We start from the raw sequence: 55,059 nt of genomic DNA, 5'->3' as shown, positions 1-55,059 counted from the left end.
GTCCGCCTGCCGCGCTATGCCAGCAAGATCGAATATAGCGATGATATCGATTATGCAGGTGCCTCCGATGCTACCGATGCCGGCGACGGCGGCGGCGACAGCGAGGCCCCGGAGGGCGAAGGCGAGGAAGACGGCGATAACGGGCATGGCAGTGATGCCGACGGCAATGATGACGGCAACTCTGGCAATGGCAACGGAAATGGCAACGGCAATGGCAACGGTAACGGCAACGGAAACGGCAACGGTAACGGCGGCGGGAACGGCAATGGCGGCGGCAATGGCAACGGCAACGGTAACGGCGGCGGTAACGGCGGCGGGAACGGCAATGGCGGAGGTAATGGCGGAGGTAACGGTGGCGGCAGCTGTGGTTTCTTCGCTTGGCTGTTCGGTCTTTGCTGATCGGATTGTCTGACGACCGGACATTTCTGGGCAGCCACAGCTTTTGAGAGAGGGAAATATTAAATTTCCCTCTTTTACGTTTACGTTAATGACTCCCTAGAAATTACCCTGCATCCTTGCGCGATAAACAACGCCCGGACAAACACGGGCGAGACAAGAATCAGGGAGGCATGCTTGAGCGACAAGCCGGAATTCGACGCTCTCGTCGTCGAGATCACGCGCGGCGTAACCCGCTTCGCGATGGGGATCGGCATGGATGAGGCGGGCAACAAGCCCGTCCTTGGCCATTATCTCAAGATTCAGACCAGTGATTTCGATAACATTATCTGCCTATTGCGCCATTACATCGACCAGCATGGCGGGATGGGCGCGATGCCGTCGGTTCTGGCGCTGTCCCATGCCGGACCGCGGATCGGCGATAGGATCATCATTCCGGGCAGCGATTTGACCTTCACGCTTGACGAGATCCGGGACGCCTTTGCCTTCACTCGAATTGTTAACGCTAACGATTGCGTCGCCATGGGCTCGGCCCTGCCATGGCTTGACCCGAAGGACGTCGCCAGCATCGCCGGCCAGGAACAGCCGGTCTATGCCCATCGCAAGGGGCGCTACGGCCTGACCGTGCCGACCTATGGTCTCGGTGTTGCCAGCGTCATTCATACCGGCAAGACCGTGCAGGTGATCGATTCCGAGGGCGGCCACGCCAATTTCGCCCCATGCGACAGGTGGCAGGCGGATTTCATGATGCATTATCTGGACCGCGGCGTCCGGCTCACCTTCGACGATGTCGTCAGCTATCCCGGGCTGGAAACCCTCTATAGCTATATTGCGGCGAAGGCCGGTAGCAAGACCGTCGACCTGCGTGCCCAGGAAATCCTGCTCTACGCCCGCAACGAGGCCGATCCGCACTGCCTCGAGGCGATCCACTGTTTCGCCAATGCGCTGGGCGCCATGGCCGGCGATGTCGCGCTGATGCTGGGGGCGATCGACGGGATGTTCCTCGTCAGCCCGTTCGTCAACGAGGTCATGGATATTGGCGACGATATCGCGGCGATCATCCGCCGCCGGTTCGAGGACAAGGTCAATTTCGAGCTCTACATGCAGCGTATCCCGCTCTACACGATCACCCATCGGCGGGTGTCCATGATCGGCGTCCTGCGCATTGCCTGCGAGCATATCGAACTGGCCGAATAGGGCATGTTTCGCCAACGGGCCCGTCTTGCTTGACCTTGCGGGCTTCAGCCTGTAAGGCTCGCATCGCTTTTACGGAAATTCCATGAGATTTCCGCGTCTGCCGGCACGACCCCTCTGACTTTGCGCGATCGCGCACCTACATGGAGGACGGGGCCGGGGATGTCCCTCCGTCGGCGTAATGCGCTCACGGGGGCTTTTGGTGCATGGTTTCCCGCCGCGGCGGGCCCGGGCGCCCGGGCGCAGTAATCTTGAGAGGATCGATATGTTTGAAACCCTGAGCGACAGGCTATCCGGCGTCTTTGACAAGCTGCGTGGCCGCGGCTCCCTGAGCGAGGCTGATGTCAGCGAGGCGATGCGCGAGGTGCGTGTCGCCCTGCTCGAGGCTGACGTCGCCCTGCCGGTGGCGCGCGAGTTCATCGCCAAGGTCAAGGAGCGCGCCATCGGCCAGGATGTGCTGCGCTCGGTCACGCCGGGACAGCAGGTCATCAAGATCGTCCACGACGCCCTCGTCGACATGCTCGGCGGGGCCGAAGACGAGCACGCGCTCGATCTCAATGTCGCGCCGCCGGCTGCCATCCTCATGATCGGTCTGCAGGGCTCGGGCAAGACGACATCGACCGCCAAGATCGCCCTGCGCCTTCAGAAGAAGGAGAAGAAAAAGGTCCTCATGGCCTCGCTCGACACGCGCCGCCCGGCCGCGCAGGAGCAACTGAAAATTCTCGGCGAACAGGCGCAGGTCAAGACCCTCCCGATCATCGCCGGCCAGCAGCCGGTCGACATTGCCAGGCGCGCGATGGAAGCGGCCCGTCTCGGCGGTTACGATGTCGTCATGCTCGACACGGCCGGCCGCCTGTCGATCGACGAGCAGCTGATGGCCGAGATCGCCGAGGTCCACAGGATCGCCAACCCGGCGGAAACGCTGCTGGTCGTCGACTCCCTGACCGGCCAGGACGCGGTTCAGACGGCGGAGAAGTTCAAGGCGCGCGTGCCGGTCTCCGGTGTCGTCATGACACGGATCGATGGCGATGGCCGCGGCGGTGCCGCCCTGTCCATGCGGGCTGTCACCGGTGCGCCGATCAAGCTGATCGGTATCGGTGAGAAGCTCGATGCGCTCGATGTGTTCGATCCCCGGCGCATGGCCGGCCGCATTCTTGGCATGGGCGACATCGTCTCCCTGGTCGAAAAGGCATCCGAAGAGGTCGACCAGGAAAAAGCCGAGGCGATGGCGAAGAAACTGTCCAAGGGGCAGTTCGATCTCGATGATCTCGCCGACCAGTTCAGGCAGATGCGTCGCATGGGCGGCATGGGCGCGATCATGGGCATGATGCCCGGCATGGGCAAGATGAAGAAACAGCTCGACGCCGCTGGCGGTTTCGAGGGCAAGGAAATCGCCCGTCAGGAGGCGATCATCAGCTCCATGACGAAAAAGGAACGCAAGAACCCGAAAGTGCTCAATGCGTCCCGCAAGAAGCGTATCGCCGCCGGTTCCGGCACCAGCGTGCAGGAGATCAACCGCCTGCTGAAAGCCTATCAGGGCATGTCCACCATGATGAAGAAGATGGGCAAGAAGGGCGGCATGAAAGGCCTCGCCGGCATGATGGGTGGTGGCGGCATGCCCGGCATGGCTGGCGGCGGCATGGGCGGTGGCAAGATGCCTCCCGGCTTTGGCGGGGCTATGGGCGGCGGCCTGCCCGGCCTTGGCGGTGGCCCCGGTGGAATGGGCGGTGGCAAGATGCCGTCCGAAGACGAATTGTCGAAACTCGGCCTGCCGGGCCTTCCCGGTTCCAAGAAGAAATAGTCGGAGACCTGACCATGAGCGAACGCGCATCCAATTTTCTCGCCGACTGGATCGGCAAGCATGTCCATCAAGTGCCCGAAGGCGAGCGCGAGCAGAAAGCCGAACAGCTGACCGAGCAATGTCTCGAGGATGCCCGGGCGCAGGGCATCCATGCAGACGAGCTTAACAACGCGACCCAGACCGGGTTGCACCATTACATCCTCGCCGAGCTTGGCGGGATCGAACTACCACCTCACTAGCTTCAGACCGTTTGAAAGGAAAAAGATCATGGCACTGAAAATGAGACTGTCCCGCGGGGGCTCCAAGAAGCGTCCGTATTACCACATCGTCGTTGCCGACGCCCGCGCGCCGCGCGATGGCCGGTTCATCGAGCGTATCGGCTCCTATAACCCGCTGCTCGGCAAGGATGACGAGAAGCGCGTACAGCTCGACACCGAGAAAGCCGGCGAGTGGCTGAAAAAAGGCGCCCAGCCGACCGAGCGCGTTGCCCGCTTCCTTGGCACTGCCGGGCTCGTCAAATGGGAACATGGCGACAACCCCAACAAGGCGAAACCTGGCAAGAAAGCCCAGGAGCGCATTGCCGAGAAGGAAGCCGCTGCCGAAGCTGCCCGCGAAGCGGAAGAAGCTGCCAAGGCCGCTGCCGCAGAAGCCGCTGCTGCCCCTGCTGAAGAAGCACCGGCAGAAGACGCCACTGAAGAAAAGGCCGAATAGGTTTTTGCAACGCCCTCGTCCTTCGAGGGCCAGCAAGCTGGCCTCCTCAGGATGAGGGCTTTGATCCTGGTATCAATGCCTGCATCAGTATCCTCATCCCGAGGTGCTGCACCGCAGCCTCGAAGGACGAGGATACTGAGTGTCCGACACGCCGAAAATGATCTGTATCGGTACTTTCGCTGGCGCCCACGGCGTGCGCGGCGAGGCGAAGCTGCGTTCCTTTACCGAGGTGCCGGCCGATGCAGCCGGCTATGGTCCGGTCTCTACGGAAGACGGCCGCAGCTTCACGCTGAAACTGGTGCGGGAAGCAAAGCCCGGCCTGCTGATCGTCCGCTCGCCCGAGATCGCAACCCGAGAGGAGGCTCAAGGCTTGGCCGGCACGAAGCTTTTCGTGCCGCGCGACCGCCTGCCGCCGCCCGATGATGAGGAATTCTACTACGAGGATCTTGTCGGCCTCGCCGCAATCACGCCGGACGGTGCCCCGTTCGGCACGGTCAAGGCGGTGGTCAATTACGGCGCCGGCGACCTGCTGGAACTGACCGGTGTGCCGGGCGAAAAGGGTGTGCTGCTGATCCCGTTCACGAAAGACGCGGTGCCCGAAATCGATTTTGACACTGGCAAGGTCACCATCGACCCGCCGGTCTATGAAGAGGTCGAAAGTGAAGACGACGAGACCGCCCCATGAACTGGCACGCCACAATCCTGACCCTGTTTCCCGAAGCCTTTCCCGGCATGCTCGATGTCTCGATCATCGGCCGGGCGCGGGCAGAGGGGCTGTGGTCACTCGACACGGTCCAGATCCGCGATCATGCCCATAACAAGCACCGCAATGTCGATGATACGCCTGCTGGTGGCGGGCCGGGCATGGTCATGCGCGCGGATGTGCTCGCAGCTGCTGCCGACAGCGTCGACCGTGCCGGACGACCGTTTATATACCTCTCGCCGCGCGGCAAATCGCTGAAGCAGGCGCGCGTACGCGAACTGGCGACGGGGCCGGGCGTCATCCTGCTATGCGGCCGGTTCGAGGGCGTCGACCAGCGCTTTCTCGACGCGCGGGACGTGGAGGAGGTCTCCATCGGCGATTTCGTGCTGGCCGGAGGCGAGGTCGCCGCGCAAACGCTGATAGAGGCTTGCGTCCGGCTCATTCCCGGTGTATTGGGCGCGTCTCAATCGAGCGAGGAAGAGAGTTTCGAGAGCGGCCTGCTGGAATATCCCCAGTATACCAGGCCCCGGGACTTTGAGGGCCGGGAAATCCCGCCCGTGCTTCTGTCGGGAGATCATGAGGCTGTTGCCGGCTGGCGCCGGAAGCAGGCATTGGACATAACGCGCGCGCGACGACCCGACTTGCTGCCTGAAAACAGGAATGAAGCGGGGTCCAATCCGGCACCAGACAAGAAAGAAGACGACCAATGAATATCATCGAACAGCTCGAAAAAGAGCACATGGCAGAATTGAACAAGACGGTACCGGAATTCGGTGCCGGCGATACGCTGCGCGTGAACGTGAAAGTGCGCGAAGGCGACCGCGTCCGCCTGCAGGCCTATGAAGGCGTCTGCATCGCCCGTGGCGGTTCCGGCCTGAACGAGAGCTTTACCGTTCGCAAGATTTCCTTCGGCGAAGGTGTCGAGCGCGTCTTCCCGATCTACTCCCCGCTGGTCGATTCCATCGACGTCGTGCGCCGCGGCAAGGTCCGCCGGGCCAAGCTGTACTATCTGCGTGGTCGTCGCGGCAAATCCGCCCGCATCACCGAAAAGGTCGATCGCCGTGGCAAGAACGCCTGAGCGACCCTCACGGAATTCACGGAAAAAAGCGGCCCCGGAGGCCGCTTTTTTTATGGCCTCATACTGTCTTCATCAGCTTTTTGAGGAACTGGCGAAACGGAATGCGGCTGTTGCGGACCCGGCACAGGACGAGGGCGCCCTGCAGGAGGGTGATGTTCTTTTCCGCGCGCTTTTGCGCCCAGAGATCCGGATTTCCCTGTTCGATGTAAAAGGCCGCGAAGGCATCGATGAGTTCCTCGACCAGACGCGACGTGGTTTCGCCATACAACCGTCCCGCCTCGCCGAAGGTGAACAACTCGATCATGCAGGGCCGCATGCCGCCATCGTAAAACTCTTCCAGCGCGTCGGCGACCTGTTGCATCCGGTCGTGGGGCGGGCCCGGCGTTCGCAAGGGCAGGACGAGATGATAGCAGACCCAGTACACGACGTTGTGAAGGGCGGTCTCGCCAATCTGCTGCTTTCCGCGCGGGTACTGACGATACAAGCTGGTGCGGCTGAGCCCGGTCGCCTCGGACAGCTGGCGGATGCTGACGCCGTCATAACCGTGATGGCGGAACACGGCTTCAAGACTATTCCTGATCTCGTCAGGCGATTTGGGATCGGCCATACTGGGTCCTCGCTACTGATACGCACTTAATGCGCTTTGCGAATTCCCGCAATAGGGGTATACGGCACATCGCTTTTGGCTTGCGCATCGGCCCGGGTTCAGATCAGCATGAGCAAAAAGGAAGATGATCGATGGAATTCCTCCTGCTGACCCTGCTGGTGCTCGTCGTCCTGGTTCTCGGCGTCTACGCGCTCGGCTTTTTCCTGCCCGATCATGTCGCCATGCGCCGCGACATCACCATCAATGCGCCGCGCGAAACCGTCTTCGCCCTGATTGGCGACTTCAACCGCTGGCCGGTCTGGTCGCCCTGGACCGAGCGCGACCCGGAAGCGAAATACACGATTGAGGGGGCCGGTGTCGGCCACCTCATGGCATGGACCAGCGAGGTCAGGAGCGTCGGCAATGGCTCCCAGCGCATCACCGCCTTTGACCCGCCGCGCGGCATCGAAAGCGACCTGAATTTCGGGGCCATGGGCGGCGCCCATGCGGTCTTCCAGCTGGAGGAAAAGGGCCCGTCCTCGACCCATGTGACATGGGCGTTCGAGTCGAGCATGCGCCGCGGCGTGCCGGTGCTGATGCAGCCCGTCGCGACCTATATGGGCTTCATGATGGAGAAATTCCTCGGCCCCGACTACGAAAAGGGTCTGGCAGGCCTGAAACGCGCGGCCGAGGAAGAGGCAGGCGACGCCCCCGCCCCGGCGCAGTTCACGCCGCGCCAGACAAGTGGTTCTGCTAAATGACCGAGTATAAGATAACTCAGTATACGGGCCGCAGGTCTGACAGGCTCACATCCTCGCGGGTAATGATCGCGCCATCGGCACCGCGCAGTTCCAGCGACAGAGCCTCAAACTCCCAGTCGATGTCGATAATGCCGAAATTGGCGTCATAGACCATGCCACCCAGCCGGTTCGGCCCCGGCTCGACATAGGTCTCGCCGCTTTCCTCCCGCCAGATCGAGGCGGGCAGGTTGAGCGAGGAGGAGGTAACCTCGTAGAGCGGATAGGTCAGGGCGAGGTCCTTGCGATAGATCGCACCGGCATGGCGGTCGCCGGACAACAGAACGACATTCTCCGCCCCCGCTGCATTGATCATGTTGTACAGCCGCTCGCGCTCCGAAGGCAGCATCTTCCACGCTTCCCAGCCGTGGCCGTCAGCGATCACCTGAATCGAGGAAACGATCACCCGCAGATCGGCGGTTTTGCGCAATTCACCGCTCAGCCAGCGCCACTGTTCCGCGCCCAGCATCGTCTTGGCTGCGGTCGGGTCAGGCACATAGCGCTCCTTGCCCGGGGCGCCGCGCTCATCGGATGGCGTGAAGGCCGACCGGAAAAACCGGGTGTCGAGCAGGATGACCTGCACGCGGCGGCCGTGTTCCTCGCCCAGCATCCAGCTCTGATAGATGCCAGGCCGCTGGCGGCGCTCGTCCGTTGCCGGAATGTCCCAGACATCCTCAAACAGGGCTTCCGCCTGTTGCTTGTGCACATAATCCGCGCCGCCGTCATTGACGCCATAATCGTGATCGTCCCAGACCGCCAGCACCGGCGTCGATTGCCGCAACGCCTCGAACGGCTTGCTCTTGCCCAAATCGGCATAGGATTGGCGCAGCTTCGGCAGGTCCGGATCGTTGAAGCCGGGCTCGTCGGGCTTGGCATCGCCATAGACATTATCGCCCATGAACAGGAAGACGTCCGGCTGCGTCGCGGCGATTTCCGTCCAGATCGACTGGTCCTCGCTCTCGTCAGCGCAGGAGCCGAAGGCGATCCGCGTCACCGTCGCACTGGTATCGAGCGGCGCGGAGGAGAGAACCGGGACGGCGACGGGTTCAGACGGGCCGGCCAGACCGCCGGCCGGATTGAGCGTCAGGTCCGGGTCCTGGCCGGTGCTGGCGCAGGCAGCGAGCGCCGACAGGCACGCGGCGGCCAACAGTCGTTTCAGCGTCTTCATCTTCATACCCCTCAAATTTAACCCGTCATCCCGCGCGCGCTTGCCGCCGGAAGGGTCATGGCGCCATCCATAGCCCGGCGGCGTGACCCTTATATGACTGGGCTTGTCCCTACTGGCTCGCTTCCCCAGTCACTGGCAGTGTCACCGGATCGCGGAAATCGCCGTCCATATTCGCCGCCATCCAGACAAAACCGGCATAGGCGGCGACATTCTGGGCGATGTTGTCCGGGTCGATCTTGTCGAGCGTGTCGTCATGGGTGTGGTGCAGGTCAAAATAATCCCACCCGTTCTGCTTCAGCGTCACCACCGGCACGCCCGCGCCGCGAAGCCCGATCATGTCCGGTCCGCCGGTGGCCTCATTGTTGCCGGGCCCGATCCCCAGCGGCGCGAGCACGCGCTGGAATTCCTTGGCGCGGTCGAGCTTCGTTTCGCCAAATCGGGTCTGGAACTGATAGATCTGGCCGGCGCCGAAATCCGACTCCGCCCCGACGATATGCTTGTCGAGATCGGCGGCATATTTCTCGGCGTAATAGATGCCGCCATAAAGGCCGATTTCCTCGGCCCCGAAGGCGACGATGCGGATCGTGCGCTCCGGCGTCAGGCCGGACTCGAGAATGATCTTCGCCGCGCCCATGGTGATGCCGATGCCGGCGCCATCATCGACCGCGCCGGTGCCGAGATCCCATGAATCGAGATGCCCGCCGATGACGACGATCTCGTCCGTACGGCCGGGGATCTCGCCGATCACATTGCCCGAGGGGCGCGTGCCCGGCGACACTGTGTCGAGCCGTACACGCACGGTCACCGGCTCGCCGCGGGTCAGCGCCCGCTGCAGCTGGTCGGCGTCAGGGGCGGACAGGGCAGCGATCGGTACCTTGCGGTCGACATCGCCATAGCGCATCTGGCCGGTATGGGGGAAGCGGTGGCTGTCAGTGCCGACCGAGCGGATCAGCGCCGCGACAGCGCCGCGCTTGCCCGCCTCGACCGCCGCGCCGGAGCGCTTGGCGACGGCTACGCCATAGCCCGAGCCGTCCTGTGTCCGGGTCATGTATTCGTCGACGAAGACGATCTTGCCCTCAAAGCCCGTCATCGGCGCATCCTGCAGATCGGCGAGCGTCTCGAAGCGCACGATCTCGCCGGTAACGCCTTCCACAGGCGTCGCGACCGACCCGCCAAGCGCGGTCAGTTCAAGGGTCTGCGGATAGGGCGAAACGATCGCCGCCTCCTCGATGCCGCGCTCCCAATAGGGCACGTCGAAAGGCTCGATACGGACATTCGCCAGCCCCAGCGCCGTCATCTTGGCGACTGCCCAGTCGCGGGCGCGGGCTTCTGCTTCGGAGCCGGCGAGCCGCGCGCCGATCTCGGTCGTCAGGCTCTCCACGATTTCATAGCCGATGGTGGAGTCGAGCCCCGCATCCATCAGCCTCTCCGCCTGCTCGATAGTGTCTTCGTCAAGGGCAGGGTCCTGCGCCATCGCTTCCCAAACGGAAAGCGGCGCAGCAAGCATAATCGCGGCGGCAACGGCCGTGGCGGCAAATTTCATCAACTATCTCCTGTTCGCTCCGGCGACTATACCGCCGGATATTGCGCCCCGTCAAAGAACGAAAGACGTCACTTGGCTTGCGGTGTGGCCGTCGCCATGCGCAGGACTTCGGCATAGGAGCGGGCCAGGGGGATGCGGTCGCCATAGCCCTTGTCCTGCATCATCGCGTGTGCCCTCGGCAAGCGATAGCAGGGCAGGTGCATGAAGGCGTGGTGCTCTGAATGGTAATGCACCCAATAGGGCGCGATCAGCAGCCGCTCCCACCAGGCCGGCAGGGTGGTGCGGGCATGGCCGAGGGGGTCGCCGGTCGTCTCGACACAGGCATGCTCGGCAATGTTGCGGATGCGGGTCACGAACGGAAACCACGTCGCCATGGCAACGAGCCAAAGCGCATAGGCCCACCACAGGCCGCTGACGATGGCGATGGCCAGCAAGACGCCATTGGTGATCAGGAAATCCGTGACCCCCTTGCGCCCGGACAGGACTTCGGCCTGCTTCTCCGCCGCGCTGTCGCCTTTCAACTGCACGAACAGCCCGAGGATGCGCTGGCGGAAGAAGGTCTGGCCGGTCAGGTCACGGATGAACTTGCGCCGCAGGGAGGCCTTGGTCACCGGGAACGGCGCCGACAGGATCAGGTCCGGGTCCTCATCGCTCTGCACATATCTGTGGTGGGCGAGGTGATAGGCGCGATAGCCGGGCAGCGCCGCGCCGACCGGCGCCGCGCTCAGCCAGTGGCCGAGAAAGTCGTTGACCGTGCGGTTCGGATGCAGCGCGCCATGGGCCGCCTCATGCATCAATATGGCAAGGCCGAGCTGGCGCGCGCCGATCAGCATGATCGCGAGGGTGACGGTCACCGGATTGGGCCAGATCGCGACCAGCGCGATCGCCGCGGCGATGATGCCCCAGGCATGAACCACCAGCAGCGGCCCGCGCCAGGGCTGGCGGCGGGACAGCCCGGCCCATTCTTCCGCTGTAAAGATGTCGGTCGGGCGCAGACGATTTGCAGCTGTCATGCCGCCACTATACCAATTATCGGGCGGCCCTGCCATCGCCCCATGCAGCGCGGCTGATCTCCCAGATCTCGGTCTTGTAGCCGAAAACCTCGAAAATTTCCTGCGTATTGGTCATGCGGAGGCGTTCGGCGACCTTCTGCGACGGGCGGTTGGCCGGGTCGATCACGCTGATGAATTTCGTTAGCCCGGGCTGTGTCTCGAACAGCCAGTCGGCGCTCGCTGCAGCGGCCTCGACCGCATAGCCCTTGCCTTGCGCCGCCGCGACCAGCGTCCAGCCGATCTCCAGATGCGGCCAGCCGACCGGAAAATGCGGCCCGATCCGCCCCATGAACGCGCGCGTCGCCTTCTCCTCGACGACGAAAAAGCCATAGCCATGCAGCGCCCAGTGCCCCGCGAGCCCGGCAAATTGCCGCCACGCCATATCCGGCCGGACCGTGCCGCCGATGAACCGGCAGACATCCTCATCGGCCATCATCTGCGTATAGGCGGGCAGGTCGCGCATCTCCCAGCCGCGCAGGATCAGCCGCTCCGTCTCGATGATCGGGGTCGGATGATAGAGGGTCTTGTCGGTCATGGCGCTGTCCTCCTTGCGCCGATGCCATAGCACCGGGAAAGGCAGGCGACCAGCAGCCTTGGCTCGTTTTTAGCGTGCCTTGAGAGTGTCGAGACAGATGCGCTCAAAGACTTCCGCAACGCTCTTCTGGCTGGCGTTCGCTTCGACGAAAGCCCGCGCCGCGCCGGACAGGGCCCGGCGGGTGTCGGCCTCGGCCAGCAGGCGCAGGGTCGCGGCGGCGAAGGCCTCTGGCGTGTCCGCCGAAAAAAAATGCTCACCGGGTGTCAGCGGGAGGCCCTCGACGCCAAGCGTGGTGGAGACGACGGGCATCCCCATTGCCATCGCCTCATAGGCCTTGATCCGTGTCCCCCCGCCGACGCGCAGCGGGATGACATAGGCAGAGCCCCCCGCCGCATGGGGGCGGATATCGTCGACGAACCCGGTAAAGGTCCAGTTGGCGCAGGCCTTCCCGGCGGCATCGATAAGGTGCTGCGGCGGATTCTTGCCGATCACCTTGAGGCTGGTCTGCGGCCGTGCCGCCGCGATCAGCGGCCAAACGTCGTGCAGGAACCAGGTGAGCCCATCCTGATTGGCGCGCCAGTCCATCGAGCCGGTGAAAATCAGCGGCCCGGTTTCGTTTGCGGGCGGCGTATAGGCAAAGAAGTCAAGATCGACGCCTGTCGGGATCGCTGCAGTGGTGGCGGCGCCGAACGTTTCCTTCAGCGTCATGGCATCGCGCCCGGAGACGCCGATTACCGTGTCGAAGCGCGAACAGGCGGTGCGCTCGAACCGCGCCATCTTGGCATGTTCCACCCGCCAGACCAGCGACATGGGGAAGGCGGCGGTCTTCGCATGGCGGGCGAAGATCTCGGTCTCGACATTGTGGGTGAACAAAACCGTCCGTACCCCGCTCTTTGTCATGAAAGTGTCCGACGGCATCAGTGCGGCAGAGTGAGTAAAGTCGAACACGGCGACAGCGGGCCGGGCCTTCAGCGCGGTCTCCACAGCCTGCCGGCTCTCGTGCAGCGCGTCCGACCAGACGGAGACGGGCAGGGGCGAGAGCAGCCCGGCAAGCCGGTGCAGCCGGTCGCGCGGAGCAATGCGCCACGTTGTGTAGTCGTCACAGATCGCGGCGATCTCGTCGCTCCAGCGCGTCTCCTCGTCCGGGGTCGCCGGCGAGATCAGGTGGATGCGGAACGCGCCGCCTTTCATGTTGAGCAGAATATTCGTCGTACGGATCTTGCCACCGGCATCGAGCGGAAACAGGAACTGCGGCGAGATGAACAGCAGTGTCGGCCGCGTGTCGTCCTGCGCCGCCATCACCAGCACACGCCTTCATAATCGATGTCGCCGCGTTCGCGCAGGGCCGCGATATTGGCGAGGTCGACCACGGTCTTGCCCGCCGCATGCTCGCCGATCAGGGCGAGATGCTCCGCAGAGGCATGGCCGATGATCAGGATATCGTTCTGGGCAAGCGTCGTCTCCAGGTCGCGGTTCAGCAGCGCCTCGAAATGCGGGATTTCCTGCTCGATGAAGGCCTTGTTCTTGCCGAGCAGCCGGCTGGTCTTGACCCACGGGTCGATGATCGACAGATCGAACCCCTTGCCGATCAATTTCTCCGCCAGCGCCACATAGGGGCTTTCGCGCAGATCGTCCGTGCCCGGCTTGAACGACAGGCCGAACAGCGCCGCCTTGCGCGGCTTGCCCTCGGCGATGCGCGCCATGATCATGCCCAGCACGGTGTCGATATGGGCGCGGTTGGAGCCCATCACGGCGGAGAGCACCGGCAGGTCGGTGCGGCTCGCCGACGCCATCGACAGGATCGCCCGGATATCCTTGGGCAGGCACGACCCGCCAAAGGCAAAGCCGGGACGCAGATAGGCGCCCGACGCATTCAGCACCGTGTCCTGAACGAAAATGCGCATCGCCTCGGTCGCGTCGATGCCGGAGGATTTCAGCAGCCGGCCCGCCTCGTTGGCAAAGGAAATCTTCAGGGCGTGAAAGGCGTTGGACAGTATCTTGATCGATTCCGCGACACCCGGATCGGTGCGGATCAGCGGCGCGTCGATACCGTCATAGAGCCGCGCCGCGATGTCTGCGCCCTCATCGGTCATCGAGCCGAGAATGGTGAAGGGCGGTTCGCGGAAGTCGCGTACGGACGATCCCTCGCGCAGGAATTCCGGGTTGAAGACCAGATGCAGCCCGTCGCCGATCCGTCGGCCTGCGGCTGCTTCCAGCACCGGGGCGAGGGTGCCGGCGCAATAGCCGGGCGTGACGGTGGAGCGCACGACCACCGTATGCGCCTTGCCGCTCTCGCGCACCGTCTCGCCGATCATGCGGGTCACGGCTTCGACGGCGTCCATCATCGGGCTGCCATCGGCGGCGGTCGGTGTGCCGACGGAGATGATCGAGAGTTCGGTGTCGCGCACCGCGGCATTCTGGTCGGCCGTTGCGGAAAACCGGCCCTGCGAAACGACGCGCTCGGTCAGTTCGCCGATCAGCGCTTCATAGATCGGCGCTTCGCCGGCATTGATACGCGCGACTTTTTCCGGGTTGAGGTCGACGCCGGTCACCTGGTGGCCGAGATCGGCAAGGCACGCGCCCGACACCGCGCCGACATAGCCGAGGCCGAAAATGGACAGTTTCATCGGGCGCATCCCATGGTTAAGACAGGTTCTCTTGCCTTATAGCGCGCCCCGCTTAACGGGCGGTTAGTCGCGGGCCTTGGGCACTTCGCAGATCATGCTGCGGAAATCCTTCATATCGAGCGCTTTTCGATGCTACACTGCAACCGGAAGGAAGAGCCGGACTGGTATTGCAGGGGGTTGCGTGCCGGGCCGGGAGTGAAAGCGACCAACATGGTCCTACCTGATGACACGAGCGAGTTTTCGGGTCCGCTTGAGCGGTATCTCGATGCTCTCGGCGGCGTTGACGACGCCTCCGAGCTCATGGGCCTGTTTGAAGACCTTCATCAGGTCTATGGCTTTGCCAGCTGCGTCTATGCGATCCTGCGCAAGGAAATGCAGGCCATGGAGTTCGACAAGGCTCTCATCTTTCACAATTTCCCGCCGGAATGGCTGCAACAATACTCCCAGCAAAATTATTTCGATATCGATCCGATCGTCAACCAGAGCCCGTTACAGTCCAAACCCTTCTACTGGAGCGAGATCGGCAAGCTGACGACCCTGACCGAGGAGCAAAAGACCTATATCCGCGATTTTTCGAGGTACGGATACAAGGAAGGGCTGGCCGTGCCCGTCTTCAACGCCAAGGGGACGATCGCCTATTTCGGGCTCGGCGCGACCCTGGAGAATTTCCGGCTGACCGAGGGCAAGGTGCTCGAAATCCAGGTCGCCTGCCAGCAGACCCACCTGAAATATCTCGAGATCGGCGGCGCGCTGCAGCCGGAATTCATTGTTCTCTCGCCGCGCGAGAAGCAGGTCCTGTACTGGATCGCCCAGGGCAAGAGCAATTCGGTTATCGCCGGCATCCTCGAGATTTCGGACCATACCGTGGACACGTTGGTCCGGCGCTGTTTCGCGAAACTCGGCGTCACAAACCGGGTCAGCGCCGCCCTCCGGGGCGTGGGTGCCGGGCTGATCAAGACCTGACGCACCGTTTGCGCTCTGCTCGGCTGGCGGCTATCTGAATTCGATTAATGGAATGAGCTGTCCCGTAACTCCGGGACATTGCAAATGTCATCATCTTGCATTATGTGACCGGTAACAGCGCGGCGGAGCACTCTCCTCCTCCTTCCCTCGTTTCCGCCTTGCTGGTTGCATTTCTCGTTCAGATATCTCTCTCTCCCCCCTTTCTGGCACGGGAAATGCCAGGGGCCGCGGCGCAACCGCCCGCGGCCCCTACTTTTTGAGAGTGTGGCAATTGTAAGATTTTGCAGAACGATTTTTTGCTGCCACAGGACTTGCGAACAAGTCTGAATACAAAAAGAAAATCTAGAATGTCCCCCATGTGCGTGACATGTAACCGACCGGTCGAGCACCTAACTGATAGATTGTACTCGATGATCGTGTCTCCCTCGGACACCGAGATTCCGTCCTCGTTCACTTTCTCTCTCCCCCCCCCTGAACGAGCAACGGACGGGGCCGCAGGCAACTGCGGCCCCACTTTTTTTGTGGCTTGCGCTTCTGGGGAGTCCCACAATCTCAACACCCGCTGTTGCGCGCCTTCGCCCCGCCCTGATGCAGGCTGCTCTACTCGCTGACAGCCTTGGCCGCCGCTTCCAGGACGATGTCGATCGCCGGGCGGTCCTGATAGCTTTTCGCGTTGGTCAGGTACTCTTCCTCATAAAGCCTCGCCGCAACCGTGCCGTCGGCATCCAGGATGAAGATGGCCGGGAACGGGATCCCATGGCCGAACTCGCCGGGCTTGTGATTCGTGTTCAACAGGCCGAAGGCCGTGATGATCTCGGACTGCGGATCGGAGATGAAGCTGCCCGCAATATCCCGCTGGGCAGCGAAAGCGGTCTGCTTTTCTGCGGTGTCATAGCTGAGATAGACCGGCTCCAGCCCGAGCGCGGTGAAATCGTCATAGGCAGCGGAGGCTTCGATCACCTGCGCCTTGCAATAGGGGCACCAGTCGACCGAGCGCACGAAAAACAGCACCATGCCGTTCTCGCCTGTCAGCGCGTCGAACCCAGGGGCATCGCCGAGCGCCAGGTCATGCGGAATGGTCTCGCCGATGGCCGGGCCGAGGCCCGTACCGCTCGTCATCTCCGGCGTGTCCTGCTGGGCGAGCGTGGCGGTGAAGGGGGTAGTCGCAACGGCGATCGCGAGGCAAAGAATGAAGGTGACCGGTTTTGCCACAAGGGAAAGAATGGACGACATGGCCTTGGCTCCTGTTGTTGATGGAGCCACGGTACAGCGTCCGGTAATCCTGTCCTCTCACAACCGTGTCAGCCGGTCCGCGAGCCGGGGCGCTTGTCCGGTCCCGGCAACCCGTCAGTCGGCCGTGCGCGTTTCCATCTCGTCGAAAACCCCGACAGAATAAAGAATTTCCGGCGTTGCATAGGCGCGATACATGCCCTGGGTACTATGAGGATAGGTAACGGCGCCGTCAGCGCCGATGGCAACGATGCCGCCCGTGCCATCGCCTTCCGCCCCTGCTGACGCCATCTCCTCGATCGAGGCAGCGACCGCGTCCTCGAGGTTCATCGCACCATATTCCATGCGCGCGGCGGCTGAGCGGGTCGCGGTGAAGCGGATGAAATACTCGCCATGGCCAGTGGCCGAAGCGGCGAGAACGCCATTGCGGGCATAGGTGCCGGCGCCGATGACGGGAGAATCGCCGACCCGGCCGGGGATCTTGGCATCATAGCCGCCGGTCGACGTGCCTGCGGCGAGATTGCCGCACCGGTCGAGAACGGCGGCGCCGACGGTGCCGTGTTCATCCGGCTCGTCTGTCTGCCGATTGTTCCTGAAATATCCCGGCTCGACGGTCTCGGCGCCGCGCTCGGTCACGGCAGTCTCGCCGCGATCGCCGACCATCATCACGTGCCGGGTCTCGTCCATGACCAGCCTTGCCGCGCGGATCGGGTTCCTGATCAGTCGCATCGAGGCAACGGCACCGGCGTCCATGGTCGCCCCGTCCATGATCGACGCATCGGTCTCGACAAAGCCGCCGGCATTGTTGATCGCCGCCTTGCCGGCATTGAACAGGCCCGAATCCTCCATCGCCACGATCGCCTTCTCGACGGTGTCGAGGGCGCTGGCCCCGGCGGCAAGGTCGGCGCGCAGCTCTGGCAGCATAACCTTGAACAGGGCGAGGCGTTCTTCACTCTCGCTGCCATAACGGGCCGTGCCGCCATGAACGATGACGCCGTAAATCCCGCTGTCGGCGCAAGGCTGCGCATCCTGTGCTGACGCAACACTTGTCAAACTACTGATGGAAAGAAGGGTGGCGGCGATGCTGGCGGTCAGGCCGGACTTAATCCCGGGACGCGATGGCGCGGGCTGGCAGCGGGACAGATCTGTCATTGGAATCGGACGCTCTTTCGGTGGCTTGATCCTCGAGAGTGTCGTCGCGATAGGCGCCCTCGTCAACGGCGACGGGCGGCAGGTATACAACCTCATCAACCGGGCGGGGCGTCGGCGATACATAGATATCGAATTCTTCAATGGCCCTGTCTGCGGCCCTGTCTGCGGCTTGCTTCTTGCCGATGCGGCGCTCGTCGCGCGCAAGCGTATTGCTGGCGGTCACCGTCGCATCGGACGGTTTCGTGGACGGCACCGGCGTTTCGCAGGTATTCCGGTGGATATAGCCGTGCAGATAGGCCCGGCGGATCTGGCCACGGAAAAAGGCTGCGGCGACCTTCTTCTCGTGCTTCGACGCGCCGGAAACATATTTGATGACACTCTCGAAGGGAATGAAATCGCTGATCGTCGACTCGATCGCATCCGAGGCATCGAGGCTGATCATGCCATATTCCTCGGCTTCCATGGTCGCCTCGTCGATGCCGAGCAGCTTGTTCAGAGTGTCGTATTCGACCTTGGCGATGAGACAGGATGTCGGTTCGGTATAGGTTTCATCAGGTCCCGGAAGATGATCGGGAATGTCTTCCTTCTTGATATTGAGGATATAGAGGGGGGACTGGAACGACTTCGTGATGCTGTCACGGTCCATTTCTACGTCGATCCGGTCCGGATCGAAGCGACTCGTCACCTCATCGTCCGTTTTCATGGACGCACAGCCTGCGCTCAGCAGGATAATCGAAGCCAGAAGCCCAATGCGTAGCATATCTACCCGTTGCCTCACCATTGCGTGATATCACACGCCAGAACCCTGCGAAAAGCAAGTTAAAGCGTATGATATCTTGGTAACCTCAACCGGGCGTATTTAGTTCACTCTTGCGACCTCTATTCTTCAAATCGCAACAAATATAACTAAAAGTACCTCTTTGTTGCGGTCGGCGCATCATTTCAATGGCTTGCCCGGGGCGTCCTTGTTGTTGGCAATGGTCAGCACTGTGCCGGACAGCAACAGGATGGCGAGCAGGTTCGGGAAAGCCATCGACGCGTTGGCGATATCGCCGAGACGCCAGAGGCTGTCGACGTCGGTTATGATCGTCCCGAGGAAGACGACGACCACCCACACAAACCGGACTGGCATTGCCGCTTTCTCGCCGAACAGGTAGGTAATCGCCGTTTCGGCATAATAGGACCAGCCCAGTATTGTGGTGAAGGCGAACAGGAAGAGCGCGACGGTGACGAAATAATTGCCGAACGGGATCGCCTGCGCATAGGCGGCCGTGGTCTTGGCGGAGGCATCGAGCTCCGTCGACATCCAGACGAATTCGACGACACCCTCGGCACTCGGATAGGCCCCTGGCACCACGAGCAGGACGAGGGCCGTCATGGTGCAGATGATGATCGTGTCGATGAAGACGCCGATCATCGCGATCTCACCCTGCATTGCAGGGCCCGAGGTCATCGCGGTGGAGTGAGCGATCGGCGCGGAGCCCTGGCCGGCCTCGTTGGAGAACAGACCGCGGGCGACGCCATACCGGATCGCCTGCAGCACGCCGTAACCGGCGGCGCCACCGGCCGCCTGCTCGAGGCCGAAGGCGTGGGAGAAGATGAGCCCGAATGCCGCCGGGATCTGCGGCGCGTTCATGATCAGGACGACCAGCGCCAGAAGCACATAAGCGCCGGCCATGAACGGCACGACCTTGCCGGCGATCGAGCCGATCGACTTGATGCCGCCGATGATAACGCTGAAGACGAGGACGGACAGGATGATGCCGATCAGCCATGCCGGTATGTCGATCGACATCTGGCGTCCGGTTTCCAACGCCGACTGGGCGATCGAGTTGGACTGGATCATCCCGCCGGTCGCAAGCGCCGACAGGAGCGTGCCGAAGACGAACAGGACGGCAAGCCAGCCGAACGCACCCTTGGCGCCGCCCTTGCCCTTGTTCAGGCCGTGCTTGATGTAATACATCGGTCCGCCGCGCAGGCGGCCACCGGGGTCACTTTCGCGATATTTCACCGCGAGCGAGGATTCGGCGAAGGCGCAGGCCATGCCCAGCAGGGCGGTGACCCACATCCAGAAGATGGCACCCGGACCGCCAAAGGTGATCGCCGTCGCGACCCCTGCCAGGTTACCGGTACCGACCTGTCCGGACAGGGCGGTTGAGAGTGCCTGCCAGGGCGTGATGGCGCCGTCTACGCCCTGGGCCTTGCGGCCCGCCCAGACTTCCCCCAAAGCCGGTAAGAAACGCGTGATCGGGCGCCCCTTGAGGACGATCATGAACCAGGCGCCGGTTCCAAGCAGCATGACCGCAAGCATGCCGACCGGCAGGATCTGGGCACCGTTCCACGTGCCGCCCCAGATGAAGCCGCTCACATTGTCTACGCCATCAAAAAAACCCTGCATTTTGCCTCACCCTCATGCTTTCGGTCCGAAATAAGCCGCCGACTGTAAGCACAGCCAGTCGGCCTGTCCAGTTGAGTTGGCGCAACACTGAGCAATATTCTGCTACTCCGTTGCAGCTTGCGCATTGGCCTGCGTCGCACGGGAGGGGGAAGTGGCCAATTACGGTCAATCGGCCCCGGCTTTGCTTGCATTGCCTCGCCCGTTTCGGCAATCGGGATAGATCAATTGAGGAACAAGGGGAGACCCCGACACGTTGGTGCGGGTTCTGTCGACACGATCTGATGAAGGATATTCATGGCCAGAGACTCCGCTTACCCGCCGTTTGAAGCCGATTACGCACCCGATGATCGCGAGCTGATCCTGAAAATGCTGGATGAAAACCGGCACGATCCGGATATGGCCAAGCGCATCCGCGACCGGGCGACCCGCTTCATCGACGGGATGAAGAACACCAAGCACACGACCGGGCTTGAGGAGTTCATGCAGGAATATTCCCTGTCGACCAAGGAAGGCCTGGCGCTGATGGTGCTGGCCGAGGCGCTGCTGCGCGTGCCCGACGCCAAGACCCAGGACCGGCTGATCGAGGAAAAGCTCTCCGCCGGCGACTGGGACGATGAGGACGAGGAAGAGGACGACCACGATGACAGCTGGCTGTTGATGGCGGCCAGCTGGGGTATCGGCATGTCGGCCAATATCGTGCGCCCGCGCGAAAAGCCGGGCGCTGTGCTGCATGGCATGGTCAAGCGTCTCGGCGTGCCGGTGATCCGCCAGGGCACGCGCCAGGCGATGCATTATCTCGGCCGTCACTTCGTGCTCGGACAAACCATCAAGGAAGCGCTGAAACGGGCCGAGAAACAACGCCGCGAGGGCTTCTGGTTCTCCTTCGACATGCTGGGCGAGGGCGCCCGCACCCAGAAGGACGCCGAGCGCTATCTTGAATCCTATTCCAATGCGCTCGACGCCATCGGTGAGCAGTCGAAGAGCTTCGATTCCGAGCTTCCCTCCCGCCCCGGCCTGTCGGTCAAGCTGTCGGCACTGCATCCGCGCTATGAGGCGCGCAATCGCGATGAGGTGATGCGCGACCTGGTGCCCAAGGTGATCGAGCTCGCCAAGCGGGCCAAGGAGTATCAGCTCAACCTGACCATCGACGCCGAGGAGGCCGACCGGCTCGAACTGTCCCTCGATGTGTTCCGCGCCGTCGCCGAAGATCCGGGCTTCGATGACTGGATGGGCCTCGGCCTCGCCGTGCAGGCCTATCAGAAGCGTGCGCCGGAGGTTGTCGACTGGGTCGCCGGCCTGGCGAAAGCCCTCGACCGCAAATTCATGGTCCGCCTCGTCAAGGGCGCCTATTGGGATACCGAGATCAAGCGTGCCCAGGAGCGCGGCCTCGAAGATTTCCCCGTCTTCACCCGCAAGGCCGCGACCGACCTTTGCTATCTCGACTGCGCCCGGCGCCTGCTCGATGCGCGGCCGCACATCTTCCCGCAATTCGCGACCCATAACGCCGTCACCCTCGCCGCGATCTTCGAGATCGCCGGCGACAAGAAGGGCTACGAGTTCCAGCGCCTCCATGGCATGGGCGAGTCCCTTTATGATCTGGAGATCAAGCTGGAAGGCGTCCCCGCCCGCATCTATGCCCCGGTCGGGGGGTATAAGGACCTTCTCGCCTATCTCGTCCGGCGGATGCTGGAAAACACGGCGAACTCCTCCTTCGTGTCGCAGATCGCCGACCCGCACATCACGCGCGAGGCGCTGCTCGTCTCGCCGCAGGAGCATGTCGCGGCGACCATTGCGGGTGCCGGCGATGGCCGCCACCCGCTGATCCGCCGCCCGCTCAATCTGTACTCCGACCGCCAGAATTCCGCCGGCATGGAGTTCGGCCACAAGCCGGTGCTTGACCATGTCGCAAAGGTCACGGCGGATTTCACCCCGCCGAGCCAGCCCATTGCCGCGATCATCAACGGCAGGCAGGAGCGCGGCGACGACAAGACCGCGCCGCTCGTCAACCCGACAACCGGCGAGGAATTCGGCAGCATGCTGATCTCGTCGCCCGAGACGGTCGACAAGGCGGTCAAGGCCGCCCGCGCCGCGTTCCAGACCTGGGGGCGGACCGAGGCCGAGGATCGTGCGCTCTATCTCAACCGCTATGCCGATATCCTTGAGCAGAACATGGACCGCTTCTTCTCGCTCTGTGCGGTCGAGGCGGGAAAGACCATCGACGACGCCGTCGCCGAGGTTCGCGAGGCGGCCGATTTCTGTCGCTACTACGCTCTGCAGGCGGAAAAACAGATGGGCGGGCGCATTGAGCTGGAAGGCCCGACCGGCCAGCGCGATGGCTGGCAGCTGGAGCCGCGCGGCATCTTCGCCTGTATCTCGCCGTGGAATTTCCCGCTGGCGATCTTCGTCGGCCAGGTCACCGCGGCGCTCGCTGCCGGCAATACCGTCGTCGCCAAGCCAGCGGAACAAACCCCATACATCGCCCATGTCGCGGTGGAGCTGATGAAACAGGCCGGCTTCCCCGATGGGGTCTGCAACCTCGTCCTCGGCGAGGGCGAGACCGGCAAGGCGCTGGTCGAGCATGAAGACATCAACGGCGTCTGCTTCACCGGCTCGACGGCCACTGCGCGTGCCATCAACCGCGCGCTCGCCGCCAAGGACGGGCCGATCATCCCGCTGATCGCCGAGACCGGCGGCATCAACGCCCTCGTCGTCGATTCCACCGCCCTGCCGGAACAGGTCGCCGACGATGTCGTCACCTCCGCTTTCCAGTCATCCGGGCAAAGATGTTCCGCCCTGCGCATTCTCTACCTGCAGGACGATGTCGCCGACGGCATGCTGGAGATGATCATCGGTGCTGCCGAGGCGCGCCGCTTCGGCGATCCGGCCGACCCGAAGACCGATATCGGCCCGGTGATCGACCAGGAGGCGCTGGACAATCTGCAGGCCCATGCCGAGAAGATGGAAAAACAGGGCAGGCTGGTCTGGAAGGGCAAGACGCCGGCGGGCCTGAACGGCACCTTCATGGCGCCGCATATCTTCGAGCTCGACGCCCTTGACGGGCTCAAGACCGAGGCCTTCGGCCCGATCCTGCATGTGGTGCGCTGGAAGAACGACCAGCTCGACAAGGTGCTCGATGCGGTCAACGCCACCGGCTACGGCCTGACCTTCGGCATCCATTCGCGCATTGACGGCATTGCCGACTATGTGCTGCCGCGCGTGAAGGCGGGCAACATCTATGTCAACCGTAACATCATCGGCGCGATCGTCGGTGTACAGCCTTTCGGGGGCGCCGGCCTTTCCGGCACCGGGCCAAAGGCCGGCGGGCCGAACTATCTCCAGCGCTTCTGCGAGGAAAAGGCGGTCTCCGTCAATACGGCAGCCGCCGGCGGCAACGCGTCGCTCATTGCGCTGGCGAACTAGACCGCGCCGTCAAAACCCCTTGCCCGTTCCATTGTTTGTGATAATATCACATCCATGGAACGGGACGAGATAGTTGATATATTCGATGGCGAGAGGGCGGCATCCTACGATGCCCAGCTCGCCAATGTGGAAGCCATGCACGAGGCCCTGATCCTCGGCATCCGGGTCGTGCTGGCGCAATTGCCTGATGATGCACGCATTCTCTGCGTCGGGGCGGGCACGGGCACGGAGATCGTCGCCCTCGCGCGCCACTTCCCGGGATGGCACTTCACGGCGCTCGACCCCGCCGGGGCCATGCTGGATGTCTGCCGCGACAAGATTGCAAAAGCCGGTCTGTCGGCTCGCTGCCAGTTTCATCACGGCTTTCTCGAAACTCTGCCGCAAACCGCGCCTTATCATGCCGCAACCTGTCTGCTCGTCTCCCATTTCTTTGTCGATCGCCCTGCGCGGCGGGATTTCCTGTCCGGCATTCGCGACCGTCTCGGGCCGGGCGGGGTGCTGGTCACCTCCGACCTGAGCGCCGACGCAAGCGCTCCCGGCTATGATCCCCTCATGGACGCCTGGATCCGCTTCATGCAGCTCTCGGGCAAGGGGCCTGACCGCGAAACCTATCAGCAAAATATCGGCAAGGCCGTTGGCCTTCTGCCCGCGCGCGACATCGAGGATCTGCTCATCGAGGCAGGCATGGAAATGCCGTTCGAGTTCTTTCGCATGCTGATGATCGCCGGCTTTATCTCTTGCCGGCCGGGCTTATAGCCACCGCCGCGTGCGCTTCAGATAGGCGGCGTATTCAGCGCCGAACTTCTTTGCCAGCACCCGCTCTTCCGGCGCGATCTGGATGATTGTCATCACCACGACGAAGCCGATGATTGTCAGCGCCCCGAGCGGATTACCCAGCAGGGTGACCCAGCCGGTCAGCACCAGCGCCAGGCCGAGATACATCGGGTTTCGGCTATAGCGATAGACGCCGTCCGTGACGATGGCGCTCGCCCGTTCCAGCGCGACCGGGTTGACCGTCGTCCTGTGGCGGCGGAACTGGACGATGCCCGCCACGGCGACCCCGATCCCGGCCAGCGCCAGAACGGCGGCGGTCACATCCTGCCCGCCCCAGTCCCAAGCCAGGCCGGGAAACAGCCGCGCGAGCCCCCAGGCGATGACGGCCCAGAACAGGAGTTGCAGGACAGGGGGTATGTGCATTGTTCAGTACCCCTCCTAGTGCTTCTCGGCCCAGTCGCGGTGGGCGCGGTCGAGGTCATAGGCCGACATGGCGGCGAGCGTGACCACGTCGACGACCTTGCCGCCGGTCTGCACGATCTGCACCGGCTTTTCCATGCCGATGAGAAGCGGCCCGATCACGATCGCGCCGCCCGCTTCGCCCATCAGCTTGGTCGCGACCGAGCCTGAGTGGATGCCCGGCGCGATCAGCACGTTTGCCGCGCCGGTCAGGCGCGAGAACGGATAGATCCGACGGTGGCTCTCGTTCAGGGCCATGCGCGGCGTCATCTCGCCCTCATACTCGAAGTCGATATCCGCCCGGCCATCCAGCTCCTTCACCGCGAGTGAGACCCGTTCTGAATATTCCGTCAGCGGATTGCCAAAATTTGAATAGGACAGGAAGGCCACGCGCGGGTTGAAGCCGAGCTGGCGCACTGCGTGGGCCGCCTGCACGGCGATGTCGGCGAGTTGGTGCGAGGTCGGCATTTCGGTGATCGTCGTGTCGGACATGAAGATCGCGCGGCCGCGGGCGAGAATCGCCGACAGGCCGATGACGCGCTCGCCGGGCTTCGCGTCGATCGCCAGCTTCACATTGTCGAAGGCGACATTGTAGTGGCGGGTCACGCCGGTCACCATGCCGTCGGCATGATCCATCGCCAGCATGCAGGCGCCGAACACGTTGCGGTCATTATTGACGAGGCGCTCGCAGTCGCGATACAGCATCCCGCGCCGCTGGTGCCGGGTATAGAGATATTCCGTATACTCCTTGTTGTGGGAGGAGGCGCGGGCATTCCAGATCTCGATATCCGGGTTGGCCACAATGCCGAGATGGTCGAGCTGGCGCTGTACCCGGTCCTCGCGCCCGATCAGGATCGCCTGGCCCAGCCCCTGGCTCTGGAACGCATAGGCCGCGCGGATCACCGTCTCGTCCTCGCCCTCGGCAAACACGATCCGTTTCATCGGGTTGGCGCGTACCGAGCCATAGACCTTCTGCAGGAAGGCCGCCGACGGATCGAGGCGGGTCTGCAGCGTCGCCTTGTAGGCGTCCATGTCCTGGATTGGCCGGCGGGCGACGCCGGTATCCATCGCGGCCTGCGCCACGGCGGGCGGAATATGGGTGATCAGGCGCGGGTCGAACGGCGTCGGGATGATGTAATTGCGCCCGAATTGCAGCCGCGTGCCATAGGCGGCGGCGACCTCGTCGGGCACGTCCTCGCGGGCAAGGGCGGCCAGCGCGTTGGCGCAGGCGATCTTCATTTCCTCGTTGATGGTCCGGGCCCGGGCATCGAGCGCGCCGCGGAAGATATAGGGAAAGCCGAGGACATTGTTGACCTGGTTGGGATAGTCCGACCGGCCCGTCGCCATGATCGCATCGTCGCGCACGGCGTGGACTTCCTCCGGCGAGATTTCCGGCGTCGGATTGGCCATCGCGAAGATGATCGGGTCTTTCGCCATCGACCGGATCATGTCCTGGGTGAATGCGCCCGCGACCGACAGCCCGATGGCGACATCGGCGCCATCCATCGCCTCGGCCAGGGTGCGCTTGTCCGTGTTGACCGCATGGGCCGAGCGCCACTGGTCCATCTTTTCGTCGCGGCCCTGATAGATGACACCCTCGCGGTCGCACAGGATCGCGTTTTCATGGGGCAGGCCCATCGCCTTGATCAGGCCGATCACGGCAAGCGCCGACGATCCCGCGCCGGACACGGCGACCTTCACGTCCTTGATCGACTTGCCGGCGATCTCCAGCGCATTGATCAGCCCGGCCGTGGCGATGATCGCGGTGCCATGCTGGTCGTCATGGAACACCGGAATGTCCATCAGCTCCTTCAACTGCTGCTCGATGATGAACGAATCCGGCGCCTTGATGTCTTCCAGGTTGATGCCGCCGAATGCCGGCCCGAGATATTTCACGCAATTGATGAAAGCTTCCGGGTCCGACGTGTCGACCTCGATATCGACCGAGTCGATATCGGCGAAGCGCTTGAACAGCACCGACTTGCCTTCCATCACCGGTTTTGACGCCAGCGCGCCGAGATCGCCAAGGCCGAGAATCGCGGTCCCGTTGGAAATGACCGCGACCATATTGCCCTTGGACGTATAGTCATAGGCCTTGTCCGGATCGGCGGCGATGGCGCGCACCGGCGCGGCGACGCCGGGGGAATAGGCCAGTGACAGGTCGCGCTGCGTCGCCATCGGCTTGGTCGCGTTGATCTCCAGCTTGCCGGGCTTGCCGCGGGCGTGAAACTCCAGCGCTTCCTCGTCGGTTACCTTGGCGCGATCATCGGTCTGTGATGGCATAGTGTGTGGCTTTCCTCTTCATTATTATGGCGCGATGGCCGGCGGCGGCCTTGTCGGTCCGTTCAAGCCCAATGCGCCCCTTCCCGCAAGAGGCCCGCAAGAGCCTGCAAGCGCCGCCCCATCGTCAGTGGTTGTTTTTCACGCTATCAGGCCGCATATGTGGCGCAAGCTGAAAGGTCACATTGCCCATGTTTATCCAGACCGAAGACACCCCGAACCCCGCCTCGATGAAATTCCTGCCCGGTCAGCCGGTGCTGGGCGAGGGCAAGATGGGCATGGATTTCCCCTCGCGCGACTCTGCCGCCATGGCGCCGATGGCCGAGGCGCTGTTCGACATTGACGGTGTCGACAGCATCTTTCTCGGCGCTGACTTCGTCACCGTCACCAAGACCGACGGCACCGAGTGGCACCACATCAAGCCGGCGATCCTCGGCACCATTGCCGACTATCTCACCGCCGGCCTGCCGGTCCTCAGCGAAGGGGCTGAGACGAAGGACCTGACCGCGGGCTCGCCCGACCAGTATGAAGGCGAGACGAAAGAGATCGTCGAACAGATCATCGAGTTGATCAACACACGCGTCCGCCCGGCCGTCGCCAATGATGGCGGCGACATCATCTTCCATCGCTTCGAGGAGGATACCGGGCTGGTCTATCTGACCATGCGCGGTGCCTGCGCCGGTTGCCCGTCCTCGACCATCACGCTGAAGAACGGCATCGAAAACCTGCTCAAGCACTACGTGCCCGAGGTGAATGCCGTGGAAGCGGTGATGTAGGCTAGAGAGACTTGTCGGAGCCAGCGTCCTTCAAGATGGCATTGGCTGTAAACCGGCTTTTCGTTGAACGCGGCACGACCAGCTTCTGACCGGTGTCCGGATGCACCCAGATTTCATGCGATCCTTTGGCATTGCGCTCATACTCGTAGCCGAGCTGTCTCAAGATTTTGATGATATCCTTGTAGTACCCGCTAGGCACTGACCGCCTCTGGTTTTTCCCAAAGGATGGTAGGCAGCAATTCTCGCAAAGGTTTTGAGGCCAGTTCTGCAGGGGTAAAATGATTGGCCAGAACCAGATCGACGGCAGTGTCGAAAATCAGGGCCTCGAATTCTTCCAGGGTCTCTGCCTCTATATGCAAGCCGTTGATGTTACTGTCGGAATAAAAGACCTTCGCCTCGTCATCCCATCTGGCAGTCACGCGGAAAGATTTCTTGTCTGGCATCATCGGTCTCGCAGCGTTACGGCATCATCCCAGAAGATAGGTATTTTGGTGTCGAAATGCATTATAGCGGTTTGAAGCGGCATCTGCACCTTTTCCTTACTGCCGAACGGACTAAATTCTCGATCAAGCAACCAGAGGAGAACCCCATGTCTGATGACAAGGTCTATGCCGTATCGAAGATTGTCGGCACGTCGAAGAATTCCATCGAGGACGCGATCCAGAACGCCATCGGCACCGCCGCGCAATCGCTGAAGAACCTCGACTGGTTCACCGTCTGCGAGACCCGCGGCTATATCCAGGAAGGCAAGGTCGCCTGGTACCAGGTCACCATCGAACTTGGCTTCCGCTACCAGAAATAATCGCCGACACCGCACATGAAGACCGCGAAAAGGAATACGATATCATGGCCGACCAGCCCGAGAGCCTGAGCGAAAAACCGACCGACAACAAGCCGATCGGCGACCATGCGCTCGACCAGATCCTGCGCGAGGCGCGCACCTATAATGATTTCTCCGAGGAGCCCGTCTCCGACGCGATGATCAAGGCGCTCTACGAGCTGACCAAATGGGGCGCGACATCGGCCAATTCCTCGCCCGCCCGGTTCGTGTTCATCACTTCGCAGGAGGCCAAGGAGCGGCTCGCCCCGCACCTGACCGAGCAGAACCGCGCCAAGACGATGAAATGTCCGCTCAATGTCATCATCGCCCATGACATGGAATTCCACGAGAAACTCCCGAAGCTGTTCCCGCACACCGATGCGAAGAGCTGGTTCGAGGGTGACGCTGCCAAGATCGAGGAAACCGCCTTCCGCAACGGCACGCTGCAGGGCGCCTATCTGATGATCGCCGCCCGCGCGCTGGGCCTCGATTGCGGGCCGATGTCCGGCTTCGACAAGGACGGGGTCGACAAGGAATTCTTCCACGGCACGCCGCTCAAGTCGAACTGGCTGTGCAATATCGGCTATGGCACGACGAAGAACCTGTTCCCGCGCTCCCCGCGCCTGTCCTTCGACGAGGCCTGCGAGATCCTCTGACGAACGGCGACGACACGGTTTGACATTGTCAGGTTTTGTCCCGATGAGAGCGCCATGATCGTTCTGTCCATCGACACCTGCCTGCAGGCCTGCTCCGCCGCCATCGTGCGCGATGGCGCGCCGCTGGCCGTGCGCTCTGAGGGCCGCGAAAAAGGCCATGCCGAGCGTCTTGCACCGCTGGTCGCCGAGGCGCTGGACGTCGCCGGCATCAGCCCGGCAGACATCAACCGCATCGGCGTGACCACCGGTCCCGGTTCCTTTACCGGGGTGCGCGTCGGGCTTGCCTTTGCCCGCGGCCTTGCCGTCGCTCGGCCGGTCGAGCTCGTCGGCATCACCACGCTGGAAGCCATCGCCGCCGCAGTCAGCGTCCATGACGGCGCGGTGCGGGGCGTGCTCATTGATGGCCGTCGCGGGCAGGTCTATGGCCAGCTGTTCGATGGTGCCGCCCTGGTGCCGCTGGCCGGGCCCTTTGTCGAAAATCCCGATATCGCCGCCACCCTGCTGCTGGATCAGGCCGCCGGACGCGATCTCGTGCTTGCCGGCACCGGCGTGCCGCTCGCCTTTCCCGATCGCAAGGACGATTTCGACTGGGCCGCGCAACAGCCCGACCCGGTGGTGATCGCGTCGCTCGCCGCGTCGAGAGCGGCTGACAGGGAGCCGCCTGCGGCCGTCTATCTGCGCCCGCCGGACGCAAAGCCCGCCCGGCCCATGCTATGAGCGCCCGGCCCGTCTCCTGCGCCCTGGCGGGGCCGACCCACGCAGACCTGCTGGCTCGTCTCCATGCCGAAATATTTTCCGAAGAGCCATGGGATGCCGCCTGGTTCGCTCAAATGCTCGCCAATCCCGCGGTCTCCGGCCTGATCCTGTCGCACCCTGCCGCTGACGGTGACCAGCCTGCCGGTCTGGCCCTGACCAGCGCGGTCGCGGAGGAGGCGGAGATCCTCACCATCGGCATCATGCCCGCCGCCCGGCGCCAGGGCCTGGGCGCGGCGCTGCTCGAAGCGGTCATCGGCGATGCCGCCGGGCGCGGTGTGACCCGCCTCCATCTGGAGGTTTCGGCCCGCAACGAGGCGGCGATCTCCCTTTATGAAAAAGCGGGCTTTGCCCGCACGGGGTTACGCCGTAAATACTACAGGAACGGCGCCGACGCCGTGATGATGGCGCATCAGCTCTGACCCCGGAGCATGGAAAAGGCAGGACATCTATGAACCGCATCGAAAATCTCTGCCTCGAAAAAGGCCTGCGCATGACTGACCAACGCCGTGTGATTGCGCGGGTCATTTCGGAAGCGGAAGATCATCCTGACGTTGAGGAAATCCACCATCGGTCCAATGCCATCGACGAGCGCATCTCGATTGCCACCGTCTATCGCACCATGCGCCTGTTCGAGGAATACGGCATTGTCGAGCGCCACGACTTCAACGATGGCCGCTCGCGCTATGAAGAGGCGACGGAAGACCATCACGACCACCTCATCAACCTCAAGAGCGGGGAAGTGATCGAGTTCGTCAATGACGAGATCGAAAAGCTGCAGGAAAAGATCGCCCGCGACCATGGCTTCCGCCTCGTCGATCACCGGCTCGAGCTGTACGGCGTGCCGCTCAAGGACGACGAGAAATAAGCGCGGCTACTGTACCGACACGCATTTGCGCACCCATTCGGCATAGCCTTTCGTCGCGGCGACGACCGGCAGGGCGATGATCTCCGGCACGTCATAGGTATGGTGTTCCATCACGAGCCGGGCCAGCGGGTCGAACGCCCCGCCCATTGTCTTCATCACCAGCAGAAATTCGGTATCCTCCTCGATCTTGCCCTGCCAGCGATACTGGCTGGTGATTTCACTGATATGGACACAGGCGGCGAGGCGGGCATTCAGCACTGCGCGGGCAATCTTTTCTGCGCCGTCCTCGCTCGAGGTCGTCACGTGGACGGCGATCAGGTCGCGCACGCCGCCCGTGATCTGGCCTGTGATCTGGTCGGTAATCTGGGTCTCGTCACTCATGCTTGAAATACTCCTCTAATATGCGTACATGCCGGGTCTCCATTTCCCTGACACACTCCGCGATGAAAAGGCTAGTCGATGAGCGACCGTAACGATCTTGAAAATGATGACCTGGAAAATGAGCCGGGCCTTCTGGATGACGAAGATCTCCGCGAAAACCTGGGCGATGAGTTCGGTCTCGGCGACCCGGAGGACATGGACCTGGGCGACCAAGACCTGACCGGCGAGGCCGTGCGCGCCGCCCAGCTGGAAGAAGAACTGGCCGCGACCAAAGACCGCCTTCTGCGTCTTGCCGCCGACCTCGAAAACACCCGTCGCCGCGCCCAGAGAGAAAAGACCGAGGCCGCGCAATATGGCATTTCCGGCTTTGCCCGCGATCTGTTGTCCGTTGCCGACAATTTCCAGCGCGCGCTGCAAGCTGCGCCCCAGGAGGGCACGGAAGTCAGCGCCGAGACGATGGCTGGTCTGATCAACGGCATCCGCATGACCGAGAAGGAAATGCTGAGCGTGTTCGAGCGCCATGGCGTCAAGCGCGTCTGGCCCGAAGGCGAGAAATTCGACCCGCACCTGCACCAGGCGATCGCCCATGTGCCGGGCAATGGCAAGCCGGCCGGTCACGTCGTCGATGTCGCCCAGCCGGGCTTCGTACTCGGCGAGCGCGTGTTGCGCGCGGCCATGGTCACGGTCTCCTCCGGCGAGTAGCCGTCTTCAATCGTAAACAAGTCTTAACCATGCCGGCCCGACACTGCGGCCTGCATGGTTGGCGCATTCACACCCTCACGGCCCCGCCGGGGCCTGCTGGCGGCTGTTCTCCTGTCGGGAACGGCCCTTCTGGTCGTGCCTGCCGCAGCCCAGCCGGAGACAGTCACCGTTACCAGCGGCCAGGCACTGGTGATCGCCGGCGAGCTTGTTGCCAAGGGCCAGGCCGACGAGGCCGAAATCATCATCGACCGCCTGCTGGCCGAACAGCCGGACGGTATCGACCTGACCCAGGCCGCCTTCCTCAAGGGCATGATTGCCGCCAGCCGCGAGGAATATGCGGCGGCGGAGGAGATCTTCCGGGATATCCTGACCGATAAGCCGGACCTCATCCGTATCAGGCTGGAACTGGCCCGCGTGTTGTTCGAACAGGAAAAGGACACCGCCGCCGCCTATCATTTCCGTCTTGTTCTCGGCAATGGCCTGCCCGACGAGGTCATCGCCAACGTCAAGCGCTACCTGACCGCGATCGAGAACCGCAAGGTCTGGCGCGTGTCACTGTCGATGGCGGCGGAGCCCTCGACCAATATCAATGCCGGGCCGGACGATGAACGCGTCACCCTGTTCGGCCTGCCGTTCCAATTGAGCGACGATGCCCTGTCGCAGAGCGGCGTCGGTGTCTCCACCTCGCTCAACATCGCCGCCATGCCGCAGCTCAACAGCCGGGCGAGGCTGGAGGCACGCGCCGGCATTCGCTATACGGATTATGAGGGCGCCGGCTTCGACGACGCCTTCGTTTATGCCGAGGCAGGACCGCGCATATCCGTGGGCCGCCTCAATGCGGCGATGCTGGCAACGGCCTCGAAGCGCCAATTCGGCGGCGACAATTACTCGACCAGCTATGGCGCCCGGCTGGTGCTGACGACGCCGCTGTCCCAGCGCACCCGCTTCTCCGTCAATCTCTCCGGCCAGGAGGTCGACTATGACCGGGCGATCGCCCGCAACGGGCCGGTCTGGTCCGGCGGTGTCAGCCTTGCCCGTATTCTCGACCGGCGCACCCGCGGCGATATCGGCATCCAGGTCACCCGCGAGGAGGCCGACGCAGACCCGCTGAAGAACACGCAGACGCAAGTCTATGTCTCGCTGATGCGCGAGTTTCCCTGGGGCATCACGGCGGCGGTTCGCCCTGAATATATAAGCCGCGTCTTCGACGAGCGCGCCATCATCGACCCCGATATCCGCGAGGACGAGGCCTTCGCCCTCAGCATGCAGATCACCAAGCGCGACTGGAGCTATCACGGATTCGCCCCGGTCTTCAGCTACAGCTATCTGACCAATTCATCGACGCTGAGCCAGTATGACTATGACCGCCACTCGGCCGATGTCAGCGTCACGCGGGAATTCTAGGCAAAAGAAAACCCGGCCCTTGTGCAAAGGGCCGGGTGAGGTTCCGAGAGGTAAACTGTATTGCTGCGCGTTACTGCTGTGACGTCGCATCCGGGTTGGAGCCGACAAAGCCGCCGATCCCGTGAACATTCTCATTGCCGAAGACGAAGGTGCCGGCCACTTCATCGGCATCGGCGCCGAAGAAGGCCCCTTCCAGCTCGCCGATGATCGAGTCGTCACTATCGCTGACGAAATCGCCGAGGAAGGTGTCGACATAGACATTCCCGGAACCGGTGAAAGTGTCATAGTCGAAATAGTCTGTACGCCCGTTGATTCCGGTTTCGGCGATGTCGGCATCCATGGTGAAGGCCATGGTCTGCGCCGTGAAATCGAAGTCGAAATTGATGCTGCCCGTCAGGAACTGAGTATTGTTGTTCTGCAGGATATGCCCGGCCATGGCCGCGGCATAGCTCGCCGTGCCGGTGCGCGGGACTTCATAGCGCGGTGTCGGCAGGCCGAACACGGCAACGCCATAGCTCGCCTCGTCCGCAGCGGTCTGGTCATACCAGATGCCGAGCGAGGTATAGTTCGTGGTCGTCGCGAAATTATTCAGGCGCAGATGGCTGTAGATCACGCCATTGCTCTCATAGGTAAAGAAATCGCGGTCGCTCAGATAGTCGGCGACGCGGTCCTGAAGGTTGGTCAGCCGCTCCTGGTCTTCCTCCTCTTCGGAGTCTTCCAGCCCGATCAGGAAGCCGTCGACAGCGGCTGGGTTGCCGTCAAAGTCGGCGCCGAAGCCGAACAGGTCCGGGCGCGAGGAGATGACGATGGCCTCGTCGGAATATTCCCAGCCCGTCGTCTCCGCATCCGGTATCGACAGGATGACGTTGCGGAAGGTTTCCGACAGGGTCACGTCGCCGGAAGAAATGTCGAAGGTAAATGTCTGCATGTCCTTGTCGTAGGACATGGTGTTGCCGTCGGCGAAGGAGCCGCGCACGGATTCGCGCAAGCTCAGCGCACCATTCTGGGAGACCCCGAGCCGCATCGTCGTTGCGGCGACAGCGAAGGTCTGGTCGACGCCGTCACCGTTTGACGGGTGGGCGTAGGAGATGTCGGTCAGGATGAAGTTGGATGGCGGCGCGACATTGCCACTGCCATCGAGGACCGGCAGGGTCGGGGTTGGCGTGCCACCGCCACCGGCAGACTGGCAGGCCGCCATGGAGACAGCCGCGATCATCAAAGCGAAGAAATGTGCCGTGCGCATCATGCCCGGTTCCCCTATGCAAAAGAATACTCTGCATCACGACATACCAGACCCGGATGAATGCATGGTTAAGGCACTTTCTATGATTGCGCCGGTCTCACCGGCGGGCCTCAGGCGGCAAGGCTGTGCGTGTGCGGCTTGCGCGGCGTACCGGCCCGCGACCACAATTTTTCGTGGATATTGTAGAAGATGGTCTGCACGAAGGGCTCGATCAGGCCGATCGACAGGGCGATGGCAATGGAGCCGGTCAACGCATAGGCGACGATGAACGCCACCGTCAGGTGCATAATCCCATAGGTTGCCGTCTTGAGAACGGACCTGTTTTTCAGGGCGTTGGTTGCTATTCTGACCATGGCGTTGCTCCTCGAACCTGTTATCAAAAAAATTGATGGTACTAACAATATGTATCCAAAACACCGATCAATCCAGAAGCGTTCGCTTTTATCGCAAAAATGTGATGCCGCACGGGCCGGAATGGTTGCGCACCCGTGAAGCCCTGCCTATATGCGCTTCGAAGCCGGTTTTGCCGGTCCAAATCATTATCTTAAGGGGCTAGCCGCCCGCGAGTGCTCACCAAGGTGTCTCAGGCGCCGGAGGCTCCTTTAAGGCCAGCCTGCTAAATGGAGACAAATAATATGGGTAAAGTAATTGGGATCGACCTCGGCACGACCAACTCCTGCGTCGCCTTCATGGACGGCAAGGATCCGAAGGTCATCGAAAACGCCGAGGGCAACCGTACAACGCCGTCCGTCGTCGCCTTCACCGAGGATGGCGAACGCCTGATGGGCCAGCCGGCCGTGCGCCAGGCCGTGACCAATCCGTCCAACACCTTTTTCGCGATCAAGCGCCTGATCGGCCGCACCTTCGAGGACCCGACGGTCAAGAAAGACGCCGAGATGGTCCCCTATGCGATCGTCAAGGGTGACAATGGCGATGCCTGGGTCGAAAGCCGCGGTGAGAAATACGCCCCGTCCCAGATTTCCGCCTTCATCCTGCAAAAGATGAAAGATACCGCCGAAGCCTATCTCGGCGAGACCGTCACCCAGGCCGTCATCACTGTTCCCGCCTATTTCAACGACGCCCAGCGCCAGGCAACCAAAGACGCCGGCAAGATCGCCGGGCTTGAAGTGCTGCGCATCATCAACGAGCCGACGGCTGCCGCGCTCGCCTATGGCCTCGACAAGCAGGAAGGCAAGACCATTGCCGTCTACGACCTTGGTGGCGGTACCTTCGATATCTCGATCCTCGAGATCGGCGACGGCGTGTTCGAGGTCAAATCCACCAATGGCGACACCTTCCTCGGCGGTGAAGACTTCGACATGCGCATCGTCGAATATCTCGCGGACGAGTTCCGGAAGGACCAGGGCATCGACCTGCGCAAGGACAAGCTCGCCCTGCAGCGTCTGAAGGAAGAAGCCGAGAAAGCCAAGAAAGAGCTGTCTTCGGCGACCCAGTACGAGGTCAACCTGCCCTATATCACGGCAGATGCCTCGGGCCCGAAACACCTCAACCTGAAACTGTCTCGCGCCAAGTTCGAGAGCCTCGTCGAGGATCTGGTCAAGCGCACGGTCGATCCGTGCAAGGCCGCGCTCAAGGATGCCGGTGTTTCCGCAGCCGACATCGATGAAGTCGTTCTCGTCGGCGGCATGACCCGCATGCCGAAAATCCAGGAAACCGTGAAGAAGTTCTTCGGCAAGGACCCGCACAAGGGCGTCAACCCGGACGAGGTCGTCGCGCTTGGCGCCGCGATCCAGGCCGGTGTCCTGCAGGGCGACGTCAAGGACGTGCTGCTGCTCGACGTTACCCCGCTGTCGCTCGGTATCGAGACGCTGGGCGGTGTCTTCACCCGCCTGATCGACCGTAACACCACCATTCCGACCAAGAAATCCCAGGTCTTCTCGACCGCCGAGGACAACCAGTCCGCCGTGACGATCCGGGTCTTCCAGGGTGAGCGCGAGATGGCCGCCGACAACAAGATGCTCGGCCAGTTCGATCTTGTCGGCATTCCGCCGGCCCCGCGTGGCGTGCCCCAGGTCGAGGTCACTTTCGACATCGACGCCAACGGCATCGTCAACGTGTCCGCCAAGGACAAGGCGACCAACAAGGAACAGTCGATCCGGATCCAGGCCTCCGGCGGCCTGTCCGACGCCGACATCGAACAGATGGTCAAGGACGCTGAAGCCAATGCCGAGGTAGACAAGCAGCGCCGCGGTCTTGTCGAAGCCCGCAACCAGGCAGAGGCCCTGATCCACTCGACCGAAAGCGCCCTGAAAGAGCATGGCGACAAGATCGGCGACTCCGAGAAACAGGAGATCGAAGGCCAGATCACCAGCCTGAAAGAGCTGACCGATGATGAAAGCGTCACGGTCGAGAAGCTGCAGGAAGGTATCCAGTCCCTGGCCCAGGCCTCGATGAAGCTGGGTGAGGCCATGTATGGCGCCCAGGGCGGCGGCAGTGATGCCGGCGAAAAGGCGGCAGCGGCCGATGCGGCCCGCGAGGCAGCCGAGGACGCTGACATCGTCGATGCCGACTACGAGGAAGTAGACGGCGACAAGAAATAGAACCTTCAGGCCCGGCTCCTCAATCGAGCCGGGCTGTCTGTTTTCCCCTAGCGGCGTCGGCTTATTTGAGCAGGCGCCGTTTTATGGTCAGGGCTGCCAATTCTCGATCTGTGGCACTGACACAAGAAGCGTGATAGGGCGCATGGGTTATGGCGCAGGATTTTTACTCAATGCTGGGGGTGGCGAAGGATGCCGACGGGCCGACGATCAAGTCTGCCTATCGCAAGCTCGCCATGAAATATCACCCCGACCGAAATCCGGGTGACGCCGAGGCCGAGGCCAAGTTCAAGGAAATCGGCGAGGCCTACGAGGTTCTCTCCAACGACCAGAAACGCGCCGCCTATGACCGGTTCGGCCATGCTACCTTCAAGAATGGCGGCGCCGGAGGAATGGGCGGCAATCCAGGCGGCATGGGTGGCGGCTTTGGCGGCGGCGCACAGGGCTTCGGTGCCGGTGCCTTTTCCGACATTTTCGACGATATCTTCGGCGAGTTCATGGGCGGCCAGCGCGGTGCCGGCGGCCAGCGCCGCAGTCCCGGCCGCGGCGCCGACCTGAAACACGAAATGACGATCTCCCTGCGCGACGCCTTCGAGGGCAAGAAGCAGACGATCACCGTGCCCTCGTCAGAGGCCTGCGAGGTGTGCGAAGGCTCCGGCGCGGAACCGGGCTCCGGCCCGACCACCTGCGTCACCTGTGGCGGCGTTGGCCGCGTGCGCGCCCAGCAGGGCTTCTTCACCGTCGAGCGCACCTGCCCGACCTGTTCCGGCCGCGGCCAGGTCATCACCGATCCGTGCAAGGCCTGTAACGGCCAGGGCCGCGTGCGCAAGGACCGGACCCTGCAGATCGAGATCCCGGCAGGCGTTGAGGACGGCACCCGCATCCGCCTTGCCGGCGAAGGCGAGGCCGGCGTGCGCGGCGGCCCGTTCGGCGACCTTTACCTGTTCGTTTCGGTCACCGATCACGAGCTGTTCGAGCGCGACGGCCCCGAGCTTTACTGCATGGCCCATGTGCCGATGACCACGGCGGCGCTGGGCGGCGAGATCGAGGCGCCTGTCATCGATGGCGGGCGCGTGAAGCTGAAAATCCCGCCGGGCAGCCAGTCGGGCAAGAAATTCCGCCTGCGCGGCAAGGGCATGACCATGCTGCGCCGCAAGGGGCGCGGCGACATGATCGTTGAGCTGCATGTGGAAACGCCGGTCGACCTGACCCCGCGCCAGCGCGAATTGCTGCAGGAATTCTGCCGCGAGGGCGGCGATGACCGCTGCCCGGAATCGAAGAACTTCTTCGAAAAGGCCAAGGATTTCTGGGCCACGATGAAGGACCCGTCCTGATGTCATCGCCCAATGTCATTGTCGCCGGCATCAGGGGCCGCATGGGCCGCCAGATCGCGCAGCTGGTCCTGCACAGCCAGCAGCTGACGCTGGGCGGCGGCACCGTACGCGCCGATGACGACCTTGCCGGGTCGTCGATCTCCATGACCGATGCGGATGACAGGGCACAGGATGTTCCGGTCACTGCGACGGTGGCAGAGTTCAATGGCCTGCCCGACGCTGTCATCGACTTTACCTGTCCGGACTATACCATTGCCCTGCTCGACGACTGCGTGCCGCGCAAGATCGCCATGGTCATCGGCACGACCGGGTTCACGCCGGAGCAGGAAGACCGGATCCGTCAGGCGGCGGAGAAGATCGCCATCGTCAAGGCCGGCAATATGAGCCTCGGCATCAACCTGCTGACCCTTCTGGTCGAGCAGGCTGCCGCGGCACTGGGCCCCGGCTACGATATCGAGATCCACGAAGCCCATCACCGCCACAAGAAGGATGCCCCCTCCGGCACGGCGCTGATGCTGGGCGAGGCGGCGGCCAGAGGCCGCGGTGTCACCCTGAAGGACAAGGCGGTCTATGCCCGCGAGGGCCAGACCGGCGAGCGGCCCGACGGGGCCATCGGCTTTTCCGTCACAAGGGCTGGCGGTATCGTCGGCGAGCACGAGGTCCTGCTCGGCAGCGACGAGGAAGTCATCAGCCTGTCGCACAAGGCGCTCGACCGGGCGGTGTTCGCCCGCGGTGCGGTGACCGCGGCGGGCTGGATCGCCGGGCGCGAGCCGGGGCTTTATTCCATGCGCGACGTGCTCGGCCTTTAAGCGAGTCTTAACCTTGTTCCTTACCCGGATTTTCATGCCTTTGCGCCATCATCGCGCGCAGGATCACTGCTGTGCGGAGGCTCAACCATGCTCAAACAACTCGCCGCCGTGCTGTTTGTCGGCTTCGTCATCGCCGCCGGTATCTCTCTTTTCGAGGCTGGTGACGGGCCCTTGACTGGAGAGGACGACAGGGCGGGCGTGAGCCATCGCCCGGTCATGATGTCGGCAACGGCGGGTCCTGTCGCGACCGGCGGTCCGGCTATCGTGATCGCCAAGGGCCGCGACGGCCATTTCCGCACCAATGTGAAGCTGAACTATGCCGACGTGCCTGTGCTGATTGACACCGGTGCGAGCATGCTGGCCCTGCGCGAAAGCGATGCCCGCAAGGCCGGCATCTATCCGCGCCGGGACGATTACATCTACACGGTCTCGACGGCCAATGGCACGGTCAAGGCGGCTGCTGCCGAGGTGCGCGAGCTTACCATCGGCACCGTCCGTATCCGGAATGTCGAGGCCTTCATCCTGCCCGACGAGGCGCTGGCAACGAACCTGCTCGGCATGAATGTGTTGTCGCAGTTCGGGGAAGTGTCCTTTCGCGGTGACAGGCTGGTCCTGGATGGACGGGCCGGATAGGCCTGTCAGGGCTGCATCAGGCTCGGCAGCGTGCCGAGATCCGCGCCTGCCTGTTTCATGAAAAAATTGCGCAACGGGTCGATCCTGTTGACGAGGCCGATGCCGGTCGAGCGCGCGAGCCGCAGGGCCGGGTTGTCGTTGGAGAACAGCCGGTTCAGCACATCGGTGCCGAAGGCGAGGCTGGCACTGTCGAACTGGCGCCAACGGTCATACTGCGCGAGCGCCGAGCCATGGCCGATATCGAGCCCGGCACCGCGATGTTCGGCCAGCACGTCGCACAGCGCGGCGATATCCTTGACCCCGAGATTATAGCCCTGGCCCGCGATCGGGTGGATGCCATGGGCGGCATCGCCGACCAGCGCCATGCGCTCGCCGTAAAACTTCGTCGCCAGGTGAAAGGCGAGGGGATAGGACCAGCGCGGCCCATCCAGTGACAGCGCGCCGAGATAGGGCCCGAAGCGCTTTGCGATCTCGGCGGTGAAATCCTCATCGCCGAGGGCCAGGAAAGACCCGGCGCGATCGGCCTTTTCCGTCCATACCAGCGATGACCGCCTCCCGGTCATCGGCAGGATCGCAAACGGCCCGGAGGGCAGGAAGAATTCCTGCGCGATGCCGAGGTGATCCTTCTCATGGGCGACGGTGCACACGATTCCGGTCTGCGGATAGGACCAGCCGAGCGTGCGGATGCCGGCACGTTCGCGCAGGGGCGAGCGGCGGCCATCGGCGGCGACCAGCAGGCTCGCGGTCAGTGTCTCGCCGGTGTCGAGCGGCACGGTGACGGCGGCCGGACCCGTTTCGACCGCGCCGATCATTGCCGGGGCGATGACCCTGATCGCATCGCTTGCCTCCAGCGCGTCATGCATCACCTGGCGCAGGCGCCGGTTCTCGACGATCCAGCCAAGCGGCGTGTTCTCCGCCAGTTCGGTCGAATCGAAATGCAGGAAGCCCGATGCCTGATGGCCCTTGCGGAAGCGGTCCGCCGGGCGGCCGTCGGTGACGAGGATATCCCTGATCGGCCCGGCCTCGGGCGCGAGCGCGTGCCACAGGCCCAGTCGCCGGAACAGGCGGGTCGAGGCATAGGCAAGCGCGGTCGTGCGCCCGTCGAAATCGGGCAGGGTTTTCTGCGCTGGCGGGGCCGCATCGACCAGGCATACGGTAAAGCCCTGATGGGCGAGTGCCAGCGCCGCGAGGCTGCCGCCGAGGCCGCCACCGGCGACGATGATATCCGCATTCTTTTCCATGGGCTGAACATAGGCGGGCTTTGCCGCCGGGTCGAGCGCGACATTGTGTGCAGGCCCGCCCGGTGGCTGCGAACACCACAACGAAAAAACGCCCTGCCGCAAGGCAGGGCGCTTTCACTCTCTCAGATTAAGGCCACTCCATCCCCCGACAGGCGTGGCCGATCTTCCCCGCTAAAGGAAAAGGTCTTAGTTCGAGAAGGAGAGGCCGACGCCAGCCCAGATGCCGGTCGATTCGAATTCGCCCATCTCGATATCGTCGATGAAGCCGTCTTCGGAGTTCACGCCGGCATTGATGCCTGCATAACCGCTGACGAATTCAGAGAAGGCCTGGCTGACGGCAAGACCGACAGACGCATATTGCCAATCGACATCGTCGCCCTGGGCGAAGCCGGCGGCGAAGCCGAGATCGAGGCTGGTGGCTTCAGCCAGCGGCCAGGAATACCCGCCGGAGCCTTCCAGCGTGAAGATTTCCAGGTCGAAATCGTAATAGGCATAGACAGACGGCGCCAGCGGTGCGTCGAAGGACAGGCCGCCATATACTTCCGTCGTCGTGTCGACATCGTCGGAATAGGTGTAGGCCGTGACGCCGACATCAGCGGAAATCGTCTCGGACAGGGCAAAGCCGTAGCCGACATAGAAATCCGTCTCTTCCAGGTAGAATTCGTCGTTCTCGACCGGGGCGGAATACCAGACACCGCCATATAGGCCGCCATAGGACAGCTCGACGCCCGGCTGGATCGCGCCTTCGGCGAGACCGTAGCCGCGGAAGACATACTGCGATACGTAGTCAATCGACGCGGATACGCCGACTTCTTGGGCGGATGCCGTCGACAGGGCTGCCGGGGCGGCTACGCACAGCGCTGCTGCACTGATCATCAATTTCTTGAGCATTAACTATCTCCTTGTTACCTCTCTTGATATGGAATTGCCTCGGCCCCTCCATACGTGACATAAAATGCCTAAAATTGCTGCGTTGCGAAATCAACGCCTTTTTTACAAAACTGTAAAATCCGGCCCGCGCTGTGACGTCAATGCAACAATTAGTGCTACTGCCGGGGCGTTGAATGAAATTAAATGCTAGTATAATGCGATTCAGAGCAGAAAATAGAAATTTGTTGCTGCAATGCACAAGGTTTCGTGTTGCCTCCCGTTTCGAATGACAATAGGATGACACTTTCGAGTGACGGGCGGCAAAAGCCCGAAAAACAATAACACCGACGAGGGTTTATTCTCATGAAGTTAACCAGACATCTGATTGCCGGCGGCGTCGCGTCCATGCTCGGCATGGCCTTGGCCAGCGGTGCCATGGCGCAGGAAATCCAGCCCGCGACCGACACTTCGGCATTCGTCTTCAACTCGATACTGTTCCTGATTTCCGGCATGGTGGTCATGTTCATGGCCGCCGGGTTCTGCATGCTCGAGGTCGGCATGGTCCGCTCCAAGAACGCGGCGACGATCTGTCTGAAGAACATCTCGCTGTATTCCATTGCCGGGCTGATGGTCTGGCTGTTCGGCTACGACTTCATCTATGGCGTGTCGGAAGGCGGCTTCATCACCACCGACTTCTTCCTGTGGATGAGCGACGATCAAGGCTCCGCGGTCGAACAGATCGCCGTCGGCTATGCCGCCCATTCAGACTGGTACTTCCAGATGGTCTTCGTCGCCACGGCAGCCTCGATCGTCTCCGGCACGCTGGCCGAGCGCATCAAGCTGCTGCCCTTCCTGATCTTCACTGCGGCGCTGACCGGCTTCATCTACCCGATCCAGGCCGGCTGGCAATGGGGCGGCGGCTGGCTTGCAGCTGGCGGCTTCTCGGACTTCGCCGGCTCTACGCTGGTGCACTCCACCGGTGGCTGGGCCGCGCTGATGGGCGCGATCATCCTCGGCCCGCGTCTTGGCAAATACATGGACGGCAAGGTCAGTGCGATGCCCGGCTCCAACCTGCCGCTCGCTACGCTCGGCACCTTCATCCTGTGGCTCGGCTGGTTCGGCTTCAATGGCGGCTCGCAGCTTGCCGCCGGTACGGCTGACGACATCATCGCCGTTGCCACGATCTTCGTGAACACCAACACGGCCGCCGCCGCCGGCGTGGTCGCTGCGATGATCGCATCGCACTTCCTGTACAAGAAAGTCGACCTGACCCTGGCCCTGAACGGCGCCATTGGCGGTCTCGTCTCGATCACGGCAGAGCCGCTTGCCCCGGTCATCTGGGAGGCTGCTTTCATCGGTGCCGTCGGCGGTGTCCTGGTGTGTCTGGCCGTGCCGCTGCTCGACAAGCTGAAGATCGACGACGTCGTCGGCGCCATCCCGGCCCACCTCGTCTGCGGTATCTGGGGCACACTGATCGTGCCGCTGTCCAATGCCGGGACCAATATCGGCTGGCAGATCATCGGTGTCGTCTCCATCGGTGCGTTCGTCTCCATCGTCTCGGCGCTGGTCTGGGTGATCCTGAAGTTCACCATCGGCATCCGCGCCAGCGAGGCGGATGAACAGGTCGGCCTCGACAAGGCCGAGCTCGGCCTCGAGGCCTACCCCGAATTCCGCGCCGGGTAACGCAAAGCCCCGGCTGTGGAAAACAAAAACCCGGCATCCGCCATGGATGCCGGGTTTTTTGCGGCCTTCCGGCTGTGCCCGATCTTACCCGATTGTCATGCGGTCTCGCGCAATGCTTAATCAGGCGTTAACCTAATCTTTGCAAAGCGCATGGCAGCCTGTGCGTTCAGACCAAGTTCGCGTAAAACACCAGAGCAAGTAACCGACCGTTTCGATGAGCCGCACCGCCCGCCGACCCATACAGCCAGAACCGGAAATTTCCGCGCTTGCCCGTGCCGGCAACGCGGTCAAGGGCCTGATCGTGCGCTGCGGCGGCGCGGCGCTGATCTTCCTCGCCGCTATGTGCTGGCTCGCGGTCGCCAGCTTCTCGATCAATGATCCGACCTTCAATAACGCGACCGGCAACCCGGTGCAGAACCTCGCCGGGCCGGTTGGCGCCAATACGGCCGATTTCCTGCTGCAGCTGCTCGGCGGCGGCGCACTCCTGCTGCCGGTCACGCTCATCGTCTGGGGCTGGTCCGGCCTGCGCCACGGGGCACCTGAAGACGCGACGCCCTTGAGCGCCTGGGCCAAGTTCTGCTGCTGGATCATCGGTTTCCTCGCCATGGCCGGTTTTGCCGGAGGCCTGCCGCTGACGGCAGACTGGCCTTATCTCGTCTCCATGGGCGGGCTGATCGGCGGCGCGCTGTCTGCCCTGCTGACCTGGCCCTTTGCGCTTGTCGGCATTCCCGGGGCCGTCGCCTTTGCCGGGGCGATCTGGCTGGCGCTTGCCACCTGGGCGACCTGCGTCGCCTGCGGGGTCGAGCGCTGGCACATTGACCTGGCGCTGGAAGCGGCCTTCGAGATCTGGGATTCCGCCCGCGAGAAGATCGAGGCCCTCGCTGCCCTCGTCATGCGCGATCGCCGCGATGAAGAGGAAGAGGCCGGATACCACGCCACCGCCGCAGCCGAGGCTCAAGACGACGACGGGGACAGCGACGGGCACGAGGATGATGACCGCCTCGTTGCCGACCCGGCCATGCGCAGCAAAGTCTCTGACGAGGTCAAGCGCAAGATCATCCGCAACCAGAAGAAAAAGGCAAAGTCGAGCCGTGAAGCGGCCGAGGTCCAGCCCGACTTCCCGGTCTTCGACGCCGGCACCTACCGCCTCCCGCCGCTCAACCTGCTGGCCAAACCGACCGATCGCGACCGCATCGCCGTCTCCGACGAGGCGCTGGAACAGAATGCCCGCATGCTGGAGACGGTGCTCGCCGATTTCGGCGTGCGCGGCGAGATCATCAATGTCCGCCCCGGTCCCGTCGTCACGCTATACGAGCTGGAGCCTGCCGCCGGCGTCAAATCCTCCCGTGTCATCAACCTCGCCGACGATATCGCCCGCTCGATGAGCGCCGTCGCCTGCCGTGTCGCCGTCGTGCCCGGCCGCAACGCCATCGGCATCGAGCTGCCCAATCTCGACCGCGAAACGGTGTTCTTCCGCGAGATGGTCTCCGCCACCGAGTTCGAGCACGCGAAAGGCGCGCTGACCCTGTCGCTCGGCAAGAATATCGGCGGCGAGCCGGAATTTGCCGATCTGTCGCGCATGCCCCACCTTCTGATCGCGGGGACGACCGGGTCGGGCAAGTCGGTCGGGATCAACACCATGATCCTGTCGCTGCTCTATCGCCTGCCCCCGGACCAGTGCAAGTTGATCATGGTCGACCCGAAAATGCTCGAACTGTCCGTCTATGAGGGCATTCCACACCTTCTGGCGCCAGTCGTCACCGACCCGCGCAAGGCCGTCGTCGCGCTGAAATGGACCGTGCGCGAGATGGAGCAGCGCTATCAGAAAATGTCCAAGGTTGGTGTGCGGAATATCTCCGGCTTCAACGAGCGTATCCGCGAGGCGGAGGAGCGCGGCGAGGTTCTCTCGCGCACCGTTCATACCGGCTATGACAGGGAGACGGGCGAACCCGTCTACGAAACCGAAGAACTCGATTTCGAGACCATGCCGTTCATCGTCGTCGTCATCGACGAGGTCGCCGACCTGATGATGGTCGCGGGCAAGGATATCGAGGGCATGGTCCAGCGCCTGGCCCAGATGGCCCGGGCCGCCGGCATCCACCTGATCATGGCGACCCAGCGCCCGTCGGTCGACGTCATCACCGGCACGATCAAGGCGAACTTTCCGACACGGATATCCTTCCAGGTCACATCGAAAATCGACTCGCGCACCATACTGGGTGATCAGGGGGCGGAGCAATTGCTCGGCCAGGGCGACATGCTCTACATGGCCGGCGGCGGTCGCCTGACCCGCGTTCACGGCGCCTTCGTCTCCGACGAGGAAGTCGAAAAGGTCGTCGCCCATTTGAAGAAACAGGGCGCGCCGGACTATGTCCAGGAAGTCACCGAGGACGACGAGGATGGCGAGAATCCGGACTGGGCGGACGGCATGTCGATCGGCGGCAACACATCGTCCGGCGATGCGCTCTATGATCAGGCGCTCGCCATCGTCGTGCGCGACCGCAAGGCCTCGACTTCCTATATCCAGCGCCGCCTGTCGATCGGCTATAACCGCGCCGCGACCCTGATCGAGAAACTCGAAGAAGAAGGCGTCATCTCCCCCGCCAACCACGCCGGCAAGCGCGACGTGCTGCTGGGCGAAGACGCGGCCTGACAGGGTAAAGGGCGATACGTCAGTGCAGCCAGCGCCAACACCCTTTCCGAAGACCGCCACTGCTCCGTCCAAGCGCTGAAAGCCAAAAACCCATAACGACGCACTCAAACAAACTCATCTCCGTCGCCGCGCACCCTACTATGCTCTCTGGGGACGCCGGGTGAGGATGCCGGGGCAGGCGGAGACCGGCGCAATGCGCCCCGGCTCGCCCGCCGCCTCCAGCGCCTCGATGCCGCCGCGCGCGGCCGCCCGCGCCGCGTCCGTCCGTATGGAGATCGACTGGCCCCATCCCCTGCCGCATCAGGCCTACAGCGTCACCCCGCCGGGCCATGTGCCCCATTGCCGATGCCTCGATCACGAAATCGCCCAGCGCGAGGCGGGTGTGGAGACCCGCGCGCGCAGCTTTGCGCCCTGTAACGTCCCGCTCAACGCTGCCGCCATTGCCTGCCTTCCCTGAGCCCGCCTTCCCTGAGCCCGCCCGCCTGGCGTGAGGGCATTGCGGGGTGCGCGGGCAGGGGCGGCATGCTAGGCTGGAGGCCGGAAATGATACGGGGACGAAACAAATGCGTTATTTTCTGTTTTTCGCCTATTGCCTCGCGGCGATCGTCGCGATCCTCTACTACGCAATCCCGATCGGCGGCCATGTCGCCGGCGGCCTGCTCACCTCCATGGCCGGCGGCTGGGGCTATGCCATCCTCTTTGCCGTGGTGGCGCTGGTCACCTTCATCGTCGTCAGGCCGTCGGCCCCGCCGACCGTCGCGCGGTCTCTCCTCGCCACCCTGTTCACTGCGCTATGCGCTGCGGCGATGATGCTCCTCGTCCGCCCCGCCCCGCCGGGCCATCTGGCGCTGACGATCGCGCTTGCCGGGCTCACCGGGCTGATGATCGTCTTCGCCATGGCGGCGCTGGCCGGGCGCAAGGGCTGACGTGACCGGCCTCGACCGTCTGATTGACCACTACGCTCTCCAGCCGCACCCCGAAGGCGGCTGGTTCGCCGAGACCTATCGCGCCGACACCACGGTCGACACACCTAATGGCCCGCGCGCAGCCTCGACAGCGATCCTGTTCCTGCTGGCGTCGGGCAATGTCTCGCACCTGCACCGGATCGCCTCGGACGAGATCTGGCATTTCTACGAGGGCGGGCCGCTGCTGATCCACGAATTGCGCGACGGCGACGTGCACATCACCCGGCTGTCGCCGGACCATCCCCAGCATGTCGTGCCCGCCGGCACCTGGTTCGGGGCACGGCCCGCGCCTGGCGCGGACTATGCGCTCGTCGGCTGCACCGTCGCCCCCGGCTTCGATTTCGCCGATTTCGAGCTGGCGGAAAAGGGCCCGCTGCTCGCCGACGCCGGCTGGTCCCGCGCCGCGCAGGACGTGATCAAGACGATGTGCGCCAGTTGAGCTGGCCCACAAACCTGTGATGGCCCGCCACAATCTGGCCGCACCGTGCCCTTCCTTTGACCGGACCGGGCGCCTAGATTGCAGGTCAGAAGAATTGAAATGGTGAGGAGTCCCAGACCATCATGACCATATCCGCCCTTTACCCCTGCCTGAGCGTGTTTGCGCTTGCCACCGCGACACCCGCCGCCGCAGCGCCTGCAACAGCCGCCGCGACCGTCCTGGTGCAAGATGACGCGCAGGATGATCTCGAGCCGATGGCCGAGCCGCGCGACCTGACAAAGCCCCCTGAACTGGCTCCTGAACGCACCGGACAGAGCACCGGCCCTGCCACCATGACGCCCATTGATCAGGAAGGGGCAGACCTGCAGGAGCCCGAAGGCGTCGACAACGCTGTCTTCGCTGATCTCAGCGATGATGAAATCTTTGCGAAAGCCGTCGCCTATCTGCAGGGCATCGACACGATGCAGGCCCGCTTCACCCAGATCGCGCCGAGTGGCAACATCACCGAAGGCACGATGCAGCTGGCGCGTCCCGGCCGCCTGCGCTTTGAATATGACCAGCCGGTGCCGACGCTGATCGTCGCCAATCAGGGCCTCGTCTATGTCCATGACAGCGAGCTGGAGACGACCGACAGCTATCCGGTCAACAAGACGCCGCTGAAATTCCTGCTCGCCGAGCAGATCGACAGCGCCGATGCCGAACTGACGGCGGTCAATCGCCAGGCCGACACGGTCTCTCTGACGCTGGAATCGACAGACATCGAGACCGAGGGCCAGCTGGTGCTGGAATTTGCCGCGCCGGAGCTTCAGCTGGTGCGCTGGGCGGTTTACGATCCGCGCGGCGGCGTCACCGTGGTTGAACTGCATGATCCGCAAACGGGCGTGCGCATCGCCAACAACGCTTTCCGGGCGCCGGAGGCCGGTGGTTCTTTCCTGCGGGACCGCTAACATTGATATTCATGCAACAAGCAAGAAAATTTTCTATTCTGTAACTTGAATTTCTCTGGGTGATGCGTGAAAGTAACACCACGCGCAAGGTTTGAAGCAGTTCAGCGTCGCCCCCCGCTTGCAGAACTGCTTTCGCGTCGCCGGATTCCCCTCCCGGTGTTGAAGAAGCGCTACAGCGCAAATTGCGCCCGGCTCGGCCGGGCGCTTTTTTCGCTTGAAACATCCCCGTCTCCGCGCCACCTGTTAAGGTATGTCAGACATGTATCCCGACGATATCGACCTTGAACAATTGGAGCTGGAAGTCCCCGTTCTCTCCCGCCTGCGCCGTTTTGCCGACGGGCTGGAACTGATCCCGTGGTTTTCCCGCCTCGGCGAACCCCTCAGCCGCTCGACCCGCCAGATCGCCGATGACTATCTCGACCGTCTCGGTTTTCCGGGCACCGAGGTCGCCGTTCTGCCGAGCTGGGACGAGGCTGCCGCTGCGGCGGAAACCTTCGACTGGTCGAGCCCCGCCTGGGAAGCCGAGGAACTGGCGCGCGCCGACCTGACCGGCCGCGCGCTGGAAGCGATTTCCGAAGAGGCGCTGCAGCTCGGCCTGTCCGTCGTCTCCGACAAGGCTGGCCATGCGGTCAAAAGCGCGCTGCTGGATACCGCAGCCCTGTGGGACATGGTCGACGAGGACGTCCACAATCTGTCGGTCGGCTCTGCCGTGCAGTCGACCCACAACGCAGCCCTCACGCTGCTCGCCGCTGCCGTCGATCCCGAGCTTGATCCCGCCGACCATCTCTTCGCCCTGAAATTCCGCCTCTACGAACAGGGCCGCTGGCCGGTCTCGGTCATCGGCTCCAGCTTCAATATTTTCTAGAAGAGAACAAGAAGCACCAGATAGGCGGCGATCCCGGTCAGGATCCATTTCAGCAGGCTGCGATACAGCGCTTCATCGATAGTGTGCAGCACCCGCGTCCCGATGAAGCTGCCGATGAACCCGGCAAGGACGCACAGCCCGATAAAGGGCAGCCATGGCGCAAACAGGAACCCGCCAAAGCCGAAGATGAAGACCTTGACCGTATGCTGAAAGGTCATCGACACGCCTGCGGTCGCCACGATCTCCTGCCGCGTCAGCCGGTCCTTCGACAGCACGGCGGTCATGAACGGCCCGGTGGCGCCCACAAACAGCGTCAGAAAGGTCGAGATCGCCCCGGTGACGATATAGACGATGCTGCCCTTGCGCCCCTCGCCGGAAACGAAGCTGCCGATCTTCGGGCCCCACTGGGTGAACAGGATGAAGGCGGCAATGGCGAGCCGCAGGGCTTCCGCCGGCAGGGAGAACACGACCTGACTGCCGACAAGGGCCCCGGCAACCAGCCCGACCACGAACCAGCCCCAGATGCGCCAGTTGACATAGTTGAGCAGCAACACCGAGCGCCCGGCATTCGACCCGATCATGATCACCGCATGCACCGGAATGACCGCGGCAGGCGGGAAGAACGCGCTCATGATCGCGACCAGCAACAGCCCGCCGCCGATCGACGTTGCGGCGGTCATGGCCGCGCCGATCAGGCTGACGAGAATGACGATGATGGCCTGCCACAGGGTGAGGTCGCCTGGCAAAAACGTGGGCAGGAAGTCGGGCATGTCCATGGCGCTTCTCTAGATTACCCTGCGACCAAATGAAATCGCCGTGCACAGAAAAACTTCTCCCCGGCTTGATCCGGGCTGCTATGGTTCGCCCAAGCCAGCCAGGACCAGACTCATGAAACTTTTTGGATCGACCACCTCTCCTTTTGTGCGCAACTGCCTGCTGGTCGCGGCCCATCACGGGTTCGGCAATGAGCTGGAAGTGGTCCGCATCGATACGGCGGCGGAGCGCGCCCGCCTGCAGGCGATGAATCCGCTCGGCAAGATACCGGTGCTGGAGACCGATGACGGCGAGTTGATCTATGACAGCGCGGTGATCTGCGATTATCTCGACACGCTCGGCGATGGCGAGAGCCTGTTCGTAGGCGAAGAGATGGCGCCATGGCGGATCAGGACGCTCCTTGCCCTGTGCAATGGTGTGCTCGATGCCTGTGTCAGCCGCACGATGATGCGCCTGCGCACGCCGCAGGGCGAGGCGCAATCGCCCTGGTGGATGCAGCGCTGGGCAGACAATGTCGGAACCGGGGTCGGCGCCATGGCGGCCTGTCTTGATGAGATCAGGACAAACCGGACCATGGCCTCCATCGCTTTTGTCACGACCCTCGATTACCTCGACTTCCGCATGCCCGAACTCGGCTGGCGCGACGGGTATTCAGACATGGCAGTTTGGGTCGATGAGCAGCTCGCGCTCGATGTGTTCAAGGCGACGGATCCTCGGCGATAGAGGCTTCCATACCAAGCCTCTGTGGCTTTTTTTGTTCATGCGCGGTATGGCGATGGCCTGAAGAAAGACGAGAGCAATAGCCACCCAATGAAGATCACGACCTGGAACATCAATTCCGTCCGTCTGCGCATCGGCCTTGTCGAGCGCTTCCTGAAGCAAGAGCAGCCCGACATTCTTTGCCTGCAGGAGATCAAGTGCCTGAACGACCAGTTCCCGCGCAAGGCGTTCGAGAAGGCCGGCTATCCCCATATCGCCGTACACGGCCAGAAGGGCTATCATGGCGTCGCAATTGCCTCGCGCACGCCGTTCGAGGAGGAACGGGCAGACCAGTTCTGCAGCAAGGACGATTGCCGTCATATCGCGATCCGCCTGAAGGGGGATGTGCACATCCACAATTTCTATGTGCCGGCAGGCGGCGATGAACCGGACCCGGCGGTCAATGACAAGTTCGCCCACAAGCTCGATTTCATGACCGAAATGGCCGAGCGCTTTGGCGACAGTGTCGACACGAAATCGATCCTCGTCGGCGATCTCAATGTCGCGCCGCGCGAACATGATGTCTGGTCGCACAAGCAACTGCTGAAGGTGGTCTCGCACACGCCGGTCGAGGTCGAGCACATGACACGGATCATCGAGCGGACGGGCTGGATCGATGTCGCGCGCGAGCTGATCCCCGAGCCTGAGAAGCTCTACACCTGGTGGTCCTATCGTGCGAAGGACTGGCAGGCGTCGAATCGCGGCCGCCGCCTCGATCATATCTGGGTCACCCCGGCCCTGAAGAAGGCGGCCCTCGCCGGCGGGCGCGCTGCCTATGCAATCCACGAAGAGGCGCGCGGCTGGGAGAAACCTTCCGATCACGCACCTGTCTCGCTTACACTGGCGCTTTGATCCGAAGGCGGTTTTGCCAGGGCGGCAAGGTGGGAGGGTAGACAGAATGATGCGGGGGTATTTCGGCGTTGGTGCAGAGCGTATTTCCAAGGCGCGCAATCTCGGTTCGATCCTGCGCACGGCCAACGGCTTCGGCGCGAGTTTCGTTTTCACCGTGCAGATGCATCACGCCCTGCGCGATATCAACTCCGCCGATACCTCCAAGGGCGCGCAGCATCTGCCCTTCTATCCGTGGCCGAGCCTGGAGGAGATGCGGCTGCCGGTGCGCTGCACGCTGGTCGGTGTCGAGCTGACCGAGGAGGCGATCCCGCTGCCGAGCTTCCGACATCCTCTGCAGGCGGCTTATCTGTTCGGCCCGGAGAAGGGCAGCCTGTCGGATGAGGCAACGGCGCTATGCGATCATGTGGTGAAGATACCGACGCGGTTCTGCGTCAATGTCGCCGTGGCGACGGCGGTTATCCTCTATGACCGGATGATCTCGATGGGATCTTTCGAGAACAGGCCGGTCATGACAGGCGGGCCACCACCTGTCGCCCGCTGGAAGAAGCGCGCCGTTTCCGGACCGTGACGACACAAAAGAAAACGCCACCGGCTTGCGGTGGCGTCTTGCTCGTTCATGCGCGTGTCAGGCCGTGTCAGGCTTTCTTCTTCGCAGCGCGTTTCTTGGTGGCTTTCTTTGCCGGTGCCTTCTTGGCAGGAGCTTTCTTCGCCGGTGCCTTCTTGGCAGGGGCTTTCTTTGCCGGCGCTTTTTTCGCAGCGGCTTTCTTTGCCGGCGCTTTTTTCGCAGCTACCTTCTTGGTGGCTTTCTTGGCAGCGGCTTTCTTTGCCGGTGCCTTCTTCGCAGCAGCCTTTTTGGCAGGAGCCTTCTTTGCAGCAGCTTTCTTGGTAGTCTTCGCGGTTGCCTTGCGCGGCGCGCGTTTCTTCGGTGCCATTTGTTCAGCCTCTATTTTGTCCAGCGCTTCTGCATAGGTCGAAAGACCCTTCATGAACGCTGCCTGTTGAGTTTTTGGCAGGACATCGAGAGCGGCAGCTTCCGCTTTTTCGACTTTTGCCGTTGCAGATGACAGAACGCGCTTGCCAGCAGCTGTCAGTTTTACAGAGTTCGCCCGAGCATCGGCTTTCGTACGCTCGCGGGCGAGCAGGCCTTTTTTGATCAGGCGGGAAATCATGTCTGCCAGGGTGGACCGGTCGATGCCTGTCTTGCGGACCAGATCGGTCTGGCTCAGGCCTTCGTTTTCAGACACGGTGTGCAGCACCGCGAACTGACGCGGTGTCGGGCCGGATTTGCCCACTTCCTTTGCATACAGGTCGTATGCATATTGTTGAGCCCGGCGGAGCAGGTGACCGGGGGATTGTTCGAGCGAAAAATTAGCCATTGTCTTCCTCTTATCTTTCTACGGGCCGATCTTCTGTACCGGCTTTAGCCAGACGATATGGAGAAGGTCTCCCCGCTTATAACCGCCCTGGTAGTCCTTGTTTGCATCGCGCATGTTAACAAACATTTTCACGGTGTCCGGTGTCGGAGCGTTTTGCAAGATTTTTTCCACATTTTTTGACCAAAAAGGGGTAAAGCGGAATATCTGTGGCAAGACCATAACAACAACACCGACTTTTAAGGAGTAGGATATGGCCGGTCCGGACGGAAACAAACCAGATAGGATGGAGCCGGACTTTACCCGGAAAGTGCCTGACGGGGACACGGTAGAGCGCTCTGTCTGTACCCGGTGTGGCTTCATCGCCTATGACAATCCGAAGATCGTCGTCGGCTCCGTCGCGACCGCAGGGCAACGTATCCTTTTATGCCGGCGTGCGATCAATCCGCGCAAAGGCTACTGGACCTTGCCGGCAGGGTATCTCGAACACAAGGAGACAGCGGAAGACGGTGCCATGCGCGAGGCGCGCGAGGAGGCGTGTGCAACACTGACGATCCATCAACTGCTCGCGACCTATTCGATCATGCATATATCCCAGGTGCAGCTTATGTTTCGGGCAACCCTGGAAAATCCGGAAACGATCGCGCCGGGCCCGGAGAGCGAAGAGGTGGGGCTGTTCGAATGGGATGATATCCCGTGGGACGAACTCGCATTCCCCAGCGTCGCCTGGGCGCTGCGCCACTATCATCAGGTAAAGGACAGGGATGCATTCCCGCCCTTCACCAATCCAGTTGAGGGCCTTTAGGCGCCGGGCTTGTTACGACTCGCATCGTCGTTCGCGGTGGTCCGTTCTTCAGCCGCATCGGTTCTGTTGTCCGTGTTGACGAAAGCTGCCGTATCGTCCGGGCCGTCCACGATCTTTGCACCGTCGCCCTTGCCGCCTTTGCCGCCATCTTCCATGTGCTTGGCGATGAACGGGCCTTGCGTGATGATGAAGAGAATATAGGCTGCAGTGAATCCGAAGATCTTGATATTGACCCATGTACCCTCGCCGGCACATTCCGCGTCGGGTACGCAGCCGGCGGTCAATGTCCGCCACGCGACTTCATTGGCGATTGCCATGACGAGGAAAGCGGCGGCAAACCGCCATGTCAGCGTGTACCAGGCCTTGTCCGGCATACGGAACGCATCGTCGAAGATCAGTTTGAGGAAATTGCGGCCGGTCAACAGGCCACCGGTCAGCACGAGGGCAAACAGGACATAGATCACCGTCGGCTTCATGTAGAACAGCGTCTTGTTGCCCGACAGAAGCGTCAGCCCGCCAAGGCCGATAGCGATGACGCCGTTGACGAGCAGCATGGGGGCGATGCGCCGTTCAATGATCAATGATGCGATGAATGCAACGATATAGGCCGGCAGAAAAAGGATCAGCGCAAGATAAAGCTCGTTGCCGTCTTCGGTGAAGAATCCGGTCGAGAGCATGTTGTTGACGACGGGTCCGACCCTGTCCGGCAGGAAATAGCCAATGAAGAACAGTGCCAGCGGTCCGAAGTCGACCGCCGCCTTTTGCCAGCCGGATAGTTTGCGCCCTTTGGTGCCTGTGCTCATCTTTGTCTGTCCCTGCCCGTTTGTGGTGACTATTGATCTGTGGTGATGCCCGCCAATGCGCGCGCGAACCTGCGTGCCTCGAAAGGCTGCAGGTCTTCGACGCTTTCGCCAACCCCGATATAATGGATCGGAATGTCGAACTTGTCGGCAAGCGCGACCAGCACGCCGCCGCGCGCGGTGCCGTCGAGCTTTGTCATGATGAGACCGGTGATGTTCGCCGTCTGCG

Annotated in this window: 59 protein-coding genes (2 of these 59 only partly in view); 35 read left to right on the top strand and 24 right to left on the bottom strand. The window is 62.6% G+C overall.

Features of this window, described 5'->3' with window-relative positions:
* From IEV88_RS12075 to rplS, 8 genes are all read left to right on the top strand, one after another.
* A protein-coding gene (locus tag IEV88_RS12075; protein WP_188158204.1) for a TadE/TadG family type IV pilus assembly protein crosses the window boundary here: on the top strand, positions 1-399 show its final stretch. It extends 504 nt beyond the left edge of the window; only the last 399 of its 903 coding nucleotides appear in the window; the start codon falls outside the window, past its left edge; its stop codon occupies positions 397-399.
* Between the two features lie 174 nt (positions 400-573).
* On the top strand, positions 574-1,593 hold the full coding sequence (locus IEV88_RS12070) for a glucokinase (RefSeq protein ID WP_188158205.1): 1,020 nt from the start codon (positions 574-576) through the stop codon (positions 1,591-1,593).
* A 262-nt stretch (positions 1,594-1,855) separates the two neighbouring features.
* On the top strand, positions 1,856-3,391 hold the full coding sequence (gene ffh / locus IEV88_RS12065; RefSeq protein WP_188158206.1) for a signal recognition particle protein: 1,536 nt from the start codon (positions 1,856-1,858) through the stop codon (positions 3,389-3,391).
* Positions 3,392-3,405: 14 nt separating this feature from the next.
* On the top strand, positions 3,406-3,630 hold the full coding sequence (locus tag IEV88_RS12060; RefSeq protein ID WP_188158207.1) for a DUF768 domain-containing protein: 225 nt from the start codon (positions 3,406-3,408) through the stop codon (positions 3,628-3,630).
* A 28-nt stretch (positions 3,631-3,658) separates the two neighbouring features.
* Positions 3,659-4,102 (top strand): 30S ribosomal protein S16, encoded by a 444-nt coding sequence (rpsP, locus tag IEV88_RS15325; RefSeq protein ID WP_188158208.1) that lies wholly within the window; start codon positions 3,659-3,661, stop codon positions 4,100-4,102.
* A 139-nt stretch (positions 4,103-4,241) separates the two neighbouring features.
* The gene (gene rimM, locus IEV88_RS12050) at positions 4,242-4,787 is read left to right on the top strand and encodes a ribosome maturation factor RimM (protein ID WP_206711180.1); all 546 of its coding nucleotides are present in this window, start codon (positions 4,242-4,244) and stop codon (positions 4,785-4,787) included.
* Positions 4,784-5,515, top strand: coding sequence for a tRNA (guanosine(37)-N1)-methyltransferase TrmD (trmD, locus tag IEV88_RS12045; protein WP_188158209.1), 732 nt, complete (start codon positions 4,784-4,786; stop codon positions 5,513-5,515). The genes rimM and trmD overlap by 4 nt, the downstream gene beginning before the upstream one ends.
* On the top strand, positions 5,512-5,883 hold the full coding sequence (rplS, locus tag IEV88_RS12040; RefSeq protein WP_188158210.1) for a 50S ribosomal protein L19: 372 nt from the start codon (positions 5,512-5,514) through the stop codon (positions 5,881-5,883). Before trmD ends, rplS begins: the two co-directional genes overlap by 4 nt.
* 58 nt (positions 5,884-5,941) lie before the next feature.
* Here rplS and IEV88_RS12035 read toward each other — a convergent pair whose 3' ends face one another.
* Complete coding sequence (locus tag IEV88_RS12035; protein ID WP_188158211.1) at positions 5,942-6,490, bottom strand: TetR/AcrR family transcriptional regulator; 549 nt, start codon at positions 6,488-6,490, stop codon at positions 5,942-5,944.
* 131 nt (positions 6,491-6,621) lie between these two features.
* On the opposite strand from IEV88_RS12035, the gene IEV88_RS12030 reads away from it, so the two are divergent.
* Positions 6,622-7,230 carry an SRPBCC family protein gene (locus tag IEV88_RS12030; RefSeq protein ID WP_188158212.1) on the top strand — a complete coding sequence of 203 codons (609 nt, stop codon included), beginning with the start codon at positions 6,622-6,624 and terminating at the stop codon, positions 7,228-7,230.
* 16 nt (positions 7,231-7,246) lie between these two features.
* On the opposite strand, the gene IEV88_RS12025 is transcribed toward IEV88_RS12030, so the two are convergent.
* From IEV88_RS12025 to IEV88_RS12000, 6 genes are all read right to left on the bottom strand, one after another.
* The gene (locus IEV88_RS12025; protein ID WP_188158213.1) at positions 7,247-8,434 is read right to left on the bottom strand and encodes an alkaline phosphatase D family protein; all 1,188 of its coding nucleotides are present in this window, start codon (positions 8,432-8,434) and stop codon (positions 7,247-7,249) included.
* 109 nt (positions 8,435-8,543) lie between these two features.
* Complete coding sequence (locus tag IEV88_RS12020; protein WP_206711181.1) at positions 8,544-9,977, bottom strand: M28 family peptidase; 1,434 nt, start codon at positions 9,975-9,977, stop codon at positions 8,544-8,546.
* 68 nt (positions 9,978-10,045) lie between these two features.
* A complete protein-coding gene (locus IEV88_RS12015) occupies positions 10,046-10,990 on the bottom strand; it encodes a fatty acid desaturase family protein (protein WP_188158214.1) in 945 nt (314 codons plus the stop codon).
* Positions 10,991-11,006: 16 nt separating this feature from the next.
* Complete coding sequence (locus IEV88_RS12010; protein WP_188158215.1) at positions 11,007-11,564, bottom strand: GNAT family N-acetyltransferase; 558 nt, start codon at positions 11,562-11,564, stop codon at positions 11,007-11,009.
* Between the two features lie 69 nt (positions 11,565-11,633).
* Positions 11,634-12,863: a glycosyltransferase gene (locus tag IEV88_RS12005; protein WP_188158216.1), complete on the bottom strand. Its 1,230-nt coding sequence runs from the start codon at positions 12,861-12,863 to the stop codon at positions 11,634-11,636.
* Entirely contained in the window at positions 12,863-14,191 is a 1,329-nt protein-coding gene (locus tag IEV88_RS12000; RefSeq protein ID WP_188158217.1) for a nucleotide sugar dehydrogenase, read from the bottom strand. Before IEV88_RS12000 ends, IEV88_RS12005 begins: the two co-directional genes overlap by 1 nt.
* A gap of 210 nt (positions 14,192-14,401) precedes the next feature.
* On the opposite strand from IEV88_RS12000, the gene IEV88_RS11995 reads away from it, so the two are divergent.
* The gene (locus IEV88_RS11995; protein ID WP_188158218.1) at positions 14,402-15,154 is read left to right on the top strand and encodes a helix-turn-helix transcriptional regulator; all 753 of its coding nucleotides are present in this window, start codon (positions 14,402-14,404) and stop codon (positions 15,152-15,154) included.
* Between the two features lie 600 nt (positions 15,155-15,754).
* On the opposite strand, the gene IEV88_RS11990 is transcribed toward IEV88_RS11995, so the two are convergent.
* The 4 genes from IEV88_RS11990 to IEV88_RS11975 all read right to left on the bottom strand — a co-directional run bounded on the left by IEV88_RS11990 (position 15,755) and on the right by IEV88_RS11975 (position 19,934).
* Positions 15,755-16,387 carry a peroxiredoxin family protein gene (locus IEV88_RS11990; RefSeq protein ID WP_188158219.1) on the bottom strand — a complete coding sequence of 211 codons (633 nt, stop codon included), beginning with the start codon at positions 16,385-16,387 and terminating at the stop codon, positions 15,755-15,757.
* Between the two features lie 114 nt (positions 16,388-16,501).
* On the bottom strand, positions 16,502-17,536 hold the full coding sequence (locus IEV88_RS11985) for an isoaspartyl peptidase/L-asparaginase family protein (protein WP_188158220.1): 1,035 nt from the start codon (positions 17,534-17,536) through the stop codon (positions 16,502-16,504).
* Positions 17,487-18,239 carry a hypothetical protein gene (locus IEV88_RS11980; RefSeq protein WP_188158221.1) on the bottom strand — a complete coding sequence of 251 codons (753 nt, stop codon included), beginning with the start codon at positions 18,237-18,239 and terminating at the stop codon, positions 17,487-17,489. The genes IEV88_RS11985 and IEV88_RS11980 overlap by 50 nt, the downstream gene beginning before the upstream one ends.
* A gap of 234 nt (positions 18,240-18,473) precedes the next feature.
* Positions 18,474-19,934 (bottom strand): alanine/glycine:cation symporter family protein, encoded by a 1,461-nt coding sequence (locus IEV88_RS11975; RefSeq protein ID WP_188158222.1) that lies wholly within the window; start codon positions 19,932-19,934, stop codon positions 18,474-18,476.
* A 294-nt stretch (positions 19,935-20,228) separates the two neighbouring features.
* Between IEV88_RS11975 and putA the strand changes: the two genes are divergently transcribed.
* Together putA and IEV88_RS11965 are read left to right on the top strand one after the other, a co-directional pair.
* Positions 20,229-23,354, top strand: coding sequence for a bifunctional proline dehydrogenase/L-glutamate gamma-semialdehyde dehydrogenase PutA (gene putA / locus IEV88_RS11970; RefSeq protein WP_188158223.1), 3,126 nt, complete (start codon positions 20,229-20,231; stop codon positions 23,352-23,354).
* Positions 23,355-23,408: 54 nt separating this feature from the next.
* The gene (locus IEV88_RS11965) at positions 23,409-24,110 is read left to right on the top strand and encodes a class I SAM-dependent methyltransferase (protein WP_188158224.1); all 702 of its coding nucleotides are present in this window, start codon (positions 23,409-23,411) and stop codon (positions 24,108-24,110) included.
* On the opposite strand, the gene IEV88_RS11960 is transcribed toward IEV88_RS11965, so the two are convergent.
* Both IEV88_RS11960 and IEV88_RS11955 read right to left on the bottom strand, forming a co-directional pair.
* Positions 24,105-24,551 (bottom strand): methyltransferase family protein, encoded by a 447-nt coding sequence (locus IEV88_RS11960; RefSeq protein WP_188158225.1) that lies wholly within the window; start codon positions 24,549-24,551, stop codon positions 24,105-24,107. The two genes, IEV88_RS11965 and IEV88_RS11960, sit on opposite strands and share 6 nt — an antisense overlap.
* A gap of 15 nt (positions 24,552-24,566) precedes the next feature.
* Positions 24,567-26,870 (bottom strand): NADP-dependent malic enzyme, encoded by a 2,304-nt coding sequence (locus tag IEV88_RS11955; RefSeq protein ID WP_188158226.1) that lies wholly within the window; start codon positions 26,868-26,870, stop codon positions 24,567-24,569.
* Positions 26,871-27,058: 188 nt separating this feature from the next.
* Between IEV88_RS11955 and IEV88_RS11950 the strand changes: the two genes are divergently transcribed.
* Positions 27,059-27,643, top strand: a complete 585-nt coding sequence (locus tag IEV88_RS11950) for a NifU family protein (RefSeq protein ID WP_188158227.1) — start codon at positions 27,059-27,061, stop codon at positions 27,641-27,643.
* Position 27,644: 1 nt separating this feature from the next.
* Here IEV88_RS11950 and IEV88_RS11945 read toward each other — a convergent pair whose 3' ends face one another.
* Positions 27,645-27,842, bottom strand: a complete 198-nt coding sequence (locus IEV88_RS11945) for a type II toxin-antitoxin system HicA family toxin (RefSeq protein WP_188158228.1) — start codon at positions 27,840-27,842, stop codon at positions 27,645-27,647.
* Positions 27,835-28,086 (bottom strand): DUF1902 domain-containing protein, encoded by a 252-nt coding sequence (locus tag IEV88_RS11940; RefSeq protein ID WP_229731466.1) that lies wholly within the window; start codon positions 28,084-28,086, stop codon positions 27,835-27,837. Before IEV88_RS11940 ends, IEV88_RS11945 begins: the two co-directional genes overlap by 8 nt.
* Positions 28,087-28,232: 146 nt before the next feature.
* On the opposite strand from IEV88_RS11940, the gene IEV88_RS11935 reads away from it, so the two are divergent.
* Genes IEV88_RS11935 through IEV88_RS11915 form a run of 5 tightly spaced genes read left to right on the top strand, consistent with a single transcriptional unit; the run spans position 28,233 to position 30,740 of the window.
* Complete coding sequence (locus IEV88_RS11935) at positions 28,233-28,445, top strand: dodecin (protein ID WP_188158230.1); 213 nt, start codon at positions 28,233-28,235, stop codon at positions 28,443-28,445.
* A gap of 44 nt (positions 28,446-28,489) precedes the next feature.
* Positions 28,490-29,119: a malonic semialdehyde reductase gene (locus IEV88_RS11930; protein WP_188158231.1), complete on the top strand. Its 630-nt coding sequence runs from the start codon at positions 28,490-28,492 to the stop codon at positions 29,117-29,119.
* 54 nt (positions 29,120-29,173) lie between these two features.
* Positions 29,174-29,836 carry a tRNA (adenosine(37)-N6)-threonylcarbamoyltransferase complex dimerization subunit type 1 TsaB gene (gene tsaB, locus IEV88_RS11925; RefSeq protein WP_188158232.1) on the top strand — a complete coding sequence of 221 codons (663 nt, stop codon included), beginning with the start codon at positions 29,174-29,176 and terminating at the stop codon, positions 29,834-29,836.
* Positions 29,833-30,294: a ribosomal protein S18-alanine N-acetyltransferase gene (gene rimI / locus IEV88_RS11920; RefSeq protein WP_188158233.1), complete on the top strand. Its 462-nt coding sequence runs from the start codon at positions 29,833-29,835 to the stop codon at positions 30,292-30,294. The genes tsaB and rimI overlap by 4 nt, the downstream gene beginning before the upstream one ends.
* 29 nt (positions 30,295-30,323) lie before the next feature.
* Positions 30,324-30,740 carry a Fur family transcriptional regulator gene (locus IEV88_RS11915; protein WP_188158234.1) on the top strand — a complete coding sequence of 139 codons (417 nt, stop codon included), beginning with the start codon at positions 30,324-30,326 and terminating at the stop codon, positions 30,738-30,740.
* 6 nt (positions 30,741-30,746) lie between these two features.
* Here IEV88_RS11915 and cutA read toward each other — a convergent pair whose 3' ends face one another.
* Complete coding sequence (cutA, locus tag IEV88_RS11910; protein ID WP_188158235.1) at positions 30,747-31,121, bottom strand: divalent-cation tolerance protein CutA; 375 nt, start codon at positions 31,119-31,121, stop codon at positions 30,747-30,749.
* A 78-nt stretch (positions 31,122-31,199) separates the two neighbouring features.
* Between cutA and grpE the strand changes: the two genes are divergently transcribed.
* Together grpE and IEV88_RS11900 are read left to right on the top strand one after the other, a co-directional pair.
* Positions 31,200-31,823: a nucleotide exchange factor GrpE gene (gene grpE, locus IEV88_RS11905; RefSeq protein WP_188158236.1), complete on the top strand. Its 624-nt coding sequence runs from the start codon at positions 31,200-31,202 to the stop codon at positions 31,821-31,823.
* A gap of 54 nt (positions 31,824-31,877) precedes the next feature.
* Entirely contained in the window at positions 31,878-33,227 is a 1,350-nt protein-coding gene (locus IEV88_RS11900; protein ID WP_188158237.1) for a surface lipoprotein assembly modifier, read from the top strand.
* A gap of 70 nt (positions 33,228-33,297) precedes the next feature.
* Here IEV88_RS11900 and IEV88_RS11895 read toward each other — a convergent pair whose 3' ends face one another.
* The gene (locus IEV88_RS11895) at positions 33,298-34,473 is read right to left on the bottom strand and encodes a transferrin-binding protein-like solute binding protein (RefSeq protein WP_188158238.1); all 1,176 of its coding nucleotides are present in this window, start codon (positions 34,471-34,473) and stop codon (positions 33,298-33,300) included.
* Positions 34,474-34,580: 107 nt separating this feature from the next.
* Positions 34,581-34,823, bottom strand: coding sequence for a DUF2061 domain-containing protein (locus tag IEV88_RS11890; RefSeq protein ID WP_188158239.1), 243 nt, complete (start codon positions 34,821-34,823; stop codon positions 34,581-34,583).
* A gap of 282 nt (positions 34,824-35,105) precedes the next feature.
* Between IEV88_RS11890 and dnaK the strand changes: the two genes are divergently transcribed.
* The 4 genes from dnaK to IEV88_RS11870 all read left to right on the top strand — a co-directional run bounded on the left by dnaK (position 35,106) and on the right by IEV88_RS11870 (position 39,804).
* The gene (dnaK, locus tag IEV88_RS11885; RefSeq protein ID WP_188158240.1) at positions 35,106-37,031 is read left to right on the top strand and encodes a molecular chaperone DnaK; all 1,926 of its coding nucleotides are present in this window, start codon (positions 35,106-35,108) and stop codon (positions 37,029-37,031) included.
* A 149-nt stretch (positions 37,032-37,180) separates the two neighbouring features.
* Positions 37,181-38,362 (top strand): molecular chaperone DnaJ, encoded by a 1,182-nt coding sequence (gene dnaJ / locus IEV88_RS11880; protein ID WP_188158241.1) that lies wholly within the window; start codon positions 37,181-37,183, stop codon positions 38,360-38,362.
* Complete coding sequence (gene dapB / locus IEV88_RS11875; protein WP_188158242.1) at positions 38,362-39,171, top strand: 4-hydroxy-tetrahydrodipicolinate reductase; 810 nt, start codon at positions 38,362-38,364, stop codon at positions 39,169-39,171. The genes dnaJ and dapB overlap by 1 nt, the downstream gene beginning before the upstream one ends.
* Before the next feature lie 87 nt (positions 39,172-39,258).
* Positions 39,259-39,804, top strand: coding sequence for a retropepsin-like aspartic protease family protein (locus IEV88_RS11870; RefSeq protein ID WP_188158243.1), 546 nt, complete (start codon positions 39,259-39,261; stop codon positions 39,802-39,804).
* Positions 39,805-39,809: 5 nt separating this feature from the next.
* On the opposite strand, the gene IEV88_RS11865 is transcribed toward IEV88_RS11870, so the two are convergent.
* Both IEV88_RS11865 and IEV88_RS11860 read right to left on the bottom strand, forming a co-directional pair.
* Positions 39,810-41,045 carry an FAD-dependent monooxygenase gene (locus IEV88_RS11865; RefSeq protein WP_188158244.1) on the bottom strand — a complete coding sequence of 412 codons (1,236 nt, stop codon included), beginning with the start codon at positions 41,043-41,045 and terminating at the stop codon, positions 39,810-39,812.
* A 186-nt stretch (positions 41,046-41,231) separates the two neighbouring features.
* Complete coding sequence (locus tag IEV88_RS11860; protein ID WP_188158245.1) at positions 41,232-41,936, bottom strand: TorF family putative porin; 705 nt, start codon at positions 41,934-41,936, stop codon at positions 41,232-41,234.
* A 342-nt stretch (positions 41,937-42,278) separates the two neighbouring features.
* Here IEV88_RS11860 and amtB point away from each other — a divergent pair, with 342 nt between their 5' ends.
* From amtB to IEV88_RS11825, 7 genes are all read left to right on the top strand, one after another.
* Positions 42,279-43,598: an ammonium transporter AmtB gene (gene amtB, locus IEV88_RS11855; RefSeq protein WP_188158246.1), complete on the top strand. Its 1,320-nt coding sequence runs from the start codon at positions 42,279-42,281 to the stop codon at positions 43,596-43,598.
* Positions 43,599-43,812: 214 nt separating this feature from the next.
* Complete coding sequence (locus IEV88_RS11850) at positions 43,813-46,251, top strand: FtsK/SpoIIIE family DNA translocase (protein ID WP_188158247.1); 2,439 nt, start codon at positions 43,813-43,815, stop codon at positions 46,249-46,251.
* A 166-nt stretch (positions 46,252-46,417) separates the two neighbouring features.
* Positions 46,418-46,708 (top strand): hypothetical protein, encoded by a 291-nt coding sequence (locus IEV88_RS11845; RefSeq protein WP_188158248.1) that lies wholly within the window; start codon positions 46,418-46,420, stop codon positions 46,706-46,708.
* 106 nt (positions 46,709-46,814) lie between these two features.
* A complete protein-coding gene (locus IEV88_RS11840; RefSeq protein WP_188158249.1) occupies positions 46,815-47,177 on the top strand; it encodes a hypothetical protein in 363 nt (120 codons plus the stop codon).
* Position 47,178: 1 nt separating this feature from the next.
* Positions 47,179-47,655, top strand: coding sequence for a cupin domain-containing protein (locus IEV88_RS11835; RefSeq protein WP_188158250.1), 477 nt, complete (start codon positions 47,179-47,181; stop codon positions 47,653-47,655).
* A 122-nt stretch (positions 47,656-47,777) separates the two neighbouring features.
* Positions 47,778-48,602 carry a LolA family protein gene (locus IEV88_RS11830; protein WP_188158251.1) on the top strand — a complete coding sequence of 275 codons (825 nt, stop codon included), beginning with the start codon at positions 47,778-47,780 and terminating at the stop codon, positions 48,600-48,602.
* A gap of 250 nt (positions 48,603-48,852) precedes the next feature.
* Positions 48,853-49,467 (top strand): hypothetical protein, encoded by a 615-nt coding sequence (locus IEV88_RS11825; protein WP_188158252.1) that lies wholly within the window; start codon positions 48,853-48,855, stop codon positions 49,465-49,467.
* On the opposite strand, the gene IEV88_RS11820 is transcribed toward IEV88_RS11825, so the two are convergent.
* Positions 49,464-50,243, bottom strand: a complete 780-nt coding sequence (locus IEV88_RS11820; protein ID WP_188158253.1) for a sulfite exporter TauE/SafE family protein — start codon at positions 50,241-50,243, stop codon at positions 49,464-49,466. The two genes, IEV88_RS11825 and IEV88_RS11820, sit on opposite strands and share 4 nt — an antisense overlap.
* Before the next feature lie 112 nt (positions 50,244-50,355).
* Between IEV88_RS11820 and IEV88_RS11815 the strand changes: the two genes are divergently transcribed.
* The 3 genes from IEV88_RS11815 (at position 50,356) to IEV88_RS11805 (ending at position 52,420) form a co-directional block, all read left to right on the top strand.
* On the top strand, positions 50,356-50,964 hold the full coding sequence (locus IEV88_RS11815) for a glutathione S-transferase N-terminal domain-containing protein (RefSeq protein ID WP_188158254.1): 609 nt from the start codon (positions 50,356-50,358) through the stop codon (positions 50,962-50,964).
* Between the two features lie 87 nt (positions 50,965-51,051).
* A complete protein-coding gene (gene xth / locus IEV88_RS11810; RefSeq protein ID WP_188159193.1) occupies positions 51,052-51,852 on the top strand; it encodes an exodeoxyribonuclease III in 801 nt (266 codons plus the stop codon).
* A 46-nt stretch (positions 51,853-51,898) separates the two neighbouring features.
* On the top strand, positions 51,899-52,420 hold the full coding sequence (locus IEV88_RS11805; RefSeq protein ID WP_206711184.1) for an RNA methyltransferase: 522 nt from the start codon (positions 51,899-51,901) through the stop codon (positions 52,418-52,420).
* 67 nt (positions 52,421-52,487) lie between these two features.
* On the opposite strand, the gene IEV88_RS11800 is transcribed toward IEV88_RS11805, so the two are convergent.
* A complete protein-coding gene (locus tag IEV88_RS11800; RefSeq protein WP_188158255.1) occupies positions 52,488-53,228 on the bottom strand; it encodes a MarR family winged helix-turn-helix transcriptional regulator in 741 nt (246 codons plus the stop codon).
* Positions 53,229-53,478: 250 nt separating this feature from the next.
* Between IEV88_RS11800 and IEV88_RS11795 the strand changes: the two genes are divergently transcribed.
* A complete protein-coding gene (locus tag IEV88_RS11795) occupies positions 53,479-54,030 on the top strand; it encodes an NUDIX hydrolase (RefSeq protein WP_206711185.1) in 552 nt (183 codons plus the stop codon).
* Here IEV88_RS11795 and IEV88_RS11790 read toward each other — a convergent pair.
* Complete coding sequence (locus IEV88_RS11790; protein WP_188158256.1) at positions 54,027-54,833, bottom strand: inner membrane-spanning protein YciB; 807 nt, start codon at positions 54,831-54,833, stop codon at positions 54,027-54,029. The genes IEV88_RS11795 and IEV88_RS11790 overlap by 4 nt on opposite strands.
* A 29-nt stretch (positions 54,834-54,862) precedes the next feature.
* A protein-coding gene (gene ftsY / locus IEV88_RS11785; RefSeq protein ID WP_188158257.1) for a signal recognition particle-docking protein FtsY crosses the window boundary here: on the bottom strand, positions 54,863-55,059 show its 3' portion. It continues 1,363 nt past the right edge of the window; the window shows 197 of its 1,560 coding nt (coding positions 1,364-1,560); its start codon lies beyond the right edge, outside the window; its stop codon occupies positions 54,863-54,865.

Origin of the sequence: Aquisalinus flavus (assembly GCF_014640095.1) — a bacterium.
Taxonomy (GTDB): Bacteria; Pseudomonadota; Alphaproteobacteria; order Caulobacterales; family Parvularculaceae; genus Aquisalinus; species Aquisalinus flavus.
The sequence above is the reverse complement of the archived record's forward strand: the minus strand, read 5'-3'. Positions and strand labels throughout refer to the sequence as shown.

Coding starts and splice junctions, on each gene's coding strand:
- IEV88_RS11900 (WP_188158237.1), top strand. CDS start 31,878: ATGGTTGGCGCATTCACACCCTCACGGCCCCGCCGGGGCCTGCTGGCG.
- IEV88_RS12020 (WP_206711181.1), bottom strand. CDS start 9,977: ATGAAATTTGCCGCCACGGCCGTTGCCGCCGCGATTATGCTTGCTGCG.
- IEV88_RS11860 (WP_188158245.1), bottom strand. CDS start 41,936: ATGCTCAAGAAATTGATGATCAGTGCAGCAGCGCTGTGCGTAGCCGCC.
- IEV88_RS11830 (WP_188158251.1), top strand. CDS start 47,778: ATGACCATATCCGCCCTTTACCCCTGCCTGAGCGTGTTTGCGCTTGCC.
- IEV88_RS11960 (WP_188158225.1), bottom strand. CDS start 24,551: ATGCACATACCCCCTGTCCTGCAACTCCTGTTCTGGGCCGTCATCGCC.
- IEV88_RS12000 (WP_188158217.1), bottom strand. CDS start 14,191: ATGAAACTGTCCATTTTCGGCCTCGGCTATGTCGGCGCGGTGTCGGGC.
- IEV88_RS12030 (WP_188158212.1), top strand. CDS start 6,622: ATGGAATTCCTCCTGCTGACCCTGCTGGTGCTCGTCGTCCTGGTTCTC.
- IEV88_RS11850 (WP_188158247.1), top strand. CDS start 43,813: ATGAGCCGCACCGCCCGCCGACCCATACAGCCAGAACCGGAAATTTCC.
- xth (WP_188159193.1), top strand. CDS start 51,052: ATGAAGATCACGACCTGGAACATCAATTCCGTCCGTCTGCGCATCGGC.
- IEV88_RS12010 (WP_188158215.1), bottom strand. CDS start 11,564: ATGACCGACAAGACCCTCTATCATCCGACCCCGATCATCGAGACGGAG.
- rplS (WP_188158210.1), top strand. CDS start 5,512: ATGAATATCATCGAACAGCTCGAAAAAGAGCACATGGCAGAATTGAAC.
- trmD (WP_188158209.1), top strand. CDS start 4,784: ATGAACTGGCACGCCACAATCCTGACCCTGTTTCCCGAAGCCTTTCCC.
- IEV88_RS11890 (WP_188158239.1), bottom strand. CDS start 34,823: ATGGTCAGAATAGCAACCAACGCCCTGAAAAACAGGTCCGTTCTCAAG.
- IEV88_RS11845 (WP_188158248.1), top strand. CDS start 46,418: ATGCCGGGGCAGGCGGAGACCGGCGCAATGCGCCCCGGCTCGCCCGCC.
- dnaK (WP_188158240.1), top strand. CDS start 35,106: ATGGGTAAAGTAATTGGGATCGACCTCGGCACGACCAACTCCTGCGTC.
- dnaJ (WP_188158241.1), top strand. CDS start 37,181: ATGGCGCAGGATTTTTACTCAATGCTGGGGGTGGCGAAGGATGCCGAC.
- IEV88_RS12005 (WP_188158216.1), bottom strand. CDS start 12,863: ATGGCGGCGCAGGACGACACGCGGCCGACACTGCTGTTCATCTCGCCG.
- tsaB (WP_188158232.1), top strand. CDS start 29,174: ATGATCGTTCTGTCCATCGACACCTGCCTGCAGGCCTGCTCCGCCGCC.
- IEV88_RS11995 (WP_188158218.1), top strand. CDS start 14,402: ATGGTCCTACCTGATGACACGAGCGAGTTTTCGGGTCCGCTTGAGCGG.
- IEV88_RS11965 (WP_188158224.1), top strand. CDS start 23,409: ATGGAACGGGACGAGATAGTTGATATATTCGATGGCGAGAGGGCGGCA.
- IEV88_RS11825 (WP_188158252.1), top strand. CDS start 48,853: ATGTCAGACATGTATCCCGACGATATCGACCTTGAACAATTGGAGCTG.
- IEV88_RS11800 (WP_188158255.1), bottom strand. CDS start 53,228: ATGGCTAATTTTTCGCTCGAACAATCCCCCGGTCACCTGCTCCGCCGG.
- IEV88_RS11805 (WP_206711184.1), top strand. CDS start 51,899: ATGATGCGGGGGTATTTCGGCGTTGGTGCAGAGCGTATTTCCAAGGCG.
- IEV88_RS11955 (WP_188158226.1), bottom strand. CDS start 26,870: ATGCCATCACAGACCGATGATCGCGCCAAGGTAACCGACGAGGAAGCG.
- IEV88_RS11790 (WP_188158256.1), bottom strand. CDS start 54,833: ATGAGCACAGGCACCAAAGGGCGCAAACTATCCGGCTGGCAAAAGGCG.
- rimI (WP_188158233.1), top strand. CDS start 29,833: ATGAGCGCCCGGCCCGTCTCCTGCGCCCTGGCGGGGCCGACCCACGCA.
- IEV88_RS11930 (WP_188158231.1), top strand. CDS start 28,490: ATGGCCGACCAGCCCGAGAGCCTGAGCGAAAAACCGACCGACAACAAG.
- ffh (WP_188158206.1), top strand. CDS start 1,856: ATGTTTGAAACCCTGAGCGACAGGCTATCCGGCGTCTTTGACAAGCTG.
- rpsP (WP_188158208.1), top strand. CDS start 3,659: ATGGCACTGAAAATGAGACTGTCCCGCGGGGGCTCCAAGAAGCGTCCG.
- IEV88_RS11980 (WP_188158221.1), bottom strand. CDS start 18,239: ATGAAAACGGACGATGAGGTGACGAGTCGCTTCGATCCGGACCGGATC.
- IEV88_RS11895 (WP_188158238.1), bottom strand. CDS start 34,473: ATGATGCGCACGGCACATTTCTTCGCTTTGATGATCGCGGCTGTCTCC.
- IEV88_RS11935 (WP_188158230.1), top strand. CDS start 28,233: ATGTCTGATGACAAGGTCTATGCCGTATCGAAGATTGTCGGCACGTCG.
- IEV88_RS11865 (WP_188158244.1), bottom strand. CDS start 41,045: ATGGAAAAGAATGCGGATATCATCGTCGCCGGTGGCGGCCTCGGCGGC.
- IEV88_RS12060 (WP_188158207.1), top strand. CDS start 3,406: ATGAGCGAACGCGCATCCAATTTTCTCGCCGACTGGATCGGCAAGCAT.
- IEV88_RS11820 (WP_188158253.1), bottom strand. CDS start 50,243: ATGGACATGCCCGACTTCCTGCCCACGTTTTTGCCAGGCGACCTCACC.
- putA (WP_188158223.1), top strand. CDS start 20,229: ATGGCCAGAGACTCCGCTTACCCGCCGTTTGAAGCCGATTACGCACCC.
- IEV88_RS11985 (WP_188158220.1), bottom strand. CDS start 17,536: ATGACAGATCTGTCCCGCTGCCAGCCCGCGCCATCGCGTCCCGGGATT.
- IEV88_RS11975 (WP_188158222.1), bottom strand. CDS start 19,934: ATGCAGGGTTTTTTTGATGGCGTAGACAATGTGAGCGGCTTCATCTGG.
- IEV88_RS11795 (WP_206711185.1), top strand. CDS start 53,479: ATGGCCGGTCCGGACGGAAACAAACCAGATAGGATGGAGCCGGACTTT.
- IEV88_RS12035 (WP_188158211.1), bottom strand. CDS start 6,490: ATGGCCGATCCCAAATCGCCTGACGAGATCAGGAATAGTCTTGAAGCC.
- IEV88_RS12015 (WP_188158214.1), bottom strand. CDS start 10,990: ATGACAGCTGCAAATCGTCTGCGCCCGACCGACATCTTTACAGCGGAA.
- amtB (WP_188158246.1), top strand. CDS start 42,279: ATGAAGTTAACCAGACATCTGATTGCCGGCGGCGTCGCGTCCATGCTC.
- IEV88_RS11915 (WP_188158234.1), top strand. CDS start 30,324: ATGAACCGCATCGAAAATCTCTGCCTCGAAAAAGGCCTGCGCATGACT.
- IEV88_RS11870 (WP_188158243.1), top strand. CDS start 39,259: ATGCTCAAACAACTCGCCGCCGTGCTGTTTGTCGGCTTCGTCATCGCC.
- dapB (WP_188158242.1), top strand. CDS start 38,362: ATGTCATCGCCCAATGTCATTGTCGCCGGCATCAGGGGCCGCATGGGC.
- IEV88_RS11840 (WP_188158249.1), top strand. CDS start 46,815: ATGCGTTATTTTCTGTTTTTCGCCTATTGCCTCGCGGCGATCGTCGCG.
- cutA (WP_188158235.1), bottom strand. CDS start 31,121: ATGAGTGACGAGACCCAGATTACCGACCAGATCACAGGCCAGATCACG.
- IEV88_RS12025 (WP_188158213.1), bottom strand. CDS start 8,434: ATGAAGACGCTGAAACGACTGTTGGCCGCCGCGTGCCTGTCGGCGCTC.
- grpE (WP_188158236.1), top strand. CDS start 31,200: ATGAGCGACCGTAACGATCTTGAAAATGATGACCTGGAAAATGAGCCG.
- IEV88_RS11815 (WP_188158254.1), top strand. CDS start 50,356: ATGAAACTTTTTGGATCGACCACCTCTCCTTTTGTGCGCAACTGCCTG.
- IEV88_RS11940 (WP_229731466.1), bottom strand. CDS start 28,086: ATGCCAGACAAGAAATCTTTCCGCGTGACTGCCAGATGGGATGACGAG.
- IEV88_RS11990 (WP_188158219.1), bottom strand. CDS start 16,387: ATGTCGTCCATTCTTTCCCTTGTGGCAAAACCGGTCACCTTCATTCTT.
- IEV88_RS11950 (WP_188158227.1), top strand. CDS start 27,059: ATGTTTATCCAGACCGAAGACACCCCGAACCCCGCCTCGATGAAATTC.